This window comes from Dyadobacter flavalbus, from assembly GCF_006149045.1.
GTDB classification, from domain to species: Bacteria; Bacteroidota; Bacteroidia; order Cytophagales; family Spirosomataceae; genus Dyadobacter; species Dyadobacter flavalbus.
Genome location: NZ_VBSN01000073.1, coordinates 173,014 through 230,684 on the forward strand (window position 1 = coordinate 173,014; position 57,671 = coordinate 230,684).

The window sequence follows — 57,671 nt, forward strand, 5'->3', positions numbered from 1 at the left end:
TAACACGAACAATTGCATCTTCCGGATGCAATATTTCAGGGTAAGGCTTGTGATCTGCCCGGACTCTGTATGGCCCGCGGTAATTCATTGCTAACATAAATCCTCCTTTCTGGTTTGGTGAGACATTGTTTCTGAACAACCTTTTAATAGAATTCACCATATGTATAAAAAAGCGTTCCAATGTTAACGGTATATCATATTGGTAGAGATCGTGCTTTCCGCATCATGCCTTTTCAAAATCGCTGTTGCACGGCATCAGACTGGAACGGTATTTTACATCTGCTCATTGTCATTACAAATGTGAAAACCTTAAAACATCAAAATATATGAATTTGCTTAAATTAATGGTTATCATTGCCTTACTGGCTTCCCCTGCAGTTTCATTTGCACAGTCCCGGAACAATTCGTCGGGAACAGGCGGGAGCGAGCGATCTTATCATAAAAAAACATCCAGAACAAGCGTGAACAAGGATTCTTCCGATGTTACTGCCATCCTGAAAGATTCAGCCAATGCCGAAAGCGGACCTATCCTGAACGACAACGGAAATGTAAGTACAACCGGTCTGGTCGACGGGAGCAGAAGCAGCACCGGAAGGCCGGGCACCGATACACTGACTTCCTACTCGGTTAAAAAAACCAGAAAAACAATGCGCTCCGAAAGGGCCGCTATGCCGGATAGCACCAAAAGGAGAAAAAACCATCGTTGAGGTTGATAGTCACTTGTTTTGATTCCCATGAAAAGAACCTGTCCGGCTTCTTTTCATGGGTTTTTTTTTGTTTGTGAGGTCACAAACAAGGGCAGTGAGCGTTGAATGCTGGGTTTGGTGTCTTCACAAAACAGGGCACAAAGCATTTTACAACTTCAGATTCCCGGTTTTATGGCGTTTGTCATCTGTTTGTGAAGACACAAACGGAGGCACACGTAGTCCGTTTGTTTCTTTACAAACATCATCATTTCCGCTTTCAATCCTCGGCCCATTAAAAATGGTCGTCCGGGCAGAATTTAAAAGCATACACAACAGAACACATCATTATCAACCCATAAAAGCCGGCGCGAACTCATAAGAAATTGTTTAAAGCGGATCCGACTGCGACCTGTGACCTCATAAATACCTGAACTCACCTCGGCAGCTTCCCAACGGGCATAATGAGCATAATCTTCAACAAGACCTTCGGCTTGCCAGAACGAAAAACCCGTGCCCGGCAACATTTCAAGTAAGGCATTCGGAAAACATCTACAAACCGGATGCCGGCCAAGTGCTGCCGAAAGTTTTTCTGCCAGCTCATCATGCTACAGCACCTTCGGAGCTGGATGATTATACGTTTCGTTTTCATGTCCGGGTTTCGTCAGAGACAAAGCGGCAGCACGTGCATGTCTCTGACATCGATCATACTTACTTTTGCATGGCCGATGGAGCCATAAAATGGATGCTGTTTTAGATGGTTTCACGAAAATTCGGTAAACCCTGCATATAATGATTTGGCCTTGAAAATGTGTAATCAATTCTGGCTGTTTCCAGTCATCTTGCCATAGCACGGAAAGGTACATTGCAAGAGGCAGAAAATTGCGTCAGTTCTTTGCCGATAGTTCCGGTTGCACCTGTTATCAGAATTTTAGGAATTGATTGTGCTGATATGTTTTTCAAGGTTTTATCTTCATTGTTATATAAAACCAGGCATGCTGCCGAACAGAAAATGGCAAGAAAACAAAAGCCTGCATGTGAGCAGGTCACATGCAGGCTTTTGTACGGATTTCAGAGATTCCCTATTTTTTCTGTTTGGAAAGAAAAGTAATCAGGGAAGCAAACTCCTCGTATGAAAGTTCGTTGGCCAGGCCGGACGGCATCATGGAAGTTTCCATTTCCTTGCGTGAAACAATTTCCGAAGTTTTTATCGTATAAACCTGCCCCGTAATATCGCGCATTACAAGCTTGTCTGCAGATTCTTCCGAAATGAATCCCATGTAGTTTTTATCACCTTTGGCTGTTACCATAACGGTTGCAAACCCTTGTGAAATGGAAGCATTGGGTTTAAGAATGGATTCCGCAATTTGCTCGCGCGTCATAATGGAACCGATTTGTCCCATAAACGGGCCTTTCATTACTTCACCTTTGCTGATGCTGTGGCAGGCAACGCAGCCCTGTTTGGTAAAAAGTGTTTTGCCCATGGCAGGATCGCCGTTGATTTTTGCCATAGCCAGCATCACATCTTCAATCGATGATTCCCCAACCTGGCCTTTTTTGTTCCTGATTTTTTCAAGATCCACTTTTACCTCTTCCTTTGCAACCGCTTTTTCTTCTCCGCCAAATTCAGTGATTTCCATGCGGTGACGGCTGTTCAAATCAGCAAAAAGCTGCTTGTCCTTTTCATTGGCCTGCTTCCATTCCTGCATCAGAAAATCCTTGATGCTGCCGGACGATTCCCAGGTCACTGCTTTATAATAAGGTCCGTGCGTATCCGGTCTTGTGCTCCACCACCACGAGCCGTCATAATCCGCTTCTTTTTTATAAAGTCTGGAAAGTGTAACCAAAATCTGGTTTTTCAGTTTCTCATCTTTCGACTGTTTGTAAGCGGAAATCAGTCCGTTTACTGCTTTCGGATCATGCATGTAACGCAAAGCCCACAATGCAATCGTTGCATTTTCAGAATGGATCGCGCTTACACAGGCGTCTACCGCATTCAGGCTCACAAGTGATCTTACCGCGATATGGGCCGGAATAATAGCAGCATTCGGTGTGGCATGCGGACCTTCCGTTCCCAGTGCAGGTGCAACAAAAGAAGCCGGAACTTTCACCTTTAACAATTCCTTTGCAGCTTCCGGCCGGCCAAGCCTGCCAAGGCCAACGCTTGCAGCAATCCTTACGCGTTCGGAAGGATCATTAAGACCTTTCAGAAATGGTTCAACGGGCACATTTTTCAGATTTGTTTTTCTGTCGGCCAGCGCGCGGAGTGCAAATTCCCGGACGTCATTGTCGGCCGTCAGCTTTACAAGATTTTCATTTCCACCGGCTCCGGCAAGCTGCGTATAGGTAAAAATCCCGGCTACACGTGCATAAAGCGGGTTGTTTTTATCGGATGCAATGTTCCAGGTTTCTTTTGCCGCATCTTTGGCGTTGCGTGCGATCAGTTCCTGCTGTGCAGCCAGCCTCGCCACCGCGCTTTCTGATGTAAGCATACGGGCAAGTTCCTTAACTGAAGCTTTGTTTACATCCGCAGGTTTTTTGTAAACCCAGTTTTTGGGAACCGCACGGACTACAAATCCTTTGCCCGGATTTCCCGAATATCCCGCGCCGTCCCATGCCGACAGATAAACGCGCCCTGAAGCATCAATATCCAGATCGGTGATTTGTGCAAGTTTTATAAATTCCTCTTCTTTCTGCTGAAAGCTCGGACCATCCGGCGTTACGCGGTGAATGTAAAGCTGATTTCTTCCCCAATCCGCCATCATCGGCACCTTGTTGAATTTGGCAGGCCATGTCGGATCATCCAGAAACAAAGCCCCGGTTCCGGAACCTCCGCCCAGATCAACCAGCGCAGGAATGATTTCATCTGTAAAATGCTGGAACAAAACAGGGTAACCATATTCTCCGGACTGGATCTGGTTACTGAAACGGATGTTCCAGCCTCCTCCGTCGTTCGTATTTCCTCTTGTGAAAATATTCATGTAAGGATCAATGGCCACGTCATAAATGTTGCGCATACCGTGCGTGTATACTTCCATTTCGGTACCATCCGGCCTCACTCTCACAATCCCGCCGCCAAGCTGCGTCATTTTTTTTCCGGAACGGTCAACGGCATCATGAAAGCCGAAATCACCGACCGCAATGTAAATCCAGCCGTCAATTCCCATTCTGATTCCGTTTGTGGCATGGTCTGTGCCGCGGCTTTGCAGGAATTTGGGTGAACTGATATTCTGAATCAGCGGGCTTGAAGGGCCGTCGGCAACGCCGTCATGGTTTTTATCCTCAAAAACCACAAGGTCCATTCCGGAAGCAATGCCGGTCTGCGCGGAGAATGTTGTATGCAGCACAAATACTTTGTCGCCCTGGGAAATAATGCCGCGCGGATTGTCAACTCTGGCAAAAACGGTGTGCTTGTCCATTTTTCCGTCATTGTTGCTGTCTGTCAATTTAACAATACTTCCTTTGCCGGGTTCTTTTCCGAGCGATCCCATCATATCCACACCCACGTACACTTCACCCGTAGGCGCAACCGCCAGACAAGCCGGGCTCGGCGTAATATCAGGGCCTGTAAAAGGTGTAATATTAATCTCTTCCGGCCAGCTGGTGGCATTCCGCATGGAATCGGTTTTCAGCAGCATTCTGTTTTCTGCCGCACTTTCGGATAGTCTGTCAACAGGCGCAGACCAGAAAAAAACCAGAAATGCAGCAAACACGCTTAATGTAATTTTTAACATAAATAAATGGGACGTAAAAGGCCATACAATGCATACAGCCTGTATTTAAAGAAAAGGAACGTTTGATTACAAAATAGTACAAATGGGATAACTACTCAAAATTTATTCAAGGATTCTTGTTTAACCAACTATTGCAACTGAATTCTCGCAAATTTCATGAAAAGCTCGGGCAGTGCCTCATGCTGGCCGTGCAGCACCGTGAAATAAAAATATCGTTCGATATTCAGCCCTTCCACGTCTATAATGCGGCATTCCTTATGATGCAGCTCTTTCAAAACGGCATGGACCGAAAGGAATGCCATGCTGTCGGAATGCAGCATGTACAGTTTCATGCTTTCACTGCCGCCCAGCTGCATTTCACTGTTCAGGTCGGAAAGGCTGATGCCGATTTCCTTGAGAGCATGTGCAATAACTTCCAGCGTTCCCGAACCCGGTTCGCGTAAAAGCAGCGGAATCTGTTTCAGTTTTTCAGGCTTTATCACAGCGGTTGTAACCAGCGGATTTTGAATGGCCGCCACCAGCACGATTTCATCTTTCAGGAACTCGGTATATTTGATCGCTGCATTTTTGGAATACCCTTCAATCACGCCGAGATCAATTTCCTTGTCCTGAAGTGCCTGCTCTATTTCTTCCGTGTTTTTGATTGTAAGCGTAATTTCCAGATTGCGGAATTTCCTGTGAAAAGCAGCAAGGATCGGCGGCAGGATATACTGTGCAGCCGTTGTACTGGCACCCAGCCTCAGTTTACCGCTATGGCGCTGCGACAAGGTATTGATTTCAAATTCAAGGTTACGGTAAATTTCAAAGATCTGCTCGCTGTGCTGTAAAAGGATTTCTCCCGCTGCGGTCAGCTTGATCCGGGAGCCGTTCCGGTCAAAAAGTTTTGTTTTCAGCTGGTTTTCCAGTTCATGGATGTGCTTGGTTACGGCAGGCTGCGTGATAAACAGTTCCGCCGCCGCCTTTGTAAAGTTCAGGCGTTTTGCAACGGTATGAAAAACGTGTAACCTAAAATCAAAAACCATTGTAAATTTTAAAACACCCGCAGAAATTCTTCAGTTAAAATCCTGCATTCATTTTTATACAGCTTTCCAATAATACGGTTTTAAACCTTACCATTTGCCGGCATGCGTTGAAAACAGATTGAAAACACCAGGTAAAACCGGATAGCATATGACATTTTTTACTGGAAAATCATTGTTTAAACGTCAGATAAGCCTTTTTTACGCATGAAAAACTGAAAATGTGACAGATCAAAATGTCAATTTTTCAGCTTGGTGTTTTTGGTACGGAATTTAATATTTATGCTGTATGAATGTTTAATACTTTCATTTACTTATTAGATAATTTATTATTTAACAATTAAAACAGGAGGTAATTATGTCACTCATCAGAAAAAACAGGGATATGTTCCCCGTATTTCCGGCTTTATTTGATGATTTTTTAAGCCGTGATCTTTTCAACTGGAACCAGTCGAATTTTTCATCCACAAGCACAACGGTTCCCGCTGTAAACATCCGCGAATCGGAAGAAAGTTTTGAAGTGGAAATGGCTTCGCCGGGCATGGATAAAAAGGATTTCAATATTCGTCTGGACGGCAATACTTTGACTATTTCTTCCACCAAGGAAAATAATCAGGAAGAAAATAAAGAGAACTATTCAAGAAAAGAATTCAGTTATCAGTCTTTCCAGAGAACATTTGTTCTTCCCAAAGATGTAGTTGATGAAGACCGCATCAGTGCTCAATATGAGAACGGACTTCTGAAACTGGTGATTCCGAAGAAGGAAGAAGCCAAACAAAAAGGTCCCCGATTAATTGAAATATCATAATATATAAAAAGGCAAGAGGCTCGCATTGAGCCTCTTGCCTTTTTATATAAATAATAATTTTTCAGGCATCATACTGCAATTTTCACAGCCTGCCTCGCAATCAGAATCCATTTCCCTCCTTGCTTATGCCATACCTGCAGCACTTTCAGATTCGCTGATCCGGGCGATTTGCCAGCATCGAGCGTTTCTGCAGTAAAAACATGACGAACAATGGCCGCATCGCCGGTGATTTTGATCGTCTGCTCAGTCAGATCAATTTTCTGAAAGTTGAACTTCCCGCTCATCAGCGAAGCTGTAAAAGTCGCCTGGTCTTCCACAAGTCCGTTGGAATGGCCGTAGCTCAGGTCTTTGGAAACCAGCTTTGAAAGTTCATTTTCCTGCGGGTCAACAAGCTGCACACGCAGGGCTTCCACAGCTTTGGCTACTTCGGCCTCCTCTTTTCCTTGTGCAAACGCATTGGAAATATTGAATGTCAAAAATGAAATCAAAATAAAAATGCTGCGGAAAACGGAATAATGGTTTATCATATCTGGTGTAAAAAATGGCTTAAAATTAGGTTTCTTATACTAACGTGTCCGATTCGTTTTTCTTTACTTCTGCTTGAATGATTTTGCTTTTTGGGCTAATTAAGAAAAGGTTATGAAAAATAAATCAGACTATCCGACTTATAGCTTGAATTCTTGATTATACACTTTACAATTACTCAAGTAACCCTTTCATTTTCAAATCATCCAACACCAATCTGGCTACGTCCGAAACCTTTTCCCGGTCTGACCAGGAAAGCCATACAACTTCTTCAATCTCGGCAGCAGGCACCATTTCGCCGTTTCCGGAAGCCGTGTAGCAGCGCATATTCACCATAATGCCTTCCGGCTGACCGTGTGCCTGCGCACGGAATTCGCCGTAAAACCGAACAGAAGCCGGATCCAGTTTCAGCGTCAGTTCTTCTTTAATTTCCCTGACAAGTGCTTCCGAATCCGTTTCGCCGGGTTCGCGCTTGCCGCCGGGAATGTAATAGATATCGCGTCCTTTGCTGCGTGCCGCCAGGATTTTTTTATCTTGTAACTTTATAAAGGCCAGTTTATCAATCATTTCAAAAGCTTTTTTCTTTTCGGTAAACATAGCAAAATTGTGCTGCTTAGCGGCATGTTCATTCATCGCAAGTCAAGCTGCCGTAACTGTTGAATTCCATATTTGTTTATAATAAAAACTTTCCAACTATTTTCCGTTCAGTCAGGTCTTGCTACTATAAGCCGGCAGGTTTAAAAAGCAACTTGTTTTACTGTAATGTTTTTACTCAGGAATTACTTTCAACCCATTTCCAACCATTACGCTCATGAAAAACATTGATTTCAAAGGCAGGATTCTGTCATTTCTTTCGATAACTGTACTGCTGTTTGCTTTATCCTGCCAGAAAGAAGATCCGAAGCCCGATTGCGGCTGTGACGGGAAAACTTACAAAAAAGTGGAAAATGCAAAAGCCGTTTATCACGGTAATGGGGTTTTTACAATAGCCAAAGAAGCTTCGTCAGGAAATATTTATACAGTTGCCTGCAAAGCGGACTCGGCTTGGCAAAAAAGTGCTGATCTGAAAATCCCGGATTATATCATCAGCGGCAATCTCAAATCAAATTGTTCCTTTGAGATAACACTGATTGCGCTGCCTGACTACATCCAGATTACTGCCATAAAAAAGCTATAAGCAACGCTGTAAAATCCGGTTTATCAACTCCTGTTTAACAGCTTTTCAAAGCAAACGCTGTTTTCTACACCGATGTATTGGCCGTAATTCGGAATTTGCCGGTAACCGCATTTTTCATACAGTGCAATGGCGTCGGGTTGTCTTTTTCCCGTTTCCAAAACGCATTTTTTAAACGATATTTCACCGGCCCAGCTTTCCAGTTCGGACAGGATTTTTCTCGCAATTCCTTTGTTCCTGCATTCCGGCGAAACGTACATGCGCTTCACTTCCATGGCATCGTCATCAAACGCTTTTATGGCGCCGCAGCCGACCGGCTTTTCATTTTCATAAGCCAGCACAACATGCCTGATTTTGTCCACTTTATTGTATTGCGAGTAAAACGAATGATCGTCACCGTCTGTTACCGCAAGGTATGCATCCAGCGATTTTACGAGTGCCATAAAATCCGGATTGTCGGAATCGGTTCTTTTTAGAATAATCATGATTGATTGACTGTGTGTGTTGATCAAAATACTTTACAGCTTAAAAATGCCGTTAATTTAAGCAACATTTTTTTTAAGCTTAATTTTTATCAACGGGTTTTTTATTAAAAAAGCGAACCAAAACCGACTCTGTTTAACGCAATTCTTCCAGCTCCACCACTTTGGCCGTTTTCGTAAGCAAATGAATAATCAGCCATGCTACAAGATAAGTACAGCCGCAGATCGTAAAAATGATGTTGTAACCGCCGGCAAGGTTTCCCGCAGCTTTGTAGGTGTCCAGCAAACTGCCGATCAGAATCGGAAACAGAATACCGCCGACGGCTCCGGCCATGCCGCCGATACCGACTACCGAACTCACCGCCTGTTTGGGAAACAAATCCGAAGGCAGGGTAAAAACATTCGTAGCCCACGCCTGATGCAGCGCCACGGCCAGACTGATCAAGCCGACGGCAGCCCAGACGTTTCCTGCAAACTGGATCAGAATGACGGACAGTTCAAGAAATGCAAATGCAAGCAAAACCGTTTTCCGGGCTTTCAAAGTCGGCCAGCCTTTTTTGATCAGCCAAGATGACAAATAGCCTCCGCCGATACTTCCGACCGTCGTCGCGGTATAAATCAGCATCAGTTCCAGACTGGGTTTTTTAAGGTCAAGATTAAAAGTCGATGCAAAGTAGGAAGGCAGCCAGAACAGAAAAAACCAGTAAATAGGGTCAATAAGCCCTTTTCCGGTAATATATGCCCACGTTTGCGGGAATGTAAAAAGCTTGATCCACTGCACCGGCTGTTTTTCAGCTTCCTTCTCATCCTGCTCCTGCCCGCTTGTGATGTAATGCAGTTCCTCGGCGCTGAGCCTTTTCTGCTTTGAAGGAATGTCGTAATAAATAAGCCAGAAAACCAGCCATACAAAACCCAGTGCGCCCGTAATCCAGAATACTTCCTGCCAGCCGTAATAACTCAAAATCCAGGGCACCAGTAAAAGCGCAACGACTACACCAATGCTCGTTCCGGCGTTAAAAAGCCCGGTTGCCAGTGCACGCTCCTTTTTGGGAAACCATTCCGCGACCGTTTTGACAGCAGCCGGATAATTCCCGGCTTCGCCCAAACCCAATCCAACGCGCGCAAGGCCAAACCCGAACGCACTCCGGGCAACGGCATGCAGCATACCGGCAACACTCCAGAAAATGATTGTAATGGAATAACCCGTTTTGGTCCCGATTTTATCAATAAGCCAGCCGAAAAGCAGCAGCCCGACGGCATAAGCCGCCGTAAAAGCCATGACAATCCGCGCAAAATCGGTTTCAGTCCACACAAATTCCTTTTCCAGAATGGGTTTCAGCAAACCGATAATCTGCCGGTCGAGGTAATTGATTGTCGTTGCCGTGAAAAGCAAGATCACAATGATCCAGCGGTAATTCCCGGAAGTTCCATTTTGCATCAGACGGAGAGTTTGCTGTGAAATTGCCGGAAATGCGTTTTCAGCGCATCCCAGTTTTTTTCCTGAATCAGTTTTTTGTCAAATAGCTGTCCGCCGATGCCGAGGCCGTTGGCACCGGCTTTCAGGAATGCAGCCATGTTTTCAAGGCTTACGCCGCCGGTCGGAAGCAGTTTCAGCTGATTCATGGGCGCTTTCAGGTCTTTAATGTATTCAGGCCCGAGCGAAGTGGCCGGATAAATTTTCACCATACTGGCACCCAGCGTCCAGGCATTGTAAATTTCCGTAGGCGTAAATGCGCCCGGAAAAACGGGAATATTTTTTTTGACACAGGATTTGATCACTTTTTTGCTGATGACCGGCGTCACGATAAACTGCGCACCCGCTTCCAGCGCCTCTTCCAGATCATCTTTGGTACAAACCGTTCCCGCGCCGATATTCAGGCCTTCGCTTTCATTTTCAAGCGCATACCGGATCATTTTGGCAGCGTCGGGCGTATTCATGGTGATTTCAACGGTTGTCAGTCCGGCTTCGCGGAAAATAGGAAGTATCCGTACCAGGTCTTCCATTGCAACGTTGCGGATAATGCCGACAAGCGGTGCCTTTTGGAACAGCTCCCAGGAAAATTTACTCATAAGTTCAGTTTGTTCAATGTTAATTTCTGATGCTCAAAAACCCTGATCTGACCGGCCGTTGCTGACCTGTCCACGATTTCGGAAGGCACTATTAACGTTCTGTCCGACAGGTTCAATGTTTCGATGGCGGTTTTGTATAGTTCATAAAGATTTTTTCCGCTGCATAATACCAGTTTCCATTCCGTTTCTTTTATCAGGTGCCGCAGCTCGGACCCGATCAGCAGCCCGCTCAGGAACATGGCATTCTGTTTTTTATTCATTAAATGGAAAAGCTGGTTCGTTCTTACTGTAAAAAGTGCATTTAAAATACTCGCAACGCCTGATTCTTCAATCCCGGCCTTGAACGATTCCAGCGTTTCAGGCGAATGATTTGCCTGATTTTCAACTTCAACGGAATCTTTTAAAATACTCTGGCCGGCCATCAGATTAAAAACTTCACCCGTCATAAAAGTTTTGAACTGCGTCAGTTCGCCTTGCTTCACGTACAGATGTTTGGAATGCGTTCCCGGAAACAGGAATATGGCATTTTCATGATAGGGAAAATCGGTAAGTTCCGCTACGCCGATGAGCTGCGTTTCTTCCCCGCGCATGACATCGTGATGGCTGCTTACGCCGGATAACAGCATGATTTCATTGTTAAAACCGTCCTGTTCACCGAAATGCTTCATCAGAATACTGCTCCCGTTCAAAGCAAACGGAAGCTGCGCATAAGGGATTTCCTGCATGCCGATGGATGAAGACGCCATTCCTGACAATACAACCGTAATTCCATCGAGATTAACGGCAAGTTTTTGTGACAAGATCCTGATCTGTTCAGCCAGTTGCTGCCTGAAATAAATTTCACGCGGGATTTCACCCGATGCTTTCCATGAATTGTATGTACTGCTGATTCCATTTTGCGAAATCACTTCACCAATCAGCAAATTGTCCGTTCTGTTTACCAGCCGCAGCCGGAAAGATGTAGTGCCCCAATCGCAGCTTAACAGGTATTTTTCCATGATGTCAGGTTGAGTTATGCCGCTGAAATTTCAAGTATTTTAAATAAAACAGCCTTTGGAATACCCGGATTTCCGACCCGCCGTATACAAAATCCCGGCACCGTTAAGGAAGCGCAAAGGCAACATAGCTCCCGCCGGATTTCAGTCCATACCGCGTTCCGCCGGCAGCAATGACAATATACTGCTTTCCGTTCACCATGTACGTGGCCGGCGTTGCAAATCCGCCCGCAGGCAGTTTGTATTCCCAGATGACCTTTCCTGTTCTGGTATCAAAAGCCCTGAGTTTTTCATCATACGTTGCTGCAATGAACAGCAGTCCGCCTGCCGTAACGATCGGGCCGCCGTGATTTTCCGTGCCGGTCGGCGGAATTCCTTTTCCGGTCAGTTCGGGATATTCGCCCAGTGTCACTTTCCATAGGTATTCGCCGGTGTTGAGGTCAACGGCATTCAGCGTTCCCCACGGCGGCTTGATGGCCGGATAATTGTCCTGATCGCGAAACTGGACATTGCCGTTGTTGACAAAAGGCGGAGCATAAGGAAAATCCGCACTCTTCTGCGCAGCAACTTCTGTAGTCTGGCTGTGAATGTCATTGGCGGCCGGCTTGCTTTCCATATTCAGCAGGAAATCGACAATGGCGTTCCGGTCTTCCTTGGCAATATGCTGAAAAGAAGGCATTCTTCCACGTCCCGTTTCCAGAATGGCCGCAATCTGTTCCCGGCTCAACCTCTTGCCAATGTCTTTCAAAACTGGATAAGCCTGCGTACCCGCCGAGGCCGTTGCATTTCCAGTCGTTGTGGCGTGACAAGCCGTGCAGTTGGTATTAAAAAGCACCGCTCCTTTTGACAGCGTCTGACCATTGGTTTTTTCCCTGCTGTCGCGCATTTTCAGCCACCACAGCATGTTGTTGCCGTTTACATACATAATCCCGTTCGGATCAGCGGCTGTACCGCCCCACTCCGCCCCGCCACCGATGCCGTAAAGAAGCCCTCCTTCCAGACTGGGCAGTTCATTCTTCGGACCTTTGCGGCTGTTGTTATAGCGGTCCAGCACATAGGCATGCGCTTCCGGCGTGCGCGTCGTAATATCCGCTTCGGTCAATTGCTGATTGGCAAACGGCGCAGGTTTGGTTGGAATGGGTTGCGTAGGCCACGGATTTTCGCCCGGCAATGCATGGGCGACAGGCGCAGCCACTTCTTTAACCGGAAACAACGGTTTGCCTGTATCTCTGTCAAAAACAAAAATGTAGCCGTCTTTGGTCGCCTGCGCTACGGCATCCATCCTTTTACCATGATGCTTCACGGTAATCAGATTGGGCGGACAAGGAATATCGCGGTCCCATAAGTCGTGATGTACAGTCTGGAAATGCCATTTACGTTTTCCTGTTTCCGCATCCAGCGCAATGACGCAGTTTGCAAACAGATTGGTACCTTTTCTCGCGCCGCCGTAAAAGTCAACCGAAGGCGAGCCGGTTCCCAGAAACACGGTTCCGCGCTTTTCGTCCAGAACCATTCCGGCCCAGCAATTGGCGCCGCCCAGTTTTTTGTAAGAATCTTTTGACCAGGTTTCATACCCGTATTCGCCGGGAAGCGGAATGGTGCGGAAAATCCAGGCGAGCTTGCCCGTACGAACATCGAAAGCACGGATATGGCCGGGCAATGCGTCGCCGCCTTCAGAAACCGACGAACCAGTAATCAGCAGATTTTTATAAATAACACCGGGCGTCGTGTTGCGGATGTTGAAATTGTTCAGGTCGTAACCGTACGTTTCCTTGTCGCCAAGCCCTTCATGAAAATCGACTTCGCCGTTTTTTCCAAAACTTTCAACCCGTTTTCCGGTCGCAGCATGGATTGCAAAAAGGGAAGAACCGGCGGTATAAAGAATTCTTTTATCTTTTCCCTCAGACCAGTAAACAACGCCGCGCACCGGATGAAACCTCGGCCTTTTGCCTTCAAACGGATCAAATTTCCATAGTTCTTTTCCGGTTGCTGCTTCAATGGCAAATACTTTCAACTTCGGCGTGGTGCCGTACAGAATGCCGTCGATAATAATGGGCTGACATTGCATGTCCATGCCTCTTTCATCGGTATTTTTGTTTTCACCGGTATCGTAAGTCCAGGCGAGTTTCAGGTTTTTAACATTTTCTTTATTGATCTGTTTCAAAGGCGAATACCGGTTGCCGGCATTGTTGCCGCCGTATACCGGCCAGTCCTGATCCGGCTCCGGAAGTGCTTGCTTCCTGTTTGCGAAAGTCCATGCGCAGATCAGGAAAAGTAACGACAGATAAAAGATATTTTTCAAGGGTTTAGAAATCATATTTAAAGTAAATGGATCTTGCTGATGAAAATAAAATCCTTACCTATCCGGAAAGTGAAAAACCTTATTATGATAAAATGCAACGTTCCGGGCATTTCATGTCTGGCATAAAACGTCCGGAACGCAGGCTTATCAATTCAGATTCGGGTTCAGGGATGTGTCGGAATAAGGCAGCGGAAACCAGTAATTGGCTTTGGTAATGGCGCGTATCGGCTGAAGATCGTCCGGACTTTTGTTGGCGTTGGCTTCTTCCACTTTTTCCAGACGGACCAGATCAAACCAGCGCGTTCTTTCGCAGGCAAATTCCCACGCACGTTCCTGCACTACTTCATCGGCAAATTTGGCAGCAGTAAGCCCGTCGGCGGCAGACAACGGCTTGGTTCCGGCAGCGCGGCCTCTGAGCCGGACCTGGTTCAGCGCATCGTACGCAGCCTGATCCGGACCGCCGGTACCGCGGGCTTTGGCTTCGGCATAAATGGTCAGCACATGTGCATAGCGCATCATTACAGACGGCAGTGAAGCCTGATACGTGGAAATATCGCCTTTGATATACCATTTTTTATAATAAGGATGCTTTGTCAGACTTTTTTGCCAAGGAATTTTAGTCCCTGAAAGTCCGAATTCGGTGCGGAACGTCGCATCTTTTCTTGGGCCTTCGGGAAAACTGTTGAAGAAATTCAGCTCGGCATACATATCGTCCCAGCCGCCTTCTTCTCCCGGCATGGTCGTCAAGCCATACGTGGAGTTGCCGGAATCACCGCTTGTAAAACCGTTGATCTGGAACACAGCCTCGGCTGTTCCCGTTGAAGCCGGATCATTTTCAAAAACGGCAGCAAATGTCGGAAGCAGCTGAAATCCGTACGCAGCTTTGTTATCGATGACTTCTTTGGCTTTTGCAGCTGCAAGATCATATTTGTCCGTTTGTTTCAGCGGCCATCCGGCCATCGTCAGGTATACATCGGCAAGATATGCTTTTGCAGAACCTTTGTTCGGACGTCCTGGATCGCGTTTGGTATTCGGAAGATTGGTTTCGGCCACTTTCAGATCGGAGACAATCAATTCATAAACCTGCTCGGGCGTAGACTTTCCGATGCTTAATAAATCGGCAGAATATTCACCTGCGAGCACCAATGGGATATTGCCCCAGAAACGCGTAAGCCAGTAATAAGAAAATGCACGTATAAAATGCGCTTCTCCGACTATAATATCAATGGCCGCTTTGTCACCGACTGTTTTTTCATAATTGTTGATCACGTTATTTGCGCCCTGAATGGCCTTGTAGCAGCCGTTGTAAACCGCATTGGAACGCTGGTTTGTCGTAGAAACATTGAACTGGTCAAACTCGCGCCAGTCGGCCTTGTTGCTCGCGGGATGTGTCGTCACATCATCGCTGCCCAGCGTGGCGGCATTGGCGGAAGGATGTATGAATCCTCTCGACCATTGCGAAGCAAGTCCTTTGTAAGCACCCGTCAGCGCGGATTCAAGTCCGTCCTGTGTGGATAAAACATTATTTCCGTACAGCAGTCCGGTGGTATCTTCTTCCAGATAATCTTTGCAGCTCGCCCCGGAAAGCAGCAATGCGGCAAGCAGGAATGTGTTTAGTTTTTTCATTTTATGCTAAATGTGAAATGTCAGATGTGAAATATTGGTCATGAAGTTGTCATGGGTTGTCATGTTAGTTGGTTGTTTGTTGGGGACTGATCATGAAGTTGTCATGAAGTTGTCATGGATTGTCATGTTTTGTCAGATGATGGTTGGCTGTTTTTGCTGATTAATTGCTAAAAGCTAGAAGCTAATGGCTAACAGCTGATCACTAAAAGCTTAAGTTGATCCCGAGCGTATAGACTTTTGCATTCGGGTATGAGCCCCGGTCGATGCCGATGGCGGTGTCTGTTCCGGAGCCTACATTGCTGGATTCCGGGTCCGGACCGGAATATTTGGTAATGGTAAAAAGGTTTGTGGCACTTCCGAATATTCTGATGGCTCCTTTGTCACGCAATAGCGCACTCGGAAGATTGTAGGAAAGGCTTACGTTCTTTAACCTTACGAAACTGCCGTTTTCAAGGAACCGGCTGGATTGGGTAAACGGCTGATAGGTTTTGGTAAATGCAGGAATATCCGAATCCTCGTTGCCCGGACGGTAATAATCCCGGATTTCAGTTAACAAAAATTGACGCGCTTCACCGGAACCGGACATGGCGCCGGCACGGGTATAATTCAGCTTGTCAACTCCGAAAACGCCGTTTACAAAAACATTCAGCGTAAAAGCACCGTAAGTAAAGGTGTTGTTCCAGCCGCCGGTCACTTTCGGGAAAGCGTGGCCGATTACCTTGAAATCATCTGTTGTAATGCTGTTGTCGCCGTTTACATCTTCGTAATGCGGATCGCCCGGCACACGGCCCTGCTTGGCTGCTTCGTCGGCCTCGTTCGGTTTGAATGTTCCGAGGTAATTCAACCCCCAGTAAGAACCGAGCGGCTGGCCGGGCATCAGCATGAATTCATTGGTGATGGACATGCCGCCGCCAGCTCCTGTTCCGGTGCCGATCCTTGGAAGCCCGCCGAGATCCAGCACGTTGTTTTTCAGCGTGGAAAAATTCAGATTCGTTTCCCAGCCGAACCTGCTGCCCTGAACAGGCGTTCCGCCGATGGAGAATTCAAATCCTTTGTTCTCGATTTCACCGATGTTGCGCGTTTGTGTCCCGCCGCCGGCATAATTCGGTATGGATACATTCAGCAAAAGGTCTTTGGTATTTTTATGAAAATAATCCGCTTCCAGCCGTAACCTTCCGTTCAGGAATTCCATTTCAATACCTACATCCGTTTGCCGTGTGGTTTCCCATTTCAGATCCATGTTTCCGGCGTTGCCCTGGATGACGCCGGCCGTAATGCTGTTGTTGTTGAAGGCCACATACGTTGTGTTATAGGAAGACAGCGTAGCGTATGGATTAATCGCCTGACTTCCCGTCGAACCCCAGCTTCCTCTGAGTTTCAGGTTGCTGAAAATATTCAGGTTCTTGATAAATTCCTCTTCCGACAAGCGCCATCCGATTGCCACGGAAGGAAAAACGCTGTACCGGTTTGAAGGGCTGAACTTGGACGATCCGTCTCTCCGGATGGCAGCGGTAAGCAGATATTTGTCTTTAAACGCATAATTGACGCGTCCCAAAAGCGACAGCAAAGTCCATTTCTGAAAACCCGATGCCACGGAAGCCGCCGAATTTCCGCCGATGTTGTCATAGCCAAGCTGCGGGAAACGCAGGCCGGTGGCATTGGCCGAGAAGTTTTTGTTGGTATACTGCTGTGTTTCCAGAACGGCCACCGCATTGATCGAATGGTTTCCAAGCGTTACATTGTAGTTCAGTGAATTGGTGTTCTGAAGCGTTACCTGATCCGAGGAATAGCGACCGGCATTCGGAACATTGTTTGCAATTCTCGGACCGTTAAAATAACTGTTCTGGCCATCGAGGTAATTAACCGCATACTGAAGATCAAGCGTCAGACCTTTGACCGGCAACTGGTAATTCAACCCTCCGATGGCATTGACATTGAATTTGGTGGCATCATTGGACCGGTCGTATAAATTATCCAGCGGACTTCTTGAAACGGAACCGATCGGATCTGCAAATGTCGGAAAACCGTCAGCTCCGTAAGCCGGCGTGGTCGGCGCCCATTGCAAAGCTTCGATCAGTGCGCCGCCGCCGTCCGTGTTGTGGTTCAGCGAATGTGCTCCTGAAAGATTAAACCTTAAAGCCAGTTTGTTATTCACCTGCGTGTTCAGGTTTGTGCGGAAAACCAGACGTCTGAAATTGCTGTTTTCCACGATCCCTTTCTGGTTTACATAATTCCCGGAAACCAGAAAAGTCGTTTTTTCATTGCCGCCCGTAATGGTAATCTGCTGCTGCTGACCGCGCCCCGTGCGGTAAACAAGATCCTGCCAGTCGGTGCCGCCGTTTGTTTTATAATCCGCAATCTGCGCTTCGGTAAAGGGCGGCGTCGAGCCCGTTGCCAGAGCGCGTGCGTTTACGATTTCGGCAAATTCACCGGCAGGTAAAAGGTCAAACTTTTTAATGACACTGGAAACGCTGCCCTGACCTTCATAAGTTACTTTGATTCCACGCGCCCCTTTTTTCGTTGTGATGATGACAACGCCGTTTGCACCGCGGCTGCCGTAAATGGAAGTGGACGCGGCATCTTTCAAAACCTGAATGGATGCAATGTCATTCGGGTTCAACAAGTTATAATCTGCTCCGATGTAGCCGTCGATAACATAAAGCGGATCATTGTTTCCAAGAACCGAGTTTGCGCCGCGGATACGAATCCTGGAATCACCGCCCGGCGAGCCGTTGGACTGCGTAACCTGCACGCCCGTGGCACGTCCCTGTAAAACCTGATCCAGACGTGTAACCGGCTGCTGCGCAAATTCTTTGGTAGAAATAACAGACAATGCACCCGTGACATCCGTTTTGCGCTGCGTTCCGTAACCTACAACTACCAGTTCGCTCAGACTTCTGGATTCCTGCGTCAGCTGAATATCAATAACACTGCGATTATTGATCGGAACAGTCTGACTTACATAACCGATAAAGGAAAAAACCAGCGAACCGGATGCCGGCGCATTGATCACGAAATTTCCTTCCCCGTCCGTTGCCGTTCCCTGCGAAGAGCCACTCAGCAGCACGTTGACGCCGGGAAGCGCCGCATTGTCCTGATCCGTCACCTTTCCGGTTATCCTCCCATTCTGGGCATAGGAACAGCCGATCCCAAGAAAAAGGTTGAGCAAGATTAAAATAATAAATTTTCTCATTTTGGAATAAATATTAAGTTACATTTTTAGTGGAAAAATTACAATTTAAATTGATTTTAAAGCGCTGTTTTGGGTTATGCCAAAGGGTTTATCCATGATGAAAAAGCAGGTGGAACAGGGCAATGCGGGTGCAAATGCCGGGAACAGGAACTATAACTAAATGCCGTAAATCTGTACGCTGTTACCAGTCGACAACGGAGCCGTCCAGCGCATTGTAGGTTTCCGGATTTTTCCAGTCATGGCCGATCATTTCCTTCATTTTGTCTTCGTCGAGTTCAATGCCGAGTCCGGGTGTTTTCGGCACCATAACGGTTCCGTCTTTCTGAAGTTTAAAGGGATTTTTCAGATAACCTTCGCCCAATGAAACCTGCTCCTGAACCAGGAAATTGGGAACGCTTGCGGCGAGCTGCAGACCGGTCGCCAGTGAAATCGGGCCCATGGGATTATGCGGTGCGATGGGAACGTAATAGGCTTCGGCCATTCCGGCAATGATCCGGCCTTCGGTGATTCCGCCTGCATGGCAAAGGTCAGGCTGTACGATACTGGCAGCGCCTTTTTCAAGAATCTCACGGAAGCCCCATTTGGTAAAAATCCGTTCTCCGGTTGCAATCGGAATGTGCGTACCGCGGGCGATATCCACCATAGTATCCACGTTCTGCGCCTGACAAGGTTCTTCCACGAACATAGGCTGATATTGTTCCAGCTCTTTGATCAGAACTTTTGAAGTCTGCTGGGAAATGGCGCCGTGAAAATCAATGGCAATGTCCATTTCCGGACCGCCGGCTTCGCGCAGGGAAGCAAAGTTGTCTGCAGCGTATTTGATAAAGGCGGGATTTTCAACGATGTTGGCCGGGTTCTTTTTGGCAACGCCTGTTTTAATAACAGTGTAACCCTCTGCTTTCCGCTTTTTCATATCCTCCGCATTGGCTGCACGCCCGTAAACCCGCACACGGTCACGCGTTGGCCCGCCGAAAAGCTCATGAACGGGAACACCCAGCAATTTGCCTTTGATATCCCATAAAGCCTGATCAATACCGCTCAGTGCACTCGTCAGAATGGGACCGCCGCGGTAAAAAGCATGCCGGTAAATGGCCTGCCAGTGATGCACAACCTGCCTCGGATCTTTGCCGATGAGGTATGGCTCCACTTCCTGAATGGCTGTTCTGATCGTGAGCGCCCGTCCTTCCAGCAGCGGCTCCCCCAGACCGAAGATGCCGGAATCGGTATGGATTTTCAGAAATATCCAGCGCGGTTTTACCAGAAATGTTTCCAGTCTGGTGATTTTCACACTTCCGTATTCACTGAACGGCAGCGGCACAGATGCATAGGAACTTTTGGGCAAAAGCATGGAACCCATCGCAGCAACGCCGAGTACGGCCTGAATCGCTTCCCTGCGCGACATACCGGTTTTTTCAGATTTTCTCATTTATCTAAACATTAACATGGATTTGCTGTAATGCTGTTTTGATCTGTATTCGAACACACTTATTTACCAATGGCCGTGAAGCCCGGATAATCGTGTTGGTTACCAGTTGTGGATGGCTCCGTCCGGGCTTTTGAGAACAGGGTGCGGGAACCTGGTCTTTTCTTTCACTTCCATGACAAACGTGGCTTTTTTCGGATCGAATTTTACGCCCAGCCCGGGGCTGGCGTTCAGATAAAGTTTTCCGTTTTTGAAGTTGATAAAATCTTCATTGAAGTACGGCGGGCGCTCCGGCTCGCCGCCGCCCAGTTCCATCAGGCAGCGTGCCGGGCTGCTGGAACCCAGAATATGCACCAGCGCTGCCGTTGAAAGCGGCCCGGTAAAATGCGGGATCATGCCTACATAATGCGTTTCGCACATGGAAGCAAGTTTCTTGAATTCACCTATTCCGCCGGTGTTCGGTACGGTAAAGCGGGTATAATCAATAAGGCGGTTTTCGATCAGTTCATTCGTATCCCAGCGGTCGCCAAACTGCTCTCCGACTGCTATCGGCACTTTGGTCATGGTTCTTATGGTTTTGTAAACACCGGGGTTTTCGGATCGGACGATGTCTTCCACAAAATAAGGTTCAAGCGGTTCAAGCGCCGTGCAGATTTTCAGCCCGTCCGTCATGTCAAACCTGGTATGCAGATCTATCGCCCACTTTCCGCCGCCTCCGACAGCAGCATCGATTCTTTTACAAAACTCAATGGTTTTTTTTACGTTGTCATAGAAGTCAAACGGTTCTTCTCCGTTTCCGCCCGTCGGCCCTATGCGGTACGCTCTCAATCCTGCTTCAATGCAGTCTCTCGCCCTTTCTTCTTCGGTTTTGGCTTTGGAAGCGCGGAAGCCCGTGGCATAACACTCGACATAATCGCGGGTAGCGCCGCCGAGCAGTTCGTATACCGGAACATTCAATGCCTTGCCTTTAATATCCCAAAGTGCCATTTCCAACGCTCCGAGCGCATGCAGTTTTTCTCTTCCGGGCGGGTAAAACATGCCGCGGTAAACATTCTGCCAGATGTGTTCAATGCGGAACGGATCTTCGCCGATCATCATCTGTGCACACTGCTCGATCATATCTTTGGAACCTCCTTCTCCGATTCCGATGATCCCGCCGTCCGTTTCTATTTCGACGATCCCGCGTGCCTGATTAAAAAGGGGTTTGTTGTAGCCGGGCGCAGCGTAATACCGTATTTTTGTAATTTTCATTTTGGAAGCCGCCTGCGCTTTTAATGATGGCAAGCCGGACAGTATCGCAGCCGTGCCGAGTGCTGCGGATTTTAGAAAGTTTCTTCTCTGCATGGTATTTGATATGAACAGGAGGCCCCGCCGGGGCCGTGGTTTATGTATAATTGCTACAAACAGGGGGCCCCTCCGGGGCCAGGCGGCTCCGGAGGAGCCTTCTGTTTGTAGCACGTTTTGATAATGATGGTTTTAGGCTCCGGAGGAGCCACCTTTTACCAATTTCAGGTGGCTCCTCCGGAGCCGTGATCTATGTATAATTGCTCTTTGCTATAAACAGGGAGCCCCTCCGGGGCCGGGCGGCTCCGGAGGAGCCTTCTGTTTGTGGATGAATCGCGGGCAATGAGTTTTGCTTCCATTAAAACCTGCTTCATTTCTTCATCGGGGTTTTTCAGTTTTTTCAGAAGATAGTCTACTGCCGTTTTGCCCAGCATTTCCAAAGGCTGCCGCAGATAAGTAATCGGACAATAGTAAAGGTCAAATACTTCTGCTTGTCCGAAACTGACAATCGCCAGATCCGACGGCACTTTCAGCCGGAGTTCATTGATGTATTTCAAACCGTTGATTGCCAGGCCGTACGTTGCGAAAATGATCGCCTCTACCTTTTGTTCCAGAGAAAGAATATCCTCAATCGCGACTTTCACTTCCTTTTCCATCGTTTCAAAACGGACTTCTTTTAACCAGTCATCCTGAAATTCAATGCCCTTGTGCTGCAATGCCTGCCGGTAACCTCGTATGCGTTCCTGCATGTGATACATTTCAGATTTGTAGGCAATCAGTCCGATACGGGTGTAACCGCCGCTGATCAGATGGATTCCTGCGTCGTAGGAAGCCTTGTAATTATTGGTGGCCACAAAATCCGTCTGAATATCAGGAAAGTGCCTGTCTAGCAGAATAAACGGGATATTTTTTTCCTTCAGATACCTAATCTGGTTTCCCGAACCTTCGCAGGAAACGATGATAAAACCGTCCACTTGCCTGTTCATGAGCACCGTTATAAGATCCCAGGCTTTGTCCGCGTTTTCGTCGCAGCTTCCGATGATGACCGTATAACCATTCCGCTTGGCCTCATCTTCCACAACCCTGGCAATGTTTGCAAAAAAAGGATTGGATATGTCTGCAATAATCAGCCCGATCGTATGTGTTTTCCCACTCCGCAGACTCTTTGCCAGATGATTGGGCTGATAATTCAGTTCCCTGGCAAGTTCCCTGATCTTGCCAGCAATGGCTTCTCCTACCCGGGCTTCCTTTTCTTTCCCGTTCAGGACATACGAAACCAGGGCTGTCGAAACGCCGGCTTTCTGGGCTATGTCTTTGAGGGAAACCTTTTTCATATTACGGGCGGATCAGGGTTCCGTCAAATTTCCTTACCTGCCAGTTGGATTTGGTCGTAATCGGATACTTGGCTGCTTCTTTTTCATTGATGTCCACGCCGATCCCGGGCACTTCATTGACGGACATGTAACCGTTTTTCATCGTCGGGCATCCGGAAAATACTTCGAGTGTTTTGTCATTGAACGACACCGCTTCCTGTATGCCGAAGTTCCAGACGGCCAGATCAATATGCGCATGCGCTGCGTGTCCGACAGGCGAAACATCGCCGGGGCCGTGCCATGCCGTTCTGATGTTGAACCATTCTCCGAGCCTTGCCACTTTCATCGCCGGGGTTACGCCTCCGATCTGGGAAACGTGAATGCGGATGTAGTCAAAATACAGGTTCACCATTGGTTCCAGGAATTCATTGATGTTGTTGAACAGCTCGCCCATGGCAATCGGAACTGAAGTGACCGCCCGCAGCTGCTTGAACCATTTCATATTTTCCGGTGAAAATGGATCTTCAATAAAAAACGGATTGTACTCTTCCAGCTGTTTGATCATATTGATGGCGTTCATCGGCTGAACCCTTTCGTGAATGTCATGCAGCAGTTCAATTTCTTCGCCGCAGCCTTTTCTGACTGCTTCAAAAAGCTTCGGAATGGATTTGAGATAGGTGTTTTCGTTCATAAAACTATCTGTGGCACCGCCGAAATTTGCGCCTCTGAAGTCCGGCTTTTCAACAGTGCTTCCGACTGCGCCGTAACCGCCCTGCTGAATACGGATGAACTTGAACCCTCTTTCCATAATGCCCTTGACACTCTCCACGGTTTCTTCGGGCGAGTTGCCGTTGGCATGCGTGTAGCAAGGAACGGCGAAACGGACTTTACCGCCCAGAAGCTGATATAACGACATGCCGGCACGTTTTCCCTTGATATCCCAAAGCGCCTGGTCCAGACCGCTCAGTGCATTGTTCAGAACCGGTCCGTTGCGCCAGTAAGAACTCACATACGCGCCCTGCCAGATGTCTTCAATATTATCGACGTCCTTGCCGGCACAGAATTCGTTCAGATACGTATTGATGGCCACAATGACAACGGCTGCACGCTGGGTAAAAGTAGCGCAGCCGAGTCCGTACAGACCGGGTTCGGACGTTTCTACTTTTACCACGATCAGGTTGGATCCCTGCGGTGCAGTTGCGATAGCCCGGACACTTTTGATTGTAACGGGTTTCATCGCTTTGGCATAGTTCGGGATGCCTTTTGCCTCGCGGGCTTCTGCGGTTGATATGCCGCCGAATAATCCGAGCAAGCCTGCCGAAGTGCTCATACCCAACGCTTTCATTGTGTCGCGACGACTGATTCCACTTTTATTCATGAACTTTTGGATTGTTAAAAGGTTAAAGATTCAGGAGTTATTTTTTACAATGGATTTACTTTTTGTCCCACCATACTCTGGTGTTCAGATCATTTGGCCCCTGCCTTGCATTGGCGTCATTGACGTTCTGAAGGTTCACAATAATTTCACTGTCGGGATAAGGCATGCGGCGGATGAAGTCTTCCGTAATTTCAGCGCCGGGATACGGGTTTTTCTTCAATGCGGGATAACCGCTTCTGCGGAAATTGGCAAACAGCTCGTTCCCGTCCAGAAAAGATGCGACCCAGTATTGCGTGTTGATCTGTTCCAATGCTTTCGTTTTGTCCAGCGGATGTGCTTTGAGATACGTTTGGATGGCCGTTTCCGGAATGGCCGCAGCCGGATCGTACAAAGCCATTTGTTCCAGGTTGGCCCGGACCCCTTTCATAAAATAATCCGCCGGATCGCCTGTAACCCAGCCGCGGACAGCCGCCTCTGCCAGTAAAAGCTGGTTCTGGGCATAAGTAACATGAAACTCGGGCGCATCCAGTTTCAGTACCGTAGACAGATTCACCTGACTGAAATCCCACAGACTTGCCACGCCGTTTGCAGCCAATACGGTATTGATCGTTACGTCATTGTAACCCATCGGCATGCCGACCTGAACTTCCGGATCGGATGAAGCCCGTGCCGCGACCTGCTCCGGACCGCCTTTGGCACCTACATAACGCACGGCAAATACGGGCAGCCGCGGATCGTTGTTTTCCTTTAAATAATTGACAAACGGCGCTGCAAGGTAGAAGTTGGTTTTCTCGCGCGCGGCAAGGTGATTGGCAATGTAATTGTTGTAAATCGCCGTATGCCGGATCATGGAATTGTCCGCATTGCTTTCAAACAATCCGCCGGCAACTGCTTTTGCCACGTAGGTTTTTGCCGTTGCTTCGTCCACTTTCGTGAGGCGCATGCCCGCTCTCAGCATCAGTGAATAGCCCAGTTTTTTCCATTTTGCAACATTTCCGCCATACAGAATATCCGTTGTAACCGCAGGCTGGGAAACGTCCAGCGCAGCCGAAGCTTCGTCCAGCTCTTTCAGAATATCCTTGTAAATGGCCTCCTGCGGATCGTATTTCGGTCGGATGATTTCATTGATATAGCCTTGTCCGGCTTCAAAATACGGAACGTCGCCGTAAGTATCCGTCAGGATCATGAATGCATAGGCTTTCCAGATTCTCGCCGCATGATAAATATTGGCCTGCATGGGATCGTCCTTGGTCTGCGTGGTGACGGCAACCAGCTGTTTGATCACATTTCTGTAAAAATTTACCCACACCAGCGGCGAGTTTGCATTGTTGTACTGGTTGTAATTTCCGCCTGACAACGAGCTTCCGTAAGGCGTAACAATCTGCTGCACAATGGCAAAATTGTAGGTCAGCATGCCAAGTGTCGAAAGTCCGTCGAGGTAAGTAGTGCTGATAATGGCCTTGTTCAGAATGAGCGACGGCGCTAGTGAAGTCGGATCAACTTTGTTGGTATTGATCTCGTCAAACCCTTTATCGCAGCCGGTAAGCAAGACCAGCAGAAACAAAACGGCCCGTATGGATTTTAATAAAGTCTTCATATTTTTTCAGGAATTTTGAAAACGGTTTGACGGTCAGAATTTCACGTTCAGATTAAATCCGATGCTCCGTGTCGGCGGCAGGCCCGGCCAGAAATCAAGTCCGGTTGCATTGTCCGACGAGTTCAGCACTTCTTCCGGGTCCATGTTTTCAGTCCATTTTTTAATAATCAGCACGTTATTTGCAACGGCGCTCAGCCTTAATCCTTTGATAAAGAATTTTTCAGGAAGCAGTTTGCCGAGGTCATAGCTCAGCGTTATCTGCCGCAGTTTCCAGAAACCGGCATTGAACACAAAATCTTCATTGACGCCCAGCGGGTTAATGGATTCATAAAAGGGCTGCACAGCCGCTTTGGTCTTATTGATTTCTCCATCCGGATTGACGCCGTTTCCGATTACAAAGCCCTCCGCCCGTCCCGGCAGCGTTCTTTTGGACAAGCCGTGGCGCATGTAATTGATGTTCCGGCCGGCGATCATTTTATGCCCCAGCTTGAAATCAATCAATGTGGAAAGCGTGATTCCTTTGTAAGTAAACGTGTTTGTGATTCCGCCAAAATATTTTGGAAGCGCATTGCCCACGTTCATCAGCGTATTGTTCCGCAAAGGCATTCCGCTGTTTTTGTCAAAAACCTGCCTTCCTTGTTCATCCCGCAGGTATTTGAATGTATAAAGCTGGCCAAGCGGCTTGCCCACAACCATATTCAGCGTCCGGCCGCCTCCGCCGCCAACGGTTATGACCGTATCTTTTTCAGCAAGACCCAGTTTCAGTACTTTTGATGTATTGTAAGAAACATTGAAACTCACGTCCCAACGAAAATTCTTGGTGTTCACCGGCGAGCCGCTGATCAGCAGTTCAATGCCTTTGTTCATGCTGCGGCCTACATTGATGAGCTGGGCCGTGTAAGAGGAAGCATCTGAAATCTGTGCGGCAAGAATCTGATCGTCAGTCGTTTTATGATAATACGTAAAATCAAACCCGATCTGGTTGTTGAACATTTTCATTTCCAGCCCGGCCTCGGCTTCCTTAATGCGCAACGGACGCAGGTTTTTATTAGGAACTGTCAATGCATTGATGCCGCCGACGGGCACAAGCTGGCCTGACGGATTCGGGAAAGAATTATTGTCAACCGAATAGTACAAGGCATTGGAATACGGGTTCACATTATCCGATCCCACTTCCGCATACGCTGCCCTCAGCTTGCCGAACGTTATCCACGCCGGCAGGTTTGTAATGGCTTGGGAAAATATAAAACTTCCCGTGACGGACGGGTAAAGAATACTGCGGTTCTGAGGTGCGAGCGTTGAAAACCAGTCATTTCGCGCGGTAACATTCAGATATAAAAACTCTTTATACGAGATTGTGGCGGCACCGTAAAGCGAATTGATTTTCTTTTCCGAAAGACTGTAAAGCGGGTTTTTCACGCGTCCGTTCATGACCGTGTACAAGCCCGGCTGAATAAAATCCTGCACCGTTACGCTGTTGTAATCCATACGCGCATAACGCTGGTTTCCGCCGAGTGTAACGTCCAGACCGATGCTGCCGAACGTATGGTTCCCGCCCAGAATAAAGTCGAGGTTCCGTTCCGTATTCCTGCGGATATCCTGCGTGTACGAACCGTTAACATAACCGACAGGTGCTTTTGCAATCGGTGCATAACCGTTCGGAATGTTGTAATCCTGTCCGCGTACATAAAAATCCTGCGCAATGCGTCCCTGCAGATACAGCCAGTCGGTAAACTGGTATTTCATGGCCACATTGCCGAAAATGCGGTCACGGTCAATGTTTTCAAAATGGCGGCTCAGCGAGTAATACGGGTTATTTCTGACCAGAAACCTTGAAAACACAAATTCATCTCCGTTCGGCAAAGTCTGGTTCTGCTGCAATGCTTCGAAAGGCATGGAATTCGCCAGCGTAAAAAGGACTGTTGAAATGGCAAAATCCTGTGTATCAATCTGCGGCGGGTTCGTATTTTTCTCTTTCGAATAATTGATGTTGCCAAAAACATTGAGCTTTTTGGAGATATTCTGCGTAAAGCCCAGATTTACAATTTTCCTGTTGAACGTGTTATTCGGTAAAATTCCCCTGTTTTCAGCATTCGCAAGCGAAAGGCTAAAACCACCGTTCGGGCCGTTATTGGAAACGGTTACCGTGTTCGTCAGGTTTGTTCCCGTCCGGTAAAACTTCTTCACCCGATTGAAAACCGGTTCATACGGCCATGTTTCATTGTCAAAAAGCACTTGCGTCATGCCCGGTTCAAACTTTTCGCCAAAGCTCCAGACACCGGATGTCGGATTGGCGGTCGTCGGCCTTTTTCCGCCTTCGCCTTGCCCGTATTCATACTGGAAATCCGTAAAGTCCAGCGGCGTATCCGTTGTAAAATTGATGTTGTAATCCACGCCGATTCCTTTTCCTGTTCCCCGGTTTTTGGTCGTGATCATAACCACGCCGTCTTTGGCACGCGAGCCGTAAAGTGCTGCCGCGGTTGCGCCTTTCAGAACGGTCATGGATTCAATGTCATCGGGATTTATGCTGGAAAGTCCGTCGCCGCCGTCCGAAGCATTCGCCGCTCTGGGCCCGTAATCGCCGCCGCCTGCATAATTGGAATTATCAATCGGAACGCCGTTTACAACAATAAGCGGACTGTTCTGGCCGCTGAACGAAGACTGGCCGCGAATACGGATCTTGGCCGTTCCGCCCGGACCGGTTGACAATGATGAAATGTTGACACCGGCCATTTTCCCCTGCAATGAACTGACGACATTGGGTGTACGGTTGGTTGAAATCTGGTCGGCATTGACGGTGGCAGTAGCATAGCCGAGTGTTTTGGCTTCCCGTTTGATGCCCAGCGCCGTCACGACTACTTCATTCAGGTTTTTTGATTCCTGAACAAGTTCCAGATCAATAACGGATCTGGAATTGATGCTGATTGTCTGGCTGATATAACCTATAAATGAAAAAACAAGACTTGCATTAGCCGGCGCATCAATGGCATATTTCCCTTCCGAATCGGTTACCGTTCCCTGTGACGAACCGCTGATCAGAATGTTAACGCCGGGCAAAGGTTCCTTGTCCTGCCCGGTTACAATGCCTGTAATCCGGCTGTTTTGCGCGTAGGCAAATGTGCACAGCAGCGATAACAGGAAAATGATAACTGTAGAAGATTGTCTCATCATAACCCATGTACATTAGAGATGTAAATCAAACCACACACGGAATTTCCCGCAACAATGCAGGTTAACAGCCGGAAAAACCGCCGGCCGAAAGAAAAGAATACCTTACCTGATGCAAACGCAAATCAACACAGCGGCAAGCCGGAAATCAGCCTGCTGCCAAATAACCAACAGCTATATACGTACAAAGAAATATACCGGCAAAAATTATTTTGCCTGAAAGATACAGTTCCGGAAAGTTCAGTTGCATGCATAGGCATGCGGATGAAACCGGAGTGCGTTTAAACGATTAAGCGAAAATCAAACGGTCATATGCAAAAAGCGTTTTAAGCTGAAAATCAATAACCAATGTATCAACGATCTGTTCGGAACCGGAAGAAGAAAAGTGTGAGCTGGAATATGGCTTATATCCTTAATGGAATCTTAAATATGCATATTCAAAGAATGCTTGCTTCAAATGTAGGTTTAATCGTTTAAACAACAAAACATTTGAATAAAATATTTTTATAATTTTTCACGAAATAAACATATATGCAATAAACAAGCTATTTGGCAGCAAATGCGCGAATTACTTTTGATAAACAGCAAACCGCCCGTCAAAATAAACCAGATGAAAAAACGGGATTCTGGCCGTTCCCGGAGCCGGAAAATAGGACTCTGCATTAAAATCGTAATCCATCAAAATAAAATCCGCGCCTTTTTTGTATGCCCAGGTGCCAAACTTTCCGGCCGTCATATTCTTTTTCTCAGCGTATAGCTTATAATTTTCGTGCGTCAGCAAACGCGGAAACTGCTCGTATTCATTGTAAAAAAAAGTAAGCGGCACCACGCCCGTTGCTTTCCCGGGCAAATGTTTCCGGAGCTTTGCATAAGTATCCGGCAAAAAACCGAGTTTATGGTTTTTGACAATAATCTGGACCGTACCGAAAATGCCGATGACAAAATAAGCCAGCAAAACAAGTTTCAGACCCGTATTGACAAACGGCCTGATCCTGTAAAGTTCGAAAACCAGCGCAAACATAAATGGCATAAACAGGAGAAGATACAAACCGCCATTGGCTTTGGTTATTATCCAAAAGGAGAAAAACAGAAGCAGTGAAAACAGTTTCAGTTCGGCGGGCAGTGTACGGATCAGCTTCCTTTGAACCCAGAGCAGGTAAACGAGTAAGAGCGATAGCGCAATCTGTTCCGGTGAATGAAAAAACAGGCGCGGGTAAGTCAGGATCTGGATCAGTTTGGTTTGAAAACTGAATGCAGCCTGTGTCGCCGGATCATGCCTGAACTGGTACCACCAGATTTCAAAACCGTTTTCAGCCGATAAAATATCCGTCAGATACAAAGCGCAGGTAAGACCGCTGAATATTCCGAAACAGACCGCGCTGCAGTATCTTTTTAGCAACAGCAACGTTCCGAATCCGGCAATGACGTAAATAATACCGTTAAGATGCGACAGGAATGCGAGTCCGGCCAGAATGCCGCCGGCTGCTGTATGCATATCATTTGCTTTGCTTCTGATCAGCAGGAAAGCCCCGAAACCAAATGCCGCAAGCATCATTTCCGGACGGTTTTCGAAACTCATTTTGATCAGCAGCCGGTTGGTAAAAACCAGAATCAGAATAGCCGGCACATACCATAAATTTTCAGCAGAAACCTTTGATCTTACATAAAAGGCAAGCTCCGCCGTCATGATCAAGAAAAAAAGCAATCCGGTAAACTGAAGAACAGGCAGATGAAAGCCGAACCAATGTATCAACAACGCCCCGACAGTCAGAAACAATTTGTGACTGACCAGAAGCTGCTTTTCCCAGCCGGCAATTCCGCGGAAGAATTCGGAACGGATCACGCCTTCTTTTTCAAGCCAGTACGATTGTTCGCCAAACCATGCATCATCGCCCGTCGGAAAACGGTGATAATACGTTGCGGCAGTCATCAGGATACAAACAAAAAGTACGTAATACAGGCGGTTACCGGAAAAAAGGTGCATGCAGCTTAACAGGTGAATATGCTTTCAACCAAACAAGCCACAATAGTAACAATTATTCGTATAACGTTTATCGGTTACAACTTTTTATCATCCGTGTTTTTGGAAGACATCGGTTATTTGGGTTTACTTTCCGGCAAAAGCATTTTACATAACCTTGATTTCACTTTTTTTGAAACGGATCAGAATCTGTTCAAGAACATAACTTTTGAATGCGGTTTCGGAATAAACGTCATTGAGCCAGACCATGATTTTAAGCTCGACATTATCCGCCGAAATTGCGCTGAACAGAATCTGCCGGGGTGCTTTTTTTACAATCCCTTCTGCTTCGTCGATGATATCATTGATTATTTTTTTGGCCGCTTCCAGATCGGAATCAATGTTTATCTTGAAAACAACTTCGCTTTTCAGGCGTGCATTACTGGTTGTGTAATTGACAAGCCGGCCTGAAAGCAGATCGCCGTTCGGGATAATGACGCTGGAACCCTGCGGCGTAAGCATCCGGCTCGAACGGATTCCGATGTCCATGACCTTTCCTTTTTTGTCGGCCAGCTCAATGTAATCGCCGATTGTAAACGGTTTTTCAAAAATAAGGATGATTCCGGAAACAAAATTATTGACGATATTCTGCATACCCAGTCCGATTCCGACACCGAGTGCTCCCAGCAAAACCGTTATTTTATCAAGCGGAACGCCCGAAGCAGTAATTGCAAAAAGAAAACCTATAACGATGATCACTAGCCGGATCAATGCCAGCTTGGAGCCTTTGTGTACGGATTCTTCCGTAAAACTGACCTCCGGGCCGGAGAAAAACAGACTGATATTTTTTTGCAGGTTATTGGACATCCAGAGGATCAGCGAAAAGATCAGTACATTTCCAAGCGTAAAAGTAATGCTGCCGAAATTACGCGGCTTTTCCAGGATTCCGGATAAGAAACCGAATACCGGATCAATGATATTGAGGTTGATAAAAAATACAAGCAGCCAGAGCACAACCGAAATGACCGTCATGGCTTTCTGAAAAGAAATACGCGTTTTCTGAGCATTGATCCTGGAAAATATTCCGTTGGAACATGAACTTACTTTGATCTGCAGTTCCATTGCTTCCGTGAGCACATGCACAAAAACGCCCAGACTCAGGATCTGTATCAATCCGCTTATGGCCGTAATATTAAATGTTTTGGCAAGTGTAACCCGACCCAGCGCATTCAGGAAAACGGCTGAAATATTCAGCAGAACATAAATGATCAGGATCGGTTTTATAAATCTTTCTTCCAGCTTCACTTCTTTCAGTTTCCTGTAAAACCGGATTCCGAACAGAATCGAGCCGACATTCAGACCAATCAGTAAAAACCGTAAAAAGAAAGATGCGTCAACGATTACGTTGCTGAAAATGACAAGCACATATAAAATCAGGACTGAAAACCACCACATCAGATGATTCGGCGGCAGCATCTTCAGAAAAAAGACCGTCAGCGTCATCAACAGCAAAAACTGGTTGAGTTCAATATAGATGGACGGCGCGCGGGGTTCAAACAAAGGAGTCAGGTTAAGCAGCACGATAAACGTGGCCAGCACCGGCTTTGCACTGATGTAATTGAATTCAAGTTTCCCGATTTCCCGGCTGAGCTTTGCGCTGGCTGCCTTGCTGTAATTGTATTAAACCCAAACAAAGAACCCGGCACAAAGCAGCACAAGTAAAATACGGTTATCCCACGTGGACTGGAAAAAATACCTCAGAATGTTGTTCTGGCCCAAATAGGAAACGCTGATCATGTTCCTGACTTTTTCCTGATTGTCGCGGACAGAGGGCTTCCAGATGTAACTCGTTTCCCTTCCGAACAAATTACGGCCGGATTCTTTCAGATAACCGTTGATGGTGGACTGAAGATCATTGGCCAGAAAGTAAACTTCGGATACGCCTGCAAGCAGATTGCTGACTGTGTCCAGATTGGCCGTCGTGATTTTTCCGGCTTGCTGAAGTCTTTGCCTTAAATCGTAAATCTGGCCGGAATACAGCTTTTTCTGTGTCGTATCACGTTTGTTGACAGCCAGTAACGAATCCCGGCCGAACTCGATAATCTGTTCAGACATCTGCTGTAATTCCGCATTGTGCCGCGACAGCAACTTCCGCCATTGTGTTGTTTTCTGCTGCACATCGGTGAGCATAATCCGGAAATTCAGAAGATCTTTATTATTCGGAATAGCTTCTGTGTCAGCAAGTGCACGCTGTATATGCCCGACGTTCCCTTTGATGGTCTTGAGTTCCCGCCGGATATTGCCGCTGTTGTAACCTTTTGTATTGGCTGCATTGATCTGCGTGATCACCGCCTGAGCCTGTTCTATTTTAAATAAAAGCGTATCCGGAATGACAATGCCCTTTTTCACTGTTGAATCGGAACGCTGCGCATGGGCCGTGAACGAAACGGCACATGTAGAAAAAATCAGAAGAATCAAGAAGAAACGAAAAACCTTAAATGCAGCAAACGATTGAGTATTGGTACTTTCTTTTTTGTGTCCAGACATATTCATTTATTTTCATCGCAGGGATGTGCTTCAAATTAATGTCTGAATCTGCAAAAATTTCATACCAGAATACGTTTTAACTGCATCTCAGCCAATAGGCAGCTTTGATATGGCTGTTAGCTGTTAGCTTTTAGCAGTTAGCTTTTAGCTGCTGGCTACTGATTTTTACCTTTTTTAAAAATTGGTAATTGGATTTGAGTTAAAAAGTGTAATAACGAAACGCTTTATACGCTTTTTCAAAATACTTGTGAAACAGTGAATCCTTTCAGACCAGGGTTATGCCACTGAGGTCTTTGGTTCCTTTTTCAGGATCTGTTTTGTATTCAAAATGCAGTTTCTTGCCGGTTTCGTCGGCTTCTTCCAGCAGTTCGAAAACACGGCGCTCGCCGAGCATCAGCAGTGCCTGAAACAGAACACCGGCGTAAGTACTTTCTTCACTCCCCGGCCCTTTTTCTTTTGCAAGATCATTATAATGTCCGAACAATTCTTTTCCTTTTCCCATGATGGTGTAACTGGTTTGCTGAAAAAGTTTGGTTAAGGGGGTAACTACTCGTAATTACTGCCATTTTTTACAGGATATTGCCTGGTGCTGTAATTGGTGCGCGCAACAAACTTCATGCTGCTTCCCGCTTTTATCCTTACCTTTAAGCTTCAAATTACGATCCCGATATTGAAATACATCGCATTACTTCTGCTGCTTTTAAGCTTTTACAATGGTTTCGGACAAGATGGCCTGTTGCCGCTTGACAAGGACAAAAATGTTTATTACGCCGATCTGGGAAAAGTGGAAAAGCCACGTGCTGCCATTTATAAAAGTGTTCAGAACTGGATTTCCGCCACTTTCGGAAATTACGAAAATGCAGTCAAGCAGGATGATCCGCAAGCCGGGATGCTTGTCCTGAGCAGCTACGTGCCGGTTTCTGGTTCTTCGTACGAATATGTAAGGTTTAATCTTGCCATTGATTGTGAGGATAACAGGTATCAGGCCAGAATCGACAGGCTGGACGGCATTTCGAGGTTACACAGCCCGGAAAGGCTTGGGATTAAAAACAACGATCTGGTTACGGCGAAAGAACAGGCCGTAAAAACAGAAAATAACCGTAAAAACCGCGCGGAAGCAGAAGAAGCGCTGAAAACGGCAAAAGCAGATAATGATGCCGTTAATGCAGCGATGTTCAAGCTGCTTGCAAGCCTGAAACAGGCAATTACCGCCGGCGAATAGTATAATGATTTTCTGAAAACGGTTATTTCAGCCCTTTCCACTTTTCTGCAAGCTTCTCTGCAATGATTGCATAACCTTTGTCGGACGGATGCAGCCCGTCATAAGTCATGTTGACTGCTTCGGGCGGGTAAGGATATTCGTCTTTTTCGGGGTCAAAAGGAATATTGGTATATTCAGGATAGGTATAATTTGTGTATTCGCCGGGCGCCGGACCGCCGGACGCCGGACCGCCGGACGCCGGATCTTTCAGTCTTTTAAAATGGACCATATTTTCCAGCGTGATCCCGCTTTCGTGATACAGGTCCAGAACAGGGTATTTTTCAAATTTTCCGATTTCCATAATTGCATTGGCAAATTGTTCCAGCGTCTGCCCGTTTTTCGGTTTATACGAGCCGTATGCATTGTTTTTGGCGCCATTGATGTAAACAAAATCGCCGCGCTGCATGGGCGTAATCAGTATTACGCTGGCTTTCTTATTCAGCTTTTTCAGTTTATCCGTAATGACACGAAATGAGCCATAAACAGTTCCGGTACCGGTTTGCTGCTCATAATCAGAAATCGTGCCGAGCTTTTTGCCCTGCCACCAGTCGTTTGTACCCAGAAAAACGGTATACACATCGGCTTTTACCAACCCGAGTTCATTGATTTTATCGGCAATATTCACCGACGTCCACCCATTATGGCCCTGATTGATATAACTGACAAACGGATATTTTTCAGAAATCAGCGTCATATACCCTTTGGTAATGCGGTTTCCGGTTTCATTCTGATGATCGTTGAGGTAAGTAATGGAATCGCCGATGGCAACCCAGGAAATTTTACGCGGACCGGCGCCGGCCATCAATAAAAGCAAGGCAAAAAACAGCAGAAATTTCTTCATCAGGGTTCAGGTTATTTTTGTCCCAATATAAGAATTCCGACGGATTACTGTCATGAATAAATAGCATAAAAAATGGCAGTGAACTTTCCATAGCCGGGCTATCAAAAGTTCACTGCCAACTGTTACAAATCTATTCAATTACTTTTCCAGATTCTCAATCCATTTTCTGGCGTTCACAAATGCTTCCATCCAGGGTGAAACCTCGTCTTTTCTTCCTTCCGGATAGTTGGCCCAATGCCATTGGAAAAGCGATCTTTCGATGTGCGGCATCATCACAAGGTGCCTTCCGGTTTCGTCACAAAGCATGGCCGTATTAAAGCCGGAGCCGTTCGGACAAGCCGGATATGTTTCATAGCCGTATTTGGCAACGATTTTATAGCGGTTTTCAGTAAATGGAAATTCGAATCGGCCTTCACCGTGCGAAACCCAGACGCCCAGCGTGCTGCCTGCCAGCGTGGAAAGCATCACCGATTTATTTTCCTGAATGGTCAGCGAAGTGAAAATACTTTCGTGCTTGCCGCTTTTGTTGTGCAGCATTTTAGGCTTTTCTTCATGATCGCCGTTAATCAGCCCCAATTCTATAAATAACTGACAGCCGTTGCAGATGCCGACAGACAAGGTATCATCGCGTTTAAAGAAGTTTTCAAGCGCAATTTTTGCTTTTTCATTGTAAAGAAATGCGCCCGCCCAGCCTTTCGCAGAACCCAGCACATCCGAATTGGAAAATCCGCCCACGGCCCCGATAAACTGAATATCTTCCAGCGTTTCCCGGCCTGTAATGAGATCCGTCATATGCACGTCTTTCACGTCAAAACCGGCCAGATACATTGCATTCGCCAGTTCCCTTTCGGAATTACTGCCTTTTTCACGCAATATGGCTGCTTTCGGCCTTGGTTTTGAATGATCGATTTCCGGTTTTTTCCCGTCGAAATGTACAGGGAAATTGTAGCGCAGCAGCTGGAATTTATAATTATCATAGCGTTCTTTCGCCAGTTTCGGGCCGCTTTGCCTGCAATCCAGCAGATACGAAGTTTTGAACCAGACGTCGCGCAGCTGATCAATGTCAAAATCCCATGTTCCGGCTGCATCTTTTACAACCAGCGTAGCGGCCATATTTACGGTTCCGATTTTGTGAAAAGCAACCCCGTTTGCAGCCAGAAATTCCTCGGCAGATTCGTCTGCCTGAAAAACGATTCCGTTGTTTTCAGCAAAAAGTTTCTCAACAATATCCTGATCGCCAAATGCGGAAAGATCAATGGAAGCGCCCAGATCGCGGTCTGCAAAACACATTTCAAGCAAAGTCGTAATCAGCCCGCCGCTGCCGATGTCGTGCCCGGCCTGTATTTTTCCGCTTTTGATCAGTTCCTGAATCGTGTTGAATGCCGTTTTGAATGTATTCGCATCCAGCATGTCCGGCGTTTCAGAACCGATTTTGTTTAAAATCTGTGCAAATGACGAACCGCCCAGTTTGTAACGGTCTCCGGAGAGATTAATATAGTAAATGGCACCGCCGGTTTTACGCAAAACCGGTTCCACCACAGCCGTAATGTCATCGCAATGCCCGGCCGCTGAAATAATGACGGTACCCGGCGCAATCACTTCCGCATCTTTGTATTTCTGCTTCATCGAAAGCGAATCTTTTCCCGTAGGAATATTGATTCCCAAACTAATAGCAAATTCTGAACACGCTTTTACGGCCTTGTACAAACGCGCATCCTCGCCTTCATTTTTACACGCCCACATCCAGTTGGCAGAAAGCGAAACGCTTGTGATACCGTCTTTTAAAGGAGCCCATACAATGTTGGAAAGTGCTTCGGCAATCGCGTTACGGCTTCCGGCAGCGGGGTCAATCAAAGCAGAAAGCGGCGCATGGCCTACAGAAGTCGCAATCCCGTCAACTCCCTGAAAGTCCAGCGCCATAACGCCGACGTTGTTCAAAGGCAACTGAAGCGGGCCGGCACATTGCTGCTTGGCAACACGTCCGCCCACGCAGCGGTCTACTTTATTCGTAAGCCAGTCTTTACTGGCAACGGCTTCCAGCTGCAGCAATTGTTCCAGGTATTCATGAAGCTTTGCAACGTCATAAGCAACCGGCTCATACTTTCTTTCAACTGTTTTGTCCTGCATCACCACTTTCGGCGAACTTCCGAACATATCGTCCAGTTCAAGGTCCATCGGACGCGCGCCCGTTCTGGCCGATTCAAAAGTAAAGCGGTGATCGCCCGTTACGTCGCCGACTGTATACATCGGCGCTCTTTCCCGGTCCGCAATTTTCTGTAAAGTTTCCAGGTTTTCCCTGCCGATCACAATTCCCATGCGTTCCTGGGATTCGTTACCGATGATTTCCTTGGCAGAAAGCGTCGGATCGCCGACGGGCAGTTTATCCAGATCAATTTTCCCGCCCGTTTCTTCCACCAGTTCAGAAAGGCAGTTCAAATGTCCGCCTGCACCGTGATCGTGAATGGAAATAATCGTATTGTTATCGCTTTCCACCATGCCGCGAACCGCATTGGCGACGCGTTTCTGCATTTCAGGATTGGAACGCTGCACGGCATTCAGCTCGATGCCGGAACCAAAAGCACCGGTATCCGCAGAAGATACGGCTGCTCCGCCCATTCCGATCCGGTAATTCTCACCGCCAAGCACCACGATTTTGTCATCGGCCTGCGGCTTGTCTTTTTTCGCCTGATCTGCTTTTCCGTACCCGATTCCGCCGGCCTGCATAATCACTTTGTCGTAACCCAACTTGCGGCCTTCTTCTTCATGCTCAAAAGTAAGTACGGAACCCACGATCAGCGGCTGACCGAATTTATTTCCAAAATCAGTAGCGCCGTTGGAAGCCTTGATCAGAATGTCCATTGGCGTCTGATAAAGCCATTTTCTTTCTTCCACGCCTTTTTCCCACGGACGGTTTTCTTCCAGACGCGAAAGTGCAGTCATATAAACAGCCGTTCCGGCCAATGGAATGGAACCTTGTCCGCCGGCGAGCCGGTCGCGGATTTCTCCGCCGGAACCCGTTGCCGCTCCGTTGAAAGGCTCCACGGTGGTAGGGAAATTATGTGTTTCCGCTTTCAGCGAGATAACGGATTCAAAATCTTTGATTTCGTAATATTCAGGAACATCGGGCCTTTTCGGCGCAAACTGATGCACAACCGGACCTTTTACAAAAGCAACATTGTCTTTATACGCAGATACAATTCCGTTAGGATTTGTTTCGGAAGTTTTGCGGATCATTTTGAAAAGAGAAACCGGCTGTTCCTCGCCGTCGATGACAAAAGTGCCGTTAAAAATCTTGTGGCGGCAATGTTCCGAATTGACCTGAGAAAAACCGAAAACTTCCGAATCGGTCAATTTGCGGCCCAGTTTTTCAGCCAGTTTGTTCAGATAATCCACTTCCTCATCACTCAGCGAAAGTCCTTCCTGCTTGTTATACGCAGCAATATCGCTGATTTCCAGTACAGGTTCCGGCTGAATGCGGATCGTATAAATATCCTGATCAAGCTCGGTGTATTTCTGCGAAAGCATGGGGTCAAAACCGTCAAAGCCGGCTTCTACCCTTTTGAACTCTTCAATCCGGACAATGCCCTGAATGTCCATATTCTGCGTTATTTCAACAGCATTAGTACTCCACGGCGTAATCATGGCAGCACGCGGACCTACAAAGGAATCTGTAATGACCGCTTCTTCCATGCGTTGTGCGCCGCCAAAAAGCCAGCTTAGTTTTGAAATATCGGAGTCTGTAAGTATGCGCTCTGTTTGTAGGGCAAAAACAGTATTGTGATCGTCGGCGAAGAAATAAATCATGGTATCGTTTTATGGTGCAAAGGTAATTTAAAAATTCCTTGATGCCCATCGGAAGATGAAAATTGCTCTGTTTTGGTAACAGCCGCCGGCTACATTGTTGTTCCTGAACGCGGTGAATAAATTTTTGGAAACAGATTTGACATGTTAAAAAGAAAGCTGTTGGCTCCGGAGGAGCCTTCTGGCATCCACAATTCAATCAAGGAGGCCCCGCCGGGGCCAATGAACATCGTGTACATTTTCGTGCTACAAACAGGGAGCCGCTCGGCGGCTTTGCCGGATGCAATTTTTATAGGCAGAACTAAACAAAAAGACACCGGCGCATAGCTCCGGAGGAGCTTTCTGTTTCTAGAAAAAAGCATAGCAATGAATTTTTTTGGCTCCGGAGGAGCCTTCTGGCATCCACAATTCAATCAAGGATACCCCGCCGGAGCCAATGAACATCGTGTACATTTTCGTGCTACAAACAGGGAGCCGCTCGGCGGCTTTGCCGGATGCAATTTCCCATGGGCAGAACTGAACAATAAAACACCAACGCATAGCTCCAGAGGAGCTTTCTGTTTCTAGAAAAAAGCATAGCAACGATTTTTTTGGCTCCGGAGGAGCCTTCTGGCAGCAACAATTCAATCAAGGAGGCCCCGCCGGGGCCAATGAACATTGTGTGCATTTACGTGCTACAAACAGGGAGCCGCTCCGCGGCTTTGCCGGATGCGATTTCACAAAAAAATACATATCAGCATTGTTAAACCATATTATCATTAAACAAATAAAGTAACTTGCCCGAAGTATAATCCTCAACCCCAAATAGCCATATGAAGTCCAAAATCCTTGCCTGCTGTGCTTTAATGACAATGATGACGTCATGCAGTGATAAAAAAACGACAACGGACGAAACGGCATTGCCGTCCATTACGGGCACGTGGGAACTGGTTTCCAGCCGGGTTATTGCCAAAGGTGACACGACGGTTACTTACCCGGTTGAAGGTCAGGAAATGATCAAGATGTTTGCCGGAAATCACTTTTCCTTTCTGAAACATGACACCAAGCAGGGAAAAGGAGATTCGGCCGTTTTTGATGCAGGCGGCGGTACGTATGAGCTGAAAGGCGAGGATTATTCGGAACATCTGCAATACTGCAATTACCGTGAATGGGAAAATCGGGACTTTCATTTCAAGCTGCGGACGAAAGGAGATTCATTGATCCAGTCCGGCATTGAAAAGATCGACAGCCTGAACATCAATCAGGAGATTCTTGAAATTTATGTAAAAAAGGAATAAAATAAGAAGTCGTGTATATTGCTGTTTTTGTAATTTCTGCTTCTGTTGTTATTGTTTAGGCATGCAATTCTTATCTTGTTCCAAGCGTAAGATTTTTCCTGAACAGTAAACTCATAGATACCAAAGCAATCGATTAACTTAATGGAATTAAAAACAGAACGTCCGGAACAACTTAACCTTTTTACGCCGGATCATGAAAGAAGTTTGAACACAGCCATTACGCGCAACAAAAAAACAGTAAAAGATAAATCATTCCCGGATTTCAAACCCGTACATAACATCCCGTGGATTCAGGTTGCCAAAGATGCACCTTATTTTATAACTGAAAACGGCGAAGACTGGACGCCGGTCGGACAAAATGACGCGATCACCTGGCCTGATTTTGCAGGACTTTTCAGACGTAAAAATTTACAGCAGGTGGAAGGTCATCTGGCGTGGCTTGCGGGGCACGGCGTAACGTGCCTGCGGCTGATGCTGGAATATGCACAGGGCGAAAGCCGTTATTTTGAAAAACCCGCCGGCACGTTTTCAAAAAATATGGTGGCATTATGGGACGACCTGTTCCTGCTTTGTGCAAAGTATAATATGCGGATTCTGCTAACGCCGGTGGATACTTTCTGGATGTGGATCCGCTGGAAACATCATCCGTACAATGCGGCAAACGGCGGTCCATGCAAAAAACGTTCGGAATGGCTTTTATGTGAAGGCACCTTAAAAGCCGTTAAAAACAGGCTCAGTTTCGTTGCCGAAAGATGGGGCGGCAGCGGCGTTCTGTTTGCGTGGGACCTTTGGAATGAAATTCATCCGGCACATGCCAGCGGCCGAACGGACGTTTTCAGCGATTTTGTGGGCGAGCTCAGCCGGCACTTGCGCGAAACAGAAATGCGGCTTTACGGACGCTGCCATCCGCAGACCGTATCGCTTTTCGGGCCGGTACTGAACGAGCAGCCTGCCGTTGCAGACGTTATTTTCCGGCATCCGCTGCTTGATTTTGCAAGCACGCATTTTTATGATGCCGCTACGATTGACAATCCGAAAGATACGGTGGCATCGGCCATTTGTACCGGAAGGCTCGTTCGGGAAGCGCTGGAACATTTGCCAAAAAACAGACCTTTTTTCGATAGTGAACACGGTCCGATCCATGCATTCAAAGACAAGCACATTACTTTTCCGGCTTATTTTGATGATGAATATTTCCGTCATATCCAATGGGCGCATCTTGCTTCAGGCGCAGCAGGCGGCGGTATGCGTTGGCCAAACCGGCATCCGCACTGCCTGACACACGGCATGCGTGCTGCGCAGAAAAACATGGCGGAATTCACCAAATTGATCGAATGGCAAAATTTCAGACGTAGAAACCTGAATCATGAAGTGAAGTCTAGGCATCCGGCATTTGCCGTTTTTGCATGCGCCGATAGCCGGCAGGCGGTTGTATGGCTGCTCCGGACGGATATTAACAAAAAGGTGACCAGAACGTTACACATCCTGAATGAACGGGCAAATCCGCTGGATACTGAAGTCAATATTCCCGGCATGGAAGCCGGCACTTATTCCATTACAAGCTGGGATACACGAGCCGGACAAACGATCCGATCCGAAACTTTGGAACTGAAATCAGCGGGAGATCTCATTTTCAGTATTTCCGGAATTGCCATGGATGTTGCCGTCGCAGTAAGGCGTATAACGCAGGAAATGTAATTTGGCAGTTTGTGAAATACGATCCGGCTTTGCAGGCATTTGAACATTATTAAATCCTGAAATGCTCAAATGCCGCAAAGGCCGATTTTTCAGTTACATTTTTCAGAATGTAACTACTTCATCCGGTTTAGATTTCAGATAAATTTCAGCAGAACTGTTATCCAGAAAACACGTGCAATTCGGGTGCATCTGCAGAATACTTGCCGGAAATTCGTTGCTTACATTTTGCAGCAGGCTATCGCTTACAGCCTGCGCTTTACGCTCATCGGGAACTGAACAGATAATGTGTTCCGATTTCATGATCTGCTTGACCGACATGCTGATTGCCTGTGCGGGCACGTCTTCAAGCGATTCAAACCAGCCTTCGTTCATTTGCTGCCGGCGGCAAGGCTCGTCCAGATTGACGACAAGATAAGGTTGCTCCGTGTCAAAATCAGCCGGCGGATCATTAAACGCCAAATGCCCGTTTTCACCGATTCCGACAAGCGCAACGTCAATCGGATGTTCTGAAATCAGTTTGTTCAGACGTTTGATTTCTGTTTCAGGCTCAGCTTCGCCGTCAATCAGAAAAACTTCATTTAACGGAGGGACATTTTCAAGAAAACGTTCTTTCAAATACTTCCGGAAACTGGCAGGATGCGTTACGGGCAAACCAATGTATTCGTCCAGATGAAACATCGTTACTTTCGACCAGTCAATATTTTCTTCCTTTAAAAGCTGACGGATTGTTTCAAACTGGCTTGTGCCTGTTGCCAGAATAATATTGGCTTTTCCTTTTTCCGAAATAGTGCGGCGAATCAAATCTGCGGCTTCAATTCCTGCGGCCTGGCCCAATTCCAGACTGTTGTTCGAGATGACAATTTTCATTCAATTCAATTTAATAATTAAAACTTAGGCTTTTTACGCCTTAACAAGTGTATTTCCTCCTTTTTTAAGTTCAATATCAACCGGCGTATTCGTTTTCCATGCGCCGGAAGTAAAATCGGGAACGTCAATGGAATTCGAACGATTGGCAACCGACCATTCACTCAGCGGCGCGATGACACTCCACGAAGCCGCATCGTACACATCCTGATCCAGCGGAAGCCCGTTGCGCAGACAGTCAATCAAACGCCAGTCCATTAAAAAATCCATACCGCCGTGCCCGCCTACTTTTTTGGCCAGCTCGCCTATTCTGGTCACAATTTCAGGCTGATACTTTTTTTCAAGAACTTTGTATTCCTCTTCCGAAATCCAATCATGGCCATGTGAAATCCTCCCGGGCAGCGGGTATTTCTGGGCCGTTCCTTTTGTGCCGCTGATAAGGTGAATACGCGAGTACGGCCGGGGCGAAGTAACGTCGTGCTGCAGCATGATCGTCTTGCCTTTGTTGGTCCGGATCGTCGTCGTATTCATGTTGCCGCGGAAGCTCTTTCCTTCAAATTCCTTGAAAGCCGGATCGCTCTTCGCCATTTCATTTGCCTTGGCAGCAAGCATGAAATCGTTGCTGGCCGTGGAAACAAGGTATTCCATTTTGTCGCCGCGGTTGATGTTCAGCACCTGACAAACCGGCCCAAGTCCGTGCGTCGGATACAGATTCCCGTTTTTCTGGTTTTCCCGTAATCGCCACAGATCATACCTTTTGGTCTTATCAAAAAAGGATTCATAAATGTCATGGATATATGCGCCTTCCACATGCACGATTTCTCCGAAAAACCCCTGGCGCGCCATGTTCAGCGTAAGCAGTTCAAAGAAATCATAGCAGCAGTTTTCCAGCATCATGCAATGCTTTTTGGTACGTTCGGAAGTTTCAACAAGTTTCCAGCAGTCTTCCACCGTTGTGGCAATGGGAATTTCGCAGGCGACGTGCTTGCCGTGTTCCATGGCATAAAGCGCCATCGGCGCATGCAGGTTCCAGGGCGTACAAATGTAGATCAGATCAATGTCGTCGCGTTCGCAGATTTTTTTCCATTCGTCAGCATGGCCGGAATAAAGCTGCGGTTTGTGCGAAGTTCCTTCAAAAGTTTTCCCGGCTGCAATTGCATTTTCCTCCCGGATATCGCATAATGCCTTTACTTCCACATTATCCAGATGAACAATCCGTTTGATGGCGCCTCCGCCTCTGTTGCCCAAACCGATGTAAGCCATACGTACGGTATCTACTTTTGGCGCCGCATAGCCCGACATGTTGAAAGTCTGGCGATGCGCTGTTTCTGCCTGTTTTTTGATGGCCGGAAGTTGTGAAGCTGCTTTGCCCGTTGTACAGCCCTGCTGGAAAATGCCTCCCGCCAGGCCGGTCCCGCCCAGCGCGGTAAGTTTTAAAAATGCTCTTTTATTCATTGCTGGTTCGTTTTATTGAAGCCGGAAAAGGATAGTTTGTCCGGCCGGAAAATTTAAATTACTATTCAATGGTCGTAAGCGGCGCAATATTCAGTTCAGCTCCGTTATAGCCTGCATTCTGATTGATCACACCTTGCGTATTGGCCGTAATCACCAGCGACGGAATGGGCCAGAGTACATGAAAAGGCGCCATATTCGCGGTGTTACCCAAAAGCTGGATTTTCTTTTCGTACGTATTATTGTATTTCATTACCCGGTCAAAATAGAAGTTTTTGGTACTGAAATTGCTTAAACTATATCCGCCCAGATTCGATTTGGCCATGATGTATGAGATTCTCACCAGTTCCGAATGGCGGGGCTCTTCTGCGAACAGTTCGCGGGCGCGTTCATCCAGAATAAAATGGATATTTACATCGGCGGCTGTAACCGGCAAAGCTTTTGCGCGTTCCCTTACTTTGTTAATGTCCGCAGCGGCCAGCGCAAATTGTCCTTTCCAGTAATACGCTTCGGCCCTTAAAAGATATGTTTCGGCCAGACGGAAAATATACCAGTCGCCGTTGCCGCCCACGGGTATGGCTTTCGGGTCGTCCATCGGATTGTACATGATGTAATGCGGAATGGCGTACACGTGCTTGAAAGTATCCACTTGCGCGGCCAGAAATTTTGTATTCACCGGTTTGCCGAAATCGACTGATGCCGGATTGTTGTATTTCAGTTCGTCAATATCCACCCAGTTGATATCGCTTCTTCTCAAATCCGGCGTAACGCGCCAGTTTACGCCCTTGTAAGTCCAGATATCGTACTGATAATAACCCGTCAGCCGGATATTGGCGTTTCCTCTTCCCAGCGAATCGTACATCGGCCCGCTCGCCACCATGCCGGGCTTTCCCTGACTGTCCAGCACCTGCGGCTGAAACCATTGTGGGTTGTACAAACGCATCGTATAAAGGCCGGCAGACCTTGCGCCGGGCGGCGCTTCGTAACGGTCAATGGAGGCAAGAATGGTTTCGGTATTCTGCGTGCTGCTGAAATTTTTGGAACGGTGCAAATCCCAGATCAGGTTACGCTGCGGTTTGGAGGCATCAATCCCGAAGCGCTGTGTCATCAGGGCATAAGGTCCTGAAATTACATTGTTTGCAGCTTCTATGGCTTTGTCAAATTCCAGATTGGCTAGGTAAATTTTCGCAAGCAAATGATTTCCCGCACCTTTAGAAACCGCGCCGGCTTTGGCCGTAACCGGCAGCCACTGAACCGCATATTCCAGGTCGGATTGTATTTTCTTTAAAATGGCTTCCCGGCTGTGCGTCTGGAAATCCAGCTTTGCGCCTTCGATTTCCTTGCTGATAAACGGAACGTCGCCATAGGAATTCACGAGCCGGTAATACCAGTAAGCCCGGTGCCAGTATGCTTCCGCCAGGATGCCGTTACGTTCTTCTTCAGATGCCCATTTAATATGATCGATCCTGGAAATCAGCACATTGGTATTTTTGATAGAAGTATAAATCTGCGTAAACATGGCCAGAAAACGGTAATACTGGTCTGTATTCGGCGTAAGATTGTAGAAATCCAGCTGCGACCACGGCGAAGCAAGGTCCGAAGCCGCAAATTCCATCGTCAGGTTGGGCATCGTTCCTGTATTTTCGTTTTTAAGGTCTTTTCGCATCGTTATGATCAGCGACTCAAAACCGGATTTTTCGGTAAAAACGTTTTCAGGACTGAAAAAGGAAAGCGGCTCGGGTTTCAGCCAATCTTTGTTACAGGAAGTCAATGCAACCAAGAGTATAAAGTATGCTGCAGATAGTGGTCTGAGGAATTTCATGTTTCTTTTCATTTTGGGTTACGCTCCTGATTACAGTGACAAGGTGAGTCCGATGGTAAAATTCCGCGGCATCGGCACATTATTTCCGGCATTGTCCCACGCTTCCGGGTCCCAGCCAGGCCATTTGTTGAAGCTGTACAGATTCCTGACGGAAGCAAAAACACGCATATTGTTCATTTTCAATCTTGTCATCAGTTCCGACGGCAATGCATATGCAATGTTCACATCCTGAATCCGGACAAAAGAAAGCGGTTTGTAAACCTTGATCCCGCCGCCAAAAACGTTGGTATTCGTATTCAGGCGCGGAAATTCATTAATTGGGTTTTCAGGTGTCCAGTAAGGAAAATCGTTGGTGTTCCTTCTGTCATATGTATCCGACCCGCCTGTTCGCAGCCCTTCGGCAAACGGTGCAATGTGGCCCAGTTCACTTCTCAGGAAAACGGAGGCCGAGAAGTTTTTGAAAAAAGTAAATTCATTCCGAAGCCCGAGCCGGAACCTTGGCTGACGGTAACCGATGAACATTTTATCCAGAAGTGCCTCGTATTTCCCGTTTCCATCCACGTCTGTTGCTTTAAAATCGCCCGGTTCCAGCTTGTAAACGGCGGCGGCATCTTTTTCACTCGTCTGCCAGATTCCGGTTACGTCATAATTCCAGACCCTGTCCAGCGCCTGTCCGGGAAACCATTCATTGGTGTAATCCGGAAGTTCCGTTCTGACCGCATTGCCGTCGATGGTTTCTTCTTTATAATCTCCAAACAGCCTTTTGATTTTATTCCGGTTGAATGAAAACACCAGACTGGAACGCCAGCTGAAATTTTTCATTTCCGTATTGACGGTATTGACGGTCATTTCAAAACCCTTGTTCCCGAGCTGGCCAAGGTTGGAAACGATGTTCCTGAATCCTGTAATTTCCGGAAGCAGGCGGTTCATCAGCAAATTGGAAGTCGTCATGTCATAATATTCCATGCTGAGGTCCACACGGTTTTTCAGTACGCTCAGGTCCATGCCCAAATTAATGGATTCTGTTCTTTCCCAAACCAGGTTCGGGTTAGCCAGCGTATTCGGATACACGCCCACCTGTACATTGGAACCATCGTAATACTGCGTGGAATACATTTGCGCAATGGCCGAATAAGCGCCGATATCGCGGTTCCCGTTCACTCCGTACGATAACCGCAGTTTCATCTGACTTACAAAATCAAGGTTAAAAAACTTTTCTTCCGAGATTTTCCATGCCAGCGCGACGGCCGGAAACACAGCTCTCGGCTGCTTTGTACCGAATGCTGAAAACCCGTCTCTTCGCAGGGAAGCCGTTAACAGATATTTGTCCAGCAGCGTATAATTCAGCCGGACCATGGCGGCATCGCCGGTCAGCTGTGTGTCATTGGTGTAAACAGTCGGACTTGTTCCGTACTGAAGGCCGTGAAAACCGAGGTTCTGATTGGGTACAAAAGACTGGTTTGTGATCGTCGATGCCCATGCCCGGTTTCTTTCCGAACTGTACAGCAGCGTCAGGTCAAAAAGATGAATCCCGAATTCCTTGTTCCAGTGCAGCAGATTATCCAGAATCCATTCGTAAGTGGAAGCATCATCACGCGTGGCGTACCCGTTTGAACGCGAAGCACCTCCCGCCAACGTTGCCGCAGACCAGAAATTATAATCTTTTATGGCTTCGTAGCGCGGCTGAAACGATAGTTTGTAATCCATACCGAAAGGCAGTTTCAGTTTGGCGTAAACGGAAGCAAAAAGCGTGTTGACTTTTTTAAAGCGATCCTGACCGTAATAATCGATCAGCGGGCTGGCTGCGGCGGCAAAACTGTTTGGGTACCAGGACGCACTTCCGTCCTCATCGAACAGGGAGCCATACGGGCTCATCAGATACATCTGCGCGAGATTGGCCGTTACGGTGCTTTCATCGCGGTCTGCAAACTGGGTATTGACGCCGACATTCAGCCAGTCCGTCACTTTGAAATCCACATTCAACCGGGAACGGATCGTGGAAAACTTGTCACCGCGGATCAGTCCTTCGTTGTTCTGATAGCCCAGCGACCAGTAATACGTAACGTTTTTTGACCCGCCGCCGATGCTGACATCGTAATTCTGCCGGATGCCTTTCCGGATTACTTCATTATACCAGTCCACCGTTTTGCCAGCCAGATAATTTTCCGTTTCAATCGGGAAAAACCGTAAGCGTCCGAGCCATTCCTGTGTGTTATCGGTCTGCGGATTGTTGCTGGCGTTTCTCCATTGGTCCAGCGTTACGCCGGCAGGAAGCTGCGCCGGATTGTCATAATAAAATTTCGGGTTGTTCGGATTGGTTGCGCGGAGCAAATCCCTTCTGAACGTAAGATAACCCTGCGCGTCAAAGGGCTTGAAATCGTTTGTCGTTTCCGTCATGCCGACGTTTGCAGAAAAGTTGATAACCGGCTTGCCTACCGTTCCTTTTTTGGTCGTAATCAAAATGACACCGCCGGCTGCTCTTGCGCCGAACACGGCTGCCGAACTCGCATCTTTCAGAATATCGATTGTTTCAATGTCAGCCGGATTGATATCGGAAATACTGCCGTTGAAAATAACCCCGTCCATGACGACCATCGGATTCGTGGAAGCGTTCAGTGATTTCGGCCCTCTGATCTGAAGAGAACTTCCGCCGGCAGCGCTCGTACTCTGATTGGCATTAAAACCGGCAACGGTACCCGTCAGCATGTCGGTAAGCTGCGTCATCGGCTGATTTTTGAACGTTTTGGCATCCAGCCGGATCACCGCGCCCGTCAGATCGCTTTTTTTCATCGTTCCATACCCGACCACAACCAGTTCGTCCAGCGCGTTTACATTGGATTCCAGCGCGATATCAATGGTCGTTTTGGTCCCGACATACATCTCTTTCTGAGCGTAACCCACAAAGCTGAACGAAAGCGTATCTTTCATGCCGCACTGAATCGTGTAATGGCCTTCTGCGTTAGTAGTTGTTCCGCGCTGCGTACCTTTAACAATAACGGTCACGCCCGGCAGGCCGGTTTTCGACAGACTGTCCAGTACATTCCCGCTGATTTCTTTCTGTTCCTGGCCATAAAGCAAGCCGGAACACGACAGAAACAAGAGCATAAGCAAGGCTTTGGGAAACCTCGTGATTGGTAGTTGAGGAATCATATGGTATGGTTTAGGTGAGTGGAAATACTTGCTGCTGAAACTTGTTTTGCCCGTTTTTATACCGTTATTATATTCCGCAAACTCGGATCGCAGGAATACAACCGAACAGTGTTTTAAACATAAGGCGGAAGTATATTCTGTATAAAAACAATTTTACAAGGAATTAACATAGCTTCCTTATCAAATGCGGAAAATAGTAGCGTAAACGTTACCGGTAACGTTTACGATGCCGGACAAGCCAGTATTTTGAAGTGCGGGAATTATTAATTATTATTCAGAACAGGCCATTGCGTTAACTAAATAGCAATTTACACGGCGAATTAATTTTCAGCGTTATACCGGATTCAGACTTTATGCGCAAGAGATATACGACAATAAAAGACATTGCAAAAGCACTGAATATTTCAGTGGCAACCGTTTCGCGTGCATTGCGGGACAAATATGACGTGAGTGCGGAAACAAGGCAAAGCGTGCTGAAAATTGCGGAAGAACTGAACTATAAACCCAACTTCAATGCAACCGGGCTCGTTCAGCGGAGCACGCATAATATCGGGGTGATCATTCCCGGCATTACCAATTATTACTTTTCCACAGTCATAACCGGGATTCAGGAAATGGCTCGTGAAAATGACTTCAACATTATCTTATACATCACGAACGACTCGCCGGAAACAGAGATCAAAATTGCAAAGAATCTTTCTGCAAGCAGTCTGGACGGGATTCTGGCCTGTGTTTCGGCACATTCCGATGATTGTTCCCATTTTCAGGAAATGATCGAAGACGGCCTGCCCGTCGTCTTTTTCGATCGTGTTGCCAAATCCGTTGAAACGTCAAAAGTCATGCAGGACGACTATAACGGCGCTTTTGCAGCGGTTGAACATCTGATCAGCTGCGGTTACAAGAAAATCGCGCACATCACAGGCACAAAAGAACTGTCACTGACGGAAAACAGGCTGAAAGGATATCATCACGCACTGGAAAAACACGGTTTGCCGGTGATTTCTGCATTTACAATTCATTCAGGCTTTTCGCAAAAAGATGGTGAAAGCGATACAAATGCTTTATTTGAGAATAAATCCAACACACCTGACGCCATTTTTGCTGTAAATGACCGAAAAGGAGTCGGCGCCATCATCGCGTTGAAAAAAAGAAACATTCAGGTCGGCAGGGAAGTCGGCGTTATCGGCTTTACAAATGACCCGATTTCCGAAATTATTTCTCCTACCCTTTCCACCGTTGCCGAGCCGGCATTGGAAATCGGAAAAATCAGTTGCGGGTTACTGCTGAAACATATCAGAAAAAGCAGCTTTCCCGCAGAACAGGTTATACTTTCAGGTGAACTGATTGCAAGGGATTCGACGCGAAGATATCAACTGCCATGAACGCAGGGTTTGTGCAAGCGGAAAAAACACCGATGGCTTTCCAGTTTTTTATTAAATATTCAGTAAAACTGAAGCAACGCACCAAGGACTGATTCCAGCTTTCCCGGACGTTTTAGATCCTTTTTATTCCGTTCTGTTAACTACGGCTTTGGCAGCATTTTCTTTTAAGCGACTGCCTGCAAAAAACATAGCAGAAAATGCAGCAACAATCCAGGCGGATAATTTTGAGCTTGGTTTCATTAAAAACAAATGATTCAGGTTGAAAAAATAATTGATTTCCTAAATCAATATCTGTAAAACGGACTTTAACAATAGCATGATCAAATGGCTTGTTATGAATGATCAAACGATTAATGAAGGTTGTTTCTGACTGGATTATTTATTAAAAATCCTTCTGCACAAACGGCAGAGGATTTTTAATAAGATGTAAAAAAAGCACTTTCAGTAACTTGAATTACTGCACCTGAACTACTGCAAAAGGAGCAACAAAAACGTTAACATAAGCATTTCCGGCTACATTCCCGGACGAAGGATGATGGCTTATGATATTTACTTTGGCAGTTGATTCCTCGGCAGTAAATACAACGCTTTGCTTTACCCACTGCTCGGATGTACCGGACAAGTTGGTAACCTTGATGGCCTGACTTGCATTTGAACTGGCCTTTGTGAAAATATTACAAATAACCTTCTCTGAAAGCAGTGATGGAACGCCGTTTTCCAATGCACTGTTTGCTGAAACGTAATAAGTTAATTCATACTTTTTACCCGGTTTTAAATTCTTTAACTGACTGATTGCAATACCCGTTACGTTATGCGTAGAATTGGTTTTCAAAGTAACAAATGTCGAATAACCATTTACTGGCGAGGATAAAGTACCAATTGCCCACGGTGTTTCCCGGTTTCCGCCCAATGCGCGCGTACTGGAAGTTCCGTATCCGTAACTGCCATCAATAGACCAGCCGACTGGCATATAACTTGCGCCGGAGCCGGGCTGGCTTCCATCCGGAAGCGCTGTGGATTTCAGGTACTCGGCTAGTACCTGACCGGTATTGCCCGTATTAAAAAGTGAACCCGTTGCCGCGCCCGTCTTCATGCTGGCACCTGATTTCAGGTTTTCATTTTCAGGCTGTAAAGCCTGAAAATCTTCCTGTGAACAGCTGCTCATAAACAGCAGGGCCGAAAAGCTGGCAGCAACAATTGAAGTGGATAAATTAGTGTTTAATTTCATTGGCATTAAATGATTTTAGAGTTAAAAATGTATTTAACGTCAGTAAATCAACAGCAATAAAATCAATTGCAACAATGCTGTTAACAAGCGGCTAGCCATGAATGATCAAACGAATATTTTTATCTTTTCCGGACGAAATAATATATAAAATAAGACCATTTACATAGTATTTACTGTTGATTGAAATAGGTGTGAAATGTAAAAAGTCAGAAGTAAAATGTGAAAGTTTTTTTAATTAGAAAGTATTTTTAATCAGTGATTACTTGTACAAATGTGTAGTTGTTTACTTCTGTATTTTTCAGGCTATTTATTATTTTAATTTGCTTATATGTGAATAAATTTATTTTAATTATTAGGCTTTTAAATTTTGTAATAATGGATTAGTAATTAGTGCTGATTACGAATTCAGAATGAAAACCAATCCAAAGCAGTCCGCAACTATTTTTTGATCAACATGTAGGAAATTTCATTTTCAACATTTAACTTTGAAATGCAAAGTACTTTTTATGAAAACAGAGCAGGAGTATATCAGGGATTTGACAGAGATCCGTTCCATGATGGAGCGGTCCACCAAGTTTTTGTCTTTAACGGGCTGGTCTGGCATCATGGCCGGGATCTATGCGCTGATCGGCGCTTACATCGCTTTTAAGCTGCTGCATTTCAATAGTCAGGAAATAATTCTGAACACAAAGCAACTGCCGGAAAATGGACCGGAATTGGTTATTCTGGCATTGACCGTTTTGTTTTTAGCTGTTGGAACCGCCGTTTTTCTGTCTTTTAGAAAGTCGAGGCAGCGAGGTGAGCAGCTGTGGAATGCAGCGGCGCGCAGAATGGTCATTAATATGGCGATTCCGTTGTTTGCAGGCGGGGTTTTTATCCTGATCCTGTTTTCAAAAGGGATTCTGAATCTGATTGCGCCGTCCATGCTGATTTTTTACGGGCTGGCACTTCTGAACGCCGGTAAATTCACTTTCGGAGAAATGCGCGATCTGGGAATCATCCAGATTATACTGGGACTTGCAGCTGCTTATTTTACGATGTACGGATTGGTTTTCTGGGCGGTTGGATTTGGAGTAATGCACATCGGTTATGGTATTTATATGCACGTAAGGTACGAGAAGTGAAAACAATCATCAACGCGTTAAATAAAGCATTTGAAAGCAGGGTAAGGCTCGGCATCATGTCGGCACTTATAGTCAATGACACGCTGGACTTCAATAACTTAAAGGAATATCTGGAAGTGACGGACGGAAATCTGGCCAGCCATCTGAAAGCATTGGAAAAGGAAGAGTATGTTGCCGTTACAAAATCGTTTATCGGCCGCAAGCCCAACACGCAATACGTCGTAACCAAACAGGGAAAACAGGCTTTTGAAGAACACATTACCGCACTGGAAGATCTGATCAAAAGCCAGCGGTAAAGCTATATTTTTTTATTCATTCACTTTGAAATGCAAAGTACTTTTAGATATGAAAACAAATTATGATACTTCTTGAAATGCGAGCGGTTAGCTCTGGGTAAAAGGAGGAAAGGAAGATGGAGGAAAGGAAAAATGTAAAAAGTTAAATGTGAGAAGTTAAAAGTTACAGCTAATAGCTAATAGCCATCAGCTAACAGCAAAATAAAACTAACAAATTATACACGAATCAAACAATTAATAAAAATGAAAGAGGAAATTATTGACAATATTCAGAATCCCAGACGGCTGGAAGCATTGTACCGGGAAAATAAAATGGCGTTCAGAAGTGCGTTTAATGTCATTTATCAGGAAATCAAGGAAAATGCAACGGCTCAGATCTGGAATGAACGGCTGAACTTTGAGCGTAATGACATTTCCTGGGGCACAAACACGGAGCTTGTTGTTGTAATTATCGCTTCATTTCTGGCGGGTTTGATTGCCAAAATCCCGGATTTTACGGCAATTGATCCTGAATTCTTTTATCCGAGAAACATTGCATTTATCGTTTTTCCGTTGCTCGCGGCTTACTTTATCTGGAAGCAAAAAGTGGAATTCAAAAAAATCGTTGTTATTTCCATAACGTTCCTGATTGCTGCCATTTACATCAACTTGCTTCCCGACAACCGTAAAAGCGATACGCTGGTTTTAGCCTGCATGCATCTTGCGTTGTTTTTATGGACGGTTCTGGGCTATGCTTATGTCGGCGGCAAACTGCACAATTACCAAAAACGGCTGGATTTCCTGCGGTACAATGGCGATCTGATCGTCATGACGGCTATTTTTCTTTTGGCTGGTGGTTTGATGGCCGCAATTACGGTCGGGCTGTTTTCGCTGATTGATGTTAAAATTGAAGAGCTTTATTTTCAGTATGTCGGAATCTGGGGACTTTCGGCCGCTCCGATTCTGGGAACGTACCTTGTTCAGACCAATCCGCAGCTCGTCGGCAAAGTTGCTCCCATTATCGCCAAAGTTTTTACGCCGCTGGCTTTGGTAACGCTAGTCGTTTACTTGATAGCAGTGATTTACACCGGAAAAGACCCGTACAATGACAGAGATTTCCTGATCATTTTCAATCTTCTTTTGGTCGGCGTCATGGCGCTTATCCTTTTTTCCATTATTGAAACTTCAAAAAATGCAGGAAGCAAAATTGAAACGCTTTTGCTGCTTGGGCTTGCGGTGATGACCATTGTAATCAACGGAATCGCGCTTTCGGCCATTGTTTTCAGAATTTCAGAATGGGGAATTACACCGAATCGGCTGGCGGTTCTTGGAAGCAATTTGCTGATGCTCACCAATTTGTTAATGGTGACTTACAGACTTTTTCGATCCGTAAATAACCCGCGCGAAGTTGAGAAAGTGGAAAAAAGCATTGCCTTGTTTCTGCCCGTTTACAGCATATGGACCATTCTGGTGACGTTTGTTTTTCCGATTCTTTTCAGTTTTAAGTAAAGAAATTCAATAAATATAGCTGAGTTGTAGCTTGATTTTTCATTTAAACAGAAAACATGGAGAGGTCACTGCGAACGTTATTCAAGTACGCTTTGTCAAGCCTCGGGACTTTCGTCCGTATGCCTCTCCAAAACCTTTGTTTAACTTCATTATTTAGAAATAACCTGCTTTTCCCTTTCGATTTGTTCAAAGCTTTCCCAAAGAAGTTTCAAATCAAAAAGAGCGGATTTTTCAACTTTATTAAATGAAATATCCGAATGATAAAGCGCCAGATCGTGAATCAGTTTCAAGGAACGCGAAAATTCCATAACGCCATGCGAAAGTACAAGTTCTAGAAAATCCGCTTGTGATTGCGTGAAATTGAATCTAGGATTTGACACCGAATGGGAATTAATCTTTTTGTCAACCGAGTAATCATTTAAATCAGCATTTGAACCAATTGGTGTTCGCATTTTAGTAAATTAAAATGAATGAAAATGGAGAGGTCACTGCGAACTTAAACTTAGCTAGGCTATGATCGGTTCCGGAACTTTCACCCGTATGCCTCTCCAAGAGCATATTTCGAATCGATCAATTAACATAAAAGACAGCATATAATAAATTTTAAGTTCGCGTGGCAAATATAGGATTTAATTCTAATCAGAAATAAGCTGTTGTAAAATGATGCGGTTGTAAAGTACCCGTTTGTTGCAGCTTCATTATTTGGTGTAAAAAATCGGCGCTTTACTTGAAAACATTTTTCTGATTTCGGACAAATATTCCGGCGTTTGTTGCCTTTACTTGAAAATGGAATTTATACCTGAACATTGATCTGCAAATTCTTTCCGATTTGGAATTTTATTCAAAAAAATGAACGCCATGAAAACCGGTAAAAAGCAATTATCCGCAGAAGCATCCGAAGAACTGCTCAGAACCCTGAAATCACGATTTGAAAAGAACATGAACCGCCATAAAGGCGCAGACTGGGAAAAAGTGCAGGCAAAACTGGAAGCAAATCCTGAAAAACTTTGGTCGCTCGATGAAATGGAAATTACTGGCGGCGAGCCGGATGTCATTGATTTTGATAAGGATACAAATGAATTCCTATTTTGTGATTGTTCGGCAGAAACACCGAAAGACCGCCGGAGTTTTTGCTACGACCATGAAGCGCTGGAAGCCAGAAAAGCAAACAAACCGGAAAACAGCGCCGTAAATAGCGCTACGGAAATGGGCGTGGAACTGTTGACCGAAGCGCAATATCAGCAGTTGCAGCAACTCGGAAATTTTGATACGAAAACATCAAGCTGGCTGAAAACCCCCGCTGAAATCCGCAAACTGGGCGGCGCAATATTCGGCGACCGCCGCTTCGGAAGAGTCTTCATTTACCACAACGGCGCCGATTCCTACTACGCCGCCCGAGGCTTCCGCGCTACACTAAAAGTCTAAATATTCAAAAAACAACAAATGACAACAAACGACTAAAAACAACAACAAATGACTAAAAATGACCAACCATGACAACTTGTAACTAACTATGCAAATCCATGACCAAAAATAACAACCCAGGACAACAAATGACCATAACTGACAACACATGACCAAACATGACAACCCCTGACCAAAAATGACAACATTAAAGAAAACCCTTTCCCAACTCGAAGCACTTGGCAGTGAAAAAATGCGCGAGTTCAACAAAAAACATGGCGTGGGAAATAATCAGTTTGGCGTCAAAATGGGCGATATCCGGACATTGGCAAAAAAGATCAAAACCAATCATCCGCTGGCACTGGAACTTTGGAATACCGGAAATATTGACGCACGGTTTCTGGCTATTTTACTGATTGATCCGAAGCAATTATCAACGGACGAAATAAGCGAAATGGTAAAATCCGAGCGATTTACACACGTTGCCGATTGGCTATATACGTACGTCATCAAATTGCACTCCGACAATGAAACACTCCGGAAAGAATGGATGCATTCGGAAGATCCGATGTGTGCCCGCGCGGGTTGGAGCCTGACAAGCGGATGCGTTGCCAGAAACCCGGATATACTGAATTTACCTGCGCTGCTGGACAGAATAGAAACCGAAATGCCAAATGCTGCACCCGAAGCACAATGGACCATGAATTCAACGCTTGCGCAAATCGGCATCCGCTTTCCCGAATACCGCGCCCGCGCACTTGGCATCGGCGAAAAGCTGGGAATTTACCGTGACTTCCCCGTATCCAAAGGCTGCACCTCCCCTTTCGCCCCAATCTGGATCAACGAAATGGTACGAAGGCAGGAATTAGAAAAAGCATCTGAAAATAAATAAAGTTAAACCCAGCAAACTCAAATTAAAAGCAATTTCATTGAATGCTATGTTTCAAGTCAAAAGTTACTTTCCCTAACCTAAAATAACCGCAAAACAAAAACCATCCGCCTCCCCCCAACAAATGACAAAGAATGACAATAAATAACTACAATTGACAAAGAATGAAAATAAATTGCCAAAAATGACAATCAATGACTACAAATGACAAAAAATGACTATAAATCACAAAACCCCACCCATCATTAATACCCCGCCGACTGACCGTCTTTCCGCATTTCCGAAGCGCCGTGATAAACCTTGTTGACACTATCGACCTGAATTGCCTGATACCCGCCAAAAAAGTCTTTATCGGTGAGTTTATGGCCTTTTGCCCGGAGCTTTTCTCTGGTTTCTGCCGGAATGCCGCTTTC

43 protein-coding genes (2 of these 43 only partly in view) are annotated in these 57,671 nt (G+C 46.4%); 12 read left to right on the forward strand and 31 right to left on the reverse strand.

The features are described from left to right. Window positions 1–97, reverse strand: partial view of a zinc-dependent alcohol dehydrogenase gene (locus FEM33_RS24935; RefSeq protein WP_139014684.1) — the start only. The gene continues 1,058 nt to the left of window position 1, outside the view; 97 of the gene's 1,155 nt are visible here — the first part of the coding sequence; its start codon is at window positions 95–97; the stop codon falls past the left edge of the window. Window positions 98–326: 229 nt separating this feature from the next. Between FEM33_RS24935 and FEM33_RS24940 the strand changes: the two genes are divergently transcribed. Then, window positions 327–707 carry a hypothetical protein gene (locus tag FEM33_RS24940; protein ID WP_229214403.1) on the forward strand — a complete coding sequence of 127 codons (381 nt, stop codon included), beginning with the start codon at window positions 327–329 and terminating at the stop codon, window positions 705–707. Window positions 708–1,765: 1,058 nt separating this feature from the next. Here the strand turns inward: FEM33_RS24940 and FEM33_RS24945 are convergent. Further along, on the reverse strand, window positions 1,766–4,417 hold the full coding sequence (locus tag FEM33_RS24945; RefSeq protein ID WP_139014685.1) for a DUF7133 domain-containing protein: 2,652 nt from the start codon (window positions 4,415–4,417) through the stop codon (window positions 1,766–1,768). A gap of 128 nt (window positions 4,418–4,545) precedes the next feature. Then, window positions 4,546–5,439 carry a LysR substrate-binding domain-containing protein gene (locus FEM33_RS24950; RefSeq protein ID WP_139014686.1) on the reverse strand — a complete coding sequence of 298 codons (894 nt, stop codon included), beginning with the start codon at window positions 5,437–5,439 and terminating at the stop codon, window positions 4,546–4,548. A 355-nt stretch (window positions 5,440–5,794) separates the two neighbouring features. Here FEM33_RS24950 and FEM33_RS24955 point away from each other — a divergent pair, with 355 nt between their 5' ends. Further along, window positions 5,795–6,244, forward strand: coding sequence for an Hsp20/alpha crystallin family protein (locus tag FEM33_RS24955; RefSeq protein ID WP_139014687.1), 450 nt, complete (start codon window positions 5,795–5,797; stop codon window positions 6,242–6,244). 68 nt (window positions 6,245–6,312) lie between these two features. Here the strand turns inward: FEM33_RS24955 and FEM33_RS24960 are convergent, their stop codons facing one another. After that, window positions 6,313–6,771: a nuclear transport factor 2 family protein gene (locus tag FEM33_RS24960; protein ID WP_139014688.1), complete on the reverse strand. Its 459-nt coding sequence runs from the start codon at window positions 6,769–6,771 to the stop codon at window positions 6,313–6,315. Window positions 6,772–6,943: 172 nt separating this feature from the next. After that, window positions 6,944–7,336 carry an NUDIX hydrolase gene (locus FEM33_RS24965; RefSeq protein WP_139014689.1) on the reverse strand — a complete coding sequence of 131 codons (393 nt, stop codon included), beginning with the start codon at window positions 7,334–7,336 and terminating at the stop codon, window positions 6,944–6,946. Between the two features lie 244 nt (window positions 7,337–7,580). Between FEM33_RS24965 and FEM33_RS24970 the strand changes: the two genes are divergently transcribed. After that, on the forward strand, window positions 7,581–7,946 hold the full coding sequence (locus FEM33_RS24970) for a hypothetical protein (RefSeq protein ID WP_139014690.1): 366 nt from the start codon (window positions 7,581–7,583) through the stop codon (window positions 7,944–7,946). A 23-nt stretch (window positions 7,947–7,969) separates the two neighbouring features. Here FEM33_RS24970 and FEM33_RS24975 read toward each other — a convergent pair whose 3' ends face one another. The 17 genes from FEM33_RS24975 to FEM33_RS25055 form a co-directional block, all read right to left on the reverse strand. After that, the gene (locus FEM33_RS24975; protein ID WP_139014691.1) at window positions 7,970–8,428 is read right to left on the reverse strand and encodes a GNAT family N-acetyltransferase; all 459 of its coding nucleotides are present in this window, start codon (window positions 8,426–8,428) and stop codon (window positions 7,970–7,972) included. Between the two features lie 133 nt (window positions 8,429–8,561). Beyond that, window positions 8,562–9,863: an MFS transporter gene (locus tag FEM33_RS24980; RefSeq protein ID WP_139014692.1), complete on the reverse strand. Its 1,302-nt coding sequence runs from the start codon at window positions 9,861–9,863 to the stop codon at window positions 8,562–8,564. Then, window positions 9,863–10,495: a bifunctional 4-hydroxy-2-oxoglutarate aldolase/2-dehydro-3-deoxy-phosphogluconate aldolase gene (locus FEM33_RS24985; protein ID WP_139014693.1), complete on the reverse strand. Its 633-nt coding sequence runs from the start codon at window positions 10,493–10,495 to the stop codon at window positions 9,863–9,865. Before FEM33_RS24985 ends, FEM33_RS24980 begins: the two co-directional genes overlap by 1 nt. Continuing rightward, entirely contained in the window at window positions 10,492–11,493 is a 1,002-nt protein-coding gene (locus FEM33_RS24990) for a 2-dehydro-3-deoxygalactonokinase (RefSeq protein ID WP_139014694.1), read from the reverse strand. The genes FEM33_RS24985 and FEM33_RS24990 overlap by 4 nt, the downstream gene beginning before the upstream one ends. 103 nt (window positions 11,494–11,596) lie before the next feature. Beyond that, on the reverse strand, window positions 11,597–13,807 hold the full coding sequence (locus tag FEM33_RS24995) for an outer membrane protein assembly factor BamB family protein (RefSeq protein ID WP_139014695.1): 2,211 nt from the start codon (window positions 13,805–13,807) through the stop codon (window positions 11,597–11,599). A 132-nt stretch (window positions 13,808–13,939) separates the two neighbouring features. After that, the gene (locus FEM33_RS25000; protein ID WP_139014696.1) at window positions 13,940–15,418 is read right to left on the reverse strand and encodes a RagB/SusD family nutrient uptake outer membrane protein; all 1,479 of its coding nucleotides are present in this window, start codon (window positions 15,416–15,418) and stop codon (window positions 13,940–13,942) included. 202 nt (window positions 15,419–15,620) lie between these two features. Further along, the gene (locus FEM33_RS25005; protein ID WP_139014697.1) at window positions 15,621–18,611 is read right to left on the reverse strand and encodes a SusC/RagA family TonB-linked outer membrane protein; all 2,991 of its coding nucleotides are present in this window, start codon (window positions 18,609–18,611) and stop codon (window positions 15,621–15,623) included. Between the two features lie 181 nt (window positions 18,612–18,792). Then, window positions 18,793–20,037 (reverse strand): galactonate dehydratase, encoded by a 1,245-nt coding sequence (gene dgoD, locus FEM33_RS25010; RefSeq protein ID WP_139014698.1) that lies wholly within the window; start codon window positions 20,035–20,037, stop codon window positions 18,793–18,795. A 99-nt stretch (window positions 20,038–20,136) separates the two neighbouring features. Next, complete coding sequence (locus tag FEM33_RS25015) at window positions 20,137–21,378, reverse strand: mandelate racemase/muconate lactonizing enzyme family protein (protein WP_139014699.1); 1,242 nt, start codon at window positions 21,376–21,378, stop codon at window positions 20,137–20,139. 164 nt (window positions 21,379–21,542) lie between these two features. Then, window positions 21,543–22,652 (reverse strand): LacI family DNA-binding transcriptional regulator, encoded by a 1,110-nt coding sequence (locus FEM33_RS25020; RefSeq protein WP_139014700.1) that lies wholly within the window; start codon window positions 22,650–22,652, stop codon window positions 21,543–21,545. Between the two features lies 1 nt (window position 22,653). Next, window positions 22,654–24,009 (reverse strand): enolase C-terminal domain-like protein, encoded by a 1,356-nt coding sequence (locus FEM33_RS25025; protein ID WP_139014701.1) that lies wholly within the window; start codon window positions 24,007–24,009, stop codon window positions 22,654–22,656. 55 nt (window positions 24,010–24,064) lie between these two features. Beyond that, complete coding sequence (locus tag FEM33_RS25030; protein WP_139014702.1) at window positions 24,065–25,606, reverse strand: SusD/RagB family nutrient-binding outer membrane lipoprotein; 1,542 nt, start codon at window positions 25,604–25,606, stop codon at window positions 24,065–24,067. A gap of 33 nt (window positions 25,607–25,639) precedes the next feature. Then, entirely contained in the window at window positions 25,640–28,774 is a 3,135-nt protein-coding gene (locus tag FEM33_RS25035) for a SusC/RagA family TonB-linked outer membrane protein (protein WP_229214409.1), read from the reverse strand. Window positions 28,775–29,342: 568 nt separating this feature from the next. Further along, complete coding sequence (locus tag FEM33_RS25040; protein ID WP_139014704.1) at window positions 29,343–30,758, reverse strand: glycosyltransferase family protein; 1,416 nt, start codon at window positions 30,756–30,758, stop codon at window positions 29,343–29,345. Window positions 30,759–30,902: 144 nt separating this feature from the next. After that, on the reverse strand, window positions 30,903–32,333 hold the full coding sequence (locus FEM33_RS25045; RefSeq protein WP_139014705.1) for a mechanosensitive ion channel family protein: 1,431 nt from the start codon (window positions 32,331–32,333) through the stop codon (window positions 30,903–30,905). A gap of 81 nt (window positions 32,334–32,414) precedes the next feature. Further along, entirely contained in the window at window positions 32,415–33,281 is an 867-nt protein-coding gene (locus FEM33_RS25050) for a hypothetical protein (RefSeq protein WP_139014706.1), read from the reverse strand. Window positions 33,282–33,546: 265 nt separating this feature from the next. Next, window positions 33,547–33,783 carry a hypothetical protein gene (locus tag FEM33_RS25055; RefSeq protein WP_138281470.1) on the reverse strand — a complete coding sequence of 79 codons (237 nt, stop codon included), beginning with the start codon at window positions 33,781–33,783 and terminating at the stop codon, window positions 33,547–33,549. A gap of 114 nt (window positions 33,784–33,897) precedes the next feature. On the opposite strand from FEM33_RS25055, the gene FEM33_RS25060 reads away from it, so the two are divergent. Then, on the forward strand, window positions 33,898–34,503 hold the full coding sequence (locus FEM33_RS25060; RefSeq protein WP_139014707.1) for a DUF4468 domain-containing protein: 606 nt from the start codon (window positions 33,898–33,900) through the stop codon (window positions 34,501–34,503). A gap of 22 nt (window positions 34,504–34,525) precedes the next feature. Here FEM33_RS25060 and FEM33_RS25065 read toward each other — a convergent pair whose 3' ends face one another. Both FEM33_RS25065 and purL read right to left on the reverse strand, forming a co-directional pair. Beyond that, a complete protein-coding gene (locus FEM33_RS25065) occupies window positions 34,526–35,383 on the reverse strand; it encodes an SGNH/GDSL hydrolase family protein (protein WP_139014708.1) in 858 nt (285 codons plus the stop codon). Between the two features lie 138 nt (window positions 35,384–35,521). Continuing rightward, window positions 35,522–39,187, reverse strand: a complete 3,666-nt coding sequence (purL, locus tag FEM33_RS25070; RefSeq protein ID WP_139014709.1) for a phosphoribosylformylglycinamidine synthase — start codon at window positions 39,185–39,187, stop codon at window positions 35,522–35,524. Between the two features lie 809 nt (window positions 39,188–39,996). On the opposite strand from purL, the gene FEM33_RS25075 reads away from it, so the two are divergent. Both FEM33_RS25075 and FEM33_RS25080 read left to right on the forward strand, forming a co-directional pair. Beyond that, window positions 39,997–40,461: a hypothetical protein gene (locus tag FEM33_RS25075; RefSeq protein WP_201747840.1), complete on the forward strand. Its 465-nt coding sequence runs from the start codon at window positions 39,997–39,999 to the stop codon at window positions 40,459–40,461. 141 nt (window positions 40,462–40,602) lie between these two features. After that, the gene (locus tag FEM33_RS25080; protein ID WP_229214404.1) at window positions 40,603–42,159 is read left to right on the forward strand and encodes a glycoside hydrolase 5 family protein; all 1,557 of its coding nucleotides are present in this window, start codon (window positions 40,603–40,605) and stop codon (window positions 42,157–42,159) included. Between the two features lie 102 nt (window positions 42,160–42,261). Here FEM33_RS25080 and FEM33_RS25085 read toward each other — a convergent pair whose 3' ends face one another. From FEM33_RS25085 to FEM33_RS25100, 4 genes are all read right to left on the reverse strand, one after another. Continuing rightward, window positions 42,262–43,026, reverse strand: a complete 765-nt coding sequence (locus FEM33_RS25085; RefSeq protein ID WP_139014710.1) for a glucosamine-6-phosphate deaminase — start codon at window positions 43,024–43,026, stop codon at window positions 42,262–42,264. Between the two features lie 33 nt (window positions 43,027–43,059). Further along, entirely contained in the window at window positions 43,060–44,478 is a 1,419-nt protein-coding gene (locus tag FEM33_RS25090) for a Gfo/Idh/MocA family protein (protein ID WP_139014711.1), read from the reverse strand. 61 nt (window positions 44,479–44,539) lie between these two features. Next, complete coding sequence (locus FEM33_RS25095; protein WP_139014712.1) at window positions 44,540–46,297, reverse strand: RagB/SusD family nutrient uptake outer membrane protein; 1,758 nt, start codon at window positions 46,295–46,297, stop codon at window positions 44,540–44,542. A gap of 30 nt (window positions 46,298–46,327) precedes the next feature. Beyond that, window positions 46,328–49,447 carry a SusC/RagA family TonB-linked outer membrane protein gene (locus FEM33_RS25100; RefSeq protein WP_139014713.1) on the reverse strand — a complete coding sequence of 1,040 codons (3,120 nt, stop codon included), beginning with the start codon at window positions 49,445–49,447 and terminating at the stop codon, window positions 46,328–46,330. A gap of 353 nt (window positions 49,448–49,800) precedes the next feature. Here FEM33_RS25100 and FEM33_RS25105 point away from each other — a divergent pair, with 353 nt between their 5' ends. Next, window positions 49,801–50,829 carry a LacI family DNA-binding transcriptional regulator gene (locus FEM33_RS25105; RefSeq protein ID WP_139014714.1) on the forward strand — a complete coding sequence of 343 codons (1,029 nt, stop codon included), beginning with the start codon at window positions 49,801–49,803 and terminating at the stop codon, window positions 50,827–50,829. A gap of 454 nt (window positions 50,830–51,283) precedes the next feature. Here FEM33_RS25105 and FEM33_RS25110 read toward each other — a convergent pair whose 3' ends face one another. Beyond that, complete coding sequence (locus tag FEM33_RS25110; RefSeq protein ID WP_161597226.1) at window positions 51,284–52,057, reverse strand: carbohydrate binding domain-containing protein; 774 nt, start codon at window positions 52,055–52,057, stop codon at window positions 51,284–51,286. A gap of 506 nt (window positions 52,058–52,563) precedes the next feature. Here FEM33_RS25110 and FEM33_RS25115 point away from each other — a divergent pair. From FEM33_RS25115 to FEM33_RS25125, 3 genes are all read left to right on the forward strand, one after another. After that, window positions 52,564–53,181, forward strand: a complete 618-nt coding sequence (locus tag FEM33_RS25115; RefSeq protein ID WP_139014716.1) for a hypothetical protein — start codon at window positions 52,564–52,566, stop codon at window positions 53,179–53,181. Continuing rightward, on the forward strand, window positions 53,178–53,477 hold the full coding sequence (locus tag FEM33_RS25120) for a winged helix-turn-helix domain-containing protein (RefSeq protein ID WP_139014717.1): 300 nt from the start codon (window positions 53,178–53,180) through the stop codon (window positions 53,475–53,477). The genes FEM33_RS25115 and FEM33_RS25120 overlap by 4 nt, the downstream gene beginning before the upstream one ends. Window positions 53,478–53,720: 243 nt before the next feature. After that, window positions 53,721–54,965: a hypothetical protein gene (locus FEM33_RS25125; protein WP_139014718.1), complete on the forward strand. Its 1,245-nt coding sequence runs from the start codon at window positions 53,721–53,723 to the stop codon at window positions 54,963–54,965. Between the two features lie 149 nt (window positions 54,966–55,114). On the opposite strand, the gene FEM33_RS25130 is transcribed toward FEM33_RS25125, so the two are convergent. After that, on the reverse strand, window positions 55,115–55,345 hold the full coding sequence (locus tag FEM33_RS25130; RefSeq protein WP_139014719.1) for a hypothetical protein: 231 nt from the start codon (window positions 55,343–55,345) through the stop codon (window positions 55,115–55,117). Between the two features lie 478 nt (window positions 55,346–55,823). Here FEM33_RS25130 and FEM33_RS25135 point away from each other — a divergent pair, with 478 nt between their 5' ends. Then, window positions 55,824–56,390, forward strand: coding sequence for a DUF4256 domain-containing protein (locus tag FEM33_RS25135; protein WP_139014720.1), 567 nt, complete (start codon window positions 55,824–55,826; stop codon window positions 56,388–56,390). A 178-nt stretch (window positions 56,391–56,568) separates the two neighbouring features. Then, window positions 56,569–57,261: a DNA alkylation repair protein gene (locus tag FEM33_RS25140; protein ID WP_139014721.1), complete on the forward strand. Its 693-nt coding sequence runs from the start codon at window positions 56,569–56,571 to the stop codon at window positions 57,259–57,261. A gap of 242 nt (window positions 57,262–57,503) precedes the next feature. On the opposite strand, the gene ggt is transcribed toward FEM33_RS25140, so the two are convergent. Then, window positions 57,504–57,671 carry the end of a gamma-glutamyltransferase gene (ggt, locus tag FEM33_RS25145; RefSeq protein ID WP_139014722.1) on the reverse strand. Its footprint extends 1,590 nt past the window's final position, so only the last 168 of its 1,758 coding nucleotides appear in the window; its start codon lies beyond the right edge, outside the window — the gene reads right to left on this strand; the stop codon is at window positions 57,504–57,506.

What these genes read in the sequence shown, in the direction of transcription:
- FEM33_RS24940 (WP_229214403.1), top strand. Translation starts at nt 327, where the DNA reads ATGAATTTGCTTAAATTAATGGTTATCATTGCCTTACTGGCTTCCCCT.
- FEM33_RS24945 (WP_139014685.1), bottom strand. Translation starts at nt 4,417, where the DNA reads ATGTTAAAAATTACATTAAGCGTGTTTGCTGCATTTCTGGTTTTTTTC.
- FEM33_RS24950 (WP_139014686.1), bottom strand. Translation starts at nt 5,439, where the DNA reads ATGGTTTTTGATTTTAGGTTACACGTTTTTCATACCGTTGCAAAACGC.
- FEM33_RS24955 (WP_139014687.1), top strand. Translation starts at nt 5,795, where the DNA reads ATGTCACTCATCAGAAAAAACAGGGATATGTTCCCCGTATTTCCGGCT.
- FEM33_RS24960 (WP_139014688.1), bottom strand. Translation starts at nt 6,771, where the DNA reads ATGATAAACCATTATTCCGTTTTCCGCAGCATTTTTATTTTGATTTCA.
- FEM33_RS24965 (WP_139014689.1), bottom strand. Translation starts at nt 7,336, where the DNA reads ATGATTGATAAACTGGCCTTTATAAAGTTACAAGATAAAAAAATCCTG.
- FEM33_RS24970 (WP_139014690.1), top strand. Translation starts at nt 7,581, where the DNA reads ATGAAAAACATTGATTTCAAAGGCAGGATTCTGTCATTTCTTTCGATA.
- FEM33_RS24975 (WP_139014691.1), bottom strand. Translation starts at nt 8,428, where the DNA reads ATGATTATTCTAAAAAGAACCGATTCCGACAATCCGGATTTTATGGCA.
- FEM33_RS24980 (WP_139014692.1), bottom strand. Translation starts at nt 9,863, where the DNA reads ATGCAAAATGGAACTTCCGGGAATTACCGCTGGATCATTGTGATCTTG.
- FEM33_RS24985 (WP_139014693.1), bottom strand. Translation starts at nt 10,495, where the DNA reads ATGAGTAAATTTTCCTGGGAGCTGTTCCAAAAGGCACCGCTTGTCGGC.
- FEM33_RS24990 (WP_139014694.1), bottom strand. Translation starts at nt 11,493, where the DNA reads ATGGAAAAATACCTGTTAAGCTGCGATTGGGGCACTACATCTTTCCGG.
- FEM33_RS24995 (WP_139014695.1), bottom strand. Translation starts at nt 13,807, where the DNA reads ATGATTTCTAAACCCTTGAAAAATATCTTTTATCTGTCGTTACTTTTC.
- FEM33_RS25000 (WP_139014696.1), bottom strand. Translation starts at nt 15,418, where the DNA reads ATGAAAAAACTAAACACATTCCTGCTTGCCGCATTGCTGCTTTCCGGG.
- FEM33_RS25005 (WP_139014697.1), bottom strand. Translation starts at nt 18,611, where the DNA reads ATGAGAAAATTTATTATTTTAATCTTGCTCAACCTTTTTCTTGGGATC.
- dgoD (WP_139014698.1), bottom strand. Translation starts at nt 20,037, where the DNA reads ATGAGAAAATCTGAAAAAACCGGTATGTCGCGCAGGGAAGCGATTCAG.
- FEM33_RS25015 (WP_139014699.1), bottom strand. Translation starts at nt 21,378, where the DNA reads ATGCAGAGAAGAAACTTTCTAAAATCCGCAGCACTCGGCACGGCTGCG.
- FEM33_RS25020 (WP_139014700.1), bottom strand. Translation starts at nt 22,652, where the DNA reads ATGAAAAAGGTTTCCCTCAAAGACATAGCCCAGAAAGCCGGCGTTTCG.
- FEM33_RS25025 (WP_139014701.1), bottom strand. Translation starts at nt 24,009, where the DNA reads ATGAATAAAAGTGGAATCAGTCGTCGCGACACAATGAAAGCGTTGGGT.
- FEM33_RS25030 (WP_139014702.1), bottom strand. Translation starts at nt 25,606, where the DNA reads ATGAAGACTTTATTAAAATCCATACGGGCCGTTTTGTTTCTGCTGGTC.
- FEM33_RS25035 (WP_229214409.1), bottom strand. Translation starts at nt 28,774, where the DNA reads ATGAGACAATCTTCTACAGTTATCATTTTCCTGTTATCGCTGCTGTGC.
- FEM33_RS25040 (WP_139014704.1), bottom strand. Translation starts at nt 30,758, where the DNA reads ATGCACCTTTTTTCCGGTAACCGCCTGTATTACGTACTTTTTGTTTGT.
- FEM33_RS25050 (WP_139014706.1), bottom strand. Translation starts at nt 33,281, where the DNA reads ATGTCTGGACACAAAAAAGAAAGTACCAATACTCAATCGTTTGCTGCA.
- FEM33_RS25055 (WP_138281470.1), bottom strand. Translation starts at nt 33,783, where the DNA reads ATGGGAAAAGGAAAAGAATTGTTCGGACATTATAATGATCTTGCAAAA.
- FEM33_RS25060 (WP_139014707.1), top strand. Translation starts at nt 33,898, where the DNA reads ATGCTGCTTCCCGCTTTTATCCTTACCTTTAAGCTTCAAATTACGATC.
- FEM33_RS25065 (WP_139014708.1), bottom strand. Translation starts at nt 35,383, where the DNA reads ATGAAGAAATTTCTGCTGTTTTTTGCCTTGCTTTTATTGATGGCCGGC.
- purL (WP_139014709.1), bottom strand. Translation starts at nt 39,187, where the DNA reads ATGATTTATTTCTTCGCCGACGATCACAATACTGTTTTTGCCCTACAA.
- FEM33_RS25075 (WP_201747840.1), top strand. Translation starts at nt 39,997, where the DNA reads ATGAAGTCCAAAATCCTTGCCTGCTGTGCTTTAATGACAATGATGACG.
- FEM33_RS25080 (WP_229214404.1), top strand. Translation starts at nt 40,603, where the DNA reads ATGGAATTAAAAACAGAACGTCCGGAACAACTTAACCTTTTTACGCCG.
- FEM33_RS25085 (WP_139014710.1), bottom strand. Translation starts at nt 43,026, where the DNA reads ATGAAAATTGTCATCTCGAACAACAGTCTGGAATTGGGCCAGGCCGCA.
- FEM33_RS25090 (WP_139014711.1), bottom strand. Translation starts at nt 44,478, where the DNA reads ATGAATAAAAGAGCATTTTTAAAACTTACCGCGCTGGGCGGGACCGGC.
- FEM33_RS25095 (WP_139014712.1), bottom strand. Translation starts at nt 46,297, where the DNA reads ATGAAATTCCTCAGACCACTATCTGCAGCATACTTTATACTCTTGGTT.
- FEM33_RS25100 (WP_139014713.1), bottom strand. Translation starts at nt 49,447, where the DNA reads ATGATTCCTCAACTACCAATCACGAGGTTTCCCAAAGCCTTGCTTATG.
- FEM33_RS25105 (WP_139014714.1), top strand. Translation starts at nt 49,801, where the DNA reads ATGCGCAAGAGATATACGACAATAAAAGACATTGCAAAAGCACTGAAT.
- FEM33_RS25110 (WP_161597226.1), bottom strand. Translation starts at nt 52,057, where the DNA reads ATGAAATTAAACACTAATTTATCCACTTCAATTGTTGCTGCCAGCTTT.
- FEM33_RS25115 (WP_139014716.1), top strand. Translation starts at nt 52,564, where the DNA reads ATGAAAACAGAGCAGGAGTATATCAGGGATTTGACAGAGATCCGTTCC.
- FEM33_RS25125 (WP_139014718.1), top strand. Translation starts at nt 53,721, where the DNA reads ATGAAAGAGGAAATTATTGACAATATTCAGAATCCCAGACGGCTGGAA.
- FEM33_RS25135 (WP_139014720.1), top strand. Translation starts at nt 55,824, where the DNA reads ATGAAAACCGGTAAAAAGCAATTATCCGCAGAAGCATCCGAAGAACTG.
- FEM33_RS25140 (WP_139014721.1), top strand. Translation starts at nt 56,569, where the DNA reads ATGACAACATTAAAGAAAACCCTTTCCCAACTCGAAGCACTTGGCAGT.